Below are 57671 nucleotides of genomic sequence, written 5' to 3'. Positions count from 1 at the left end.
ATCGACGAAATTATACCCTGTCTGGCCGCGCCGCCAGGCGTCGACCTTGTCATCGTCACGCTCCGACCAGTTGAACTGTTCCCATTCCGGGCGCCAGTTGCGGGTCAGAATATGGGGGGTGTGGAACATCAGGTGATAGGCAAATTCGCGCCAGACGATTTCCTTGAGGAAATGCTCAGCGCCGGATTTGCCGGCCCGGCGCGCCTCCAGCCCGTGATGCCACATGCGGCGCGGGCTGATCTCCCCCCAAGCGAGGTTCTCAGACAGGCCCGAGGTGGCATCCATGGCGGGAAAATCGCGGTCCTGTTTGTAGTCGGCAACGCGGCTGTCGAGGAATTCTGCCAGCCGCTCCTGCGCTGCACCTTCGCCGACGCGGCAGTATTGCGCCACCACATCTGCGCCCCGGCGCATCGCGGCAGCCATCTGCCAGCTGTGCAGATCATCTGAGGCCGGCCAATGCGTCGGTGCCGGGATCCGTGAGGGGGCGGCGATCAGCCCGTCAACATCGCGGTCGCGCACCGCCTTCCAATAGGGCGAATAGACCCGGTACATGCCGCCGGTCTTGGTCTCGACCGTCCAGGGCTCAAACAGCAGATGGCCGCCAAAGGATTTCGCCGCAATTCCCTGCCCCTTCAGCTGATCCTTGATGTCGGTGTCGCGGGCGATGGCCTGCGGGTCGTAGGCGCGGGTCCAGTGAACTGCGCCCGCACCGGTGTCCGTGATCAGCTGCGTCAGCACCTCCTGTGCTGGCCCGCGGCGCAGGATCAGCCGCGCGCCGCGCCGCTCCAGTTCCTTGGCCAGATGCGCCAGCCCCAGCCCCAACCGGAACCTTGGCGCGGCGCCCAGATCCTCATCCAGCGTATCAAGGATAAAGACAGGGATAACCGGAACATCCGCAGCGACAGCCGCGGCCAGCGCCGGGTTATCGGCAAGACGCAGGTCGCGCCGCACCCACCAGATGATCGGGGCGTTGCTCGGTTTCTCGTCGGTCATGAAGGGCCTGTCCTTTGGATCTCGTCACTTGCTCAAGACGCGATCTAGGGCCTCCATCAGCTGTGTCATCTCCTTTTTCGAGGTGTAATGCGTAAAACTGAGCCGCAGCACCCCATCGCTGGTCGACACGCCCATAGCATTGAGCGCGCGCAGGGCGTAGAAATCGCCTCCCCCCGCCATGATGCCGTGCTCTGCCAGTTTGGCCGCCACGGCCTCTGCCGGGCGGTCGAGCGCCAGCGCCACGGTGGGCGCGCGGGTGGCGGCATCAGACGGACCAATCAGGCGCAGGTCATTGCGGTCCTTCACCATGTCCAGCAGCGGTTGCAGAAGCTCCACCTCATGGGCGCGCATCAGATCGTGGACAAAGGCGCCCTGCGCGGCGCCTTCGGTCAGCGGACCGCCGTGGTGATGGGCAAGGGTTGCAATATAATCGGCCATACCGGCGCAGGCCGCGACCTGCGCATGATCCGGCCCCGCCGGGGTGAAGCGTTTGTAAAGCGTATCACCATTGAAGAAATGACCCTGATTGGGCAGCAGCTCCCCAAGGGCGCGGCGGATCACCATCAGCCCCTGATGGGGCCCGTAGGTTTTATAGGCAGAAAACAGATAGATATCCGGCCCCAGCTCGCCAACATTTGGCAGACCATGGGGCGCATAAGAGACGCCATCGACACAGACAAAGGCGCCCGCCGCATGGGCCAGTGCGGTGATTTCGGTGACCGGGTTCAACTCCCCGACCACGTTGGAGCAATGGGGAAAACACACCAGACGGACCTTTTCATCCAGCAGGTTTTCAAGATCGCCCGGATCCAGATGGCCGGACTGCGGGTCGATCTGCCATTCGCGCACCTCAATCCCCGCATCAGCGAGACGGCGCCACGGACCACTGTTGGCCTCATGGTCCTGATTGGTGACGATGATCGCCTCCCCCGGGGACAGAAAGTCACGAAAGGCCTGCGCCAGCACATAGGTGTTCTGGGTGGTGGAGGGTCCAAAGCTCAGCTCATCACGATCCACCCCGAGAATACCCGCCAGACGATGCCGCGCCTCATCCATCTCAGCGCCTGCCAGCGTCGAGGCCTCATAGGGCGCATAGGGCTGCACCTTGCGTTCAGTGTAAAACCGGGTGAGCCGGTTGATCACCGGCTGGCAGGTATAGGAGCCGCCGGCATTTTCAAAAAACGCCTGACCTTGCAAATTCGCTGCTGCAAATGCCGGAAACTGGCTGCGGACGAAATCGATATCGAGGGCCATGGTCTCTCCTTATGTCTGTCTCCGAAAGGAGTGCCGATGATGGTGCATGAGGTCAAGCGCCGATGGTGATGCCTGCCCGCAGCCGCCGTTGCTGCGCTGATGACATTTTCTGGCAACAACGGCGGGTAGCAAAGGGCCACATCAGCAGGAAAGGACGCAGATGATGGCATATACTCCGAAGGATTTTCTGGTCTGGGGCGAGATCCCCGTGACCGATATGGACGCCGCGACCCGCTTTTATCAGCATGTGACAGGGGCTGAACTGGAGCTGGTCACCGATGGGCCAAACCCGATGCTGCTGTTTCGCCCGAAAGACCCGGCCACCGGTGTCGCGCTGAGCATCTACCCCGGCACCCCTGCCCCCGATGGGATCGGTCCCACCCTGCATCTGGCGGCCGAGGGCGCGCTGGCCGATGTGATGACACGGGTGACGGATGCCGGAGGACAAGTGGTGTCGGAGGCGATCCCGCTGCCACGCGGGCATTTCTTCTACGCCAAAGATCCGGATGGTAATTCCGTCGGCTTTTTTGAGGCAACGGGCTAGGCGGGTAAAAACCGCCGTCCAGACAGTGCAAAACGCCCCGGAGGATCCCCGGGGCGTTTTCTGTCAGATGTGTGTGGCGAATGGGTCAGTTCGGAGAGTCAGACCGGACAGGTTGACCTGTCAGCGCGGCTCGCTTTGCAGTCCGCGCAGGATTGCCCAACACATCAGGAGCAGCACCACCGTGAACGGCAGGCCCGTCGAGATCACCATCGCCTGCAGGGCGACCAGACCGCCGCCAAGCAGCAGCACAATCGCAACGGCGCCTTCGAACACGCACCAGAACACCCGCTGCGGCATCGGCGCATCAACCTTGCCCCCCGCGGTGATCGTATCGATCACCAGCGAGCCGGAATCCGAGGAGGTGACAAAAAACACAATCACCAGCAGGATCCCGACAAAGGAGGTGATGGACGCCAGCGGCAGCTGATCCAACATCTTGAACAGCTTCAGTTCAAGCGCCGCATCCTGCGCACCGGTATAGCCATCCGCCACCACCTGATGGATCGCGGTGCCACCAAAAACGCTCATCCACAAGACACAGACCAGGCTGGGGATCAGCAGCACGCAGATGATGAATTCCCGCACGGTGCGGCCCCGGCTGACGCGGGCGATGAACATGCCGACAAAAGGCGACCAGCTGATCCACCACGCCCAATAAAAGGCGGTCCAGCCCTGGCTGTATTTGGTATCCTCGCGCCCGAAGGGCATCGAGAGAGCAGGCAGATACTGCACATAGGCCATCAGACTGTCGAAGAAGCCGGTGATGATCAGCAGGGTTGGCCCGACCAGAAGCACGAAGATCAGCAGCAGGAAGGCCAGCCCCATATTCAGCTCGCTCAGCACCTTCACGCCGCCATCAAGGCCACGCACCACCGACACCAGCGCCACCGCGGTGATGGCGGAGATCAGGATCACTTCGGTGGTGGAACCAACCGGCACGCCAAAGAGTTCGTTCAGCCCCGCGTTGGCCTGTGTCGCACCAAAACCAAGGGAGGTTGCAAGTCCAAAGAGCGTGGCAAAGACCGCAAGGATATCGATCACATGGCCCGTCCAGCCCCAGACCCGTTCGCCAAAAATCGGGTAGAAGGCCGAGCGGATGGTCAGCGGCAGCCCCTTGTTGAAGGAAAAGAGCGCCAGTGACAGCGCAACAATGGCGTAGATCGCCCAGGGGTGCAGGCCCCAGTGGTAAATCGTTGCCGCCATGCCAAGACGCACGGATTCCGCACTGTCCCCTGCGGCCCCGCCCAAGGGGGCCCAATCGGTGCGGGCGCCGTTCTCGCCCATGCTCACCCCGCCGAAGGAGGTGGAATAATGGCTCATCGGCTCACTGACGCCATAGAACATCAGGCCAATGCCCATGCCGGCGGCGAACAACATCGCGAACCAGCCGGTATAGGTGTAATCGGGTGCCGCATCCGCGCCACCCAGGCGTACCTTGCCCCAGGGCGAGACGATGAGGAAAAAACAAAACAGCACGAAAATATTGCCCGCGCTGAGGAAAAACCAATCAAAGGAGCTGGTCACCGCCGGGCGCAGCCAGCCGAAGAAAGCGGCGGCCTGTTCGGGGAGCACCAGCGCGTAGAAGACAAACAGCATGATGCTGATGCCGGAGACCATGAACACGGGGTTGTGGATGTCAAATCCGATCGGCCCCACCGATCCCTCTAAATTGTCCTGTCCAATTTCATATTCGGTGTCGATGACGGCGGCCTCACCGTCGGGGGCGGGTATGCCCTGATTGGCCGTTTCATCTGTCATGGGTGTCCCTGCTTTGTCTTATGTGAACGTCCAGTGTCTCAACTGCTCATCGGCTGCGCGGGTTCCCGCCGATCGTGAAAAAATCGCAGGAACGCTCAGACGATGTGCGCGGTTCGCTCTGCCTGACCGGTCAGAGCCTATGCCAGAAGAGAGGGTCGCGCGCTGGCACGCAGCGGCGGCGCGGTCGGGTGCAGAGGCCGAGCATAGCAGAAAACCGCGTGATTGTCGCGCCTTATGCGCCCTACGCGCGCACCATCAGGATGGGCTGGCAACCCGATGTGAAAAAACGCGCAGCCGTACTGCGCGTTTCTCTGCCCTATCGCCAGAGTGTTGGGCAAAATGTGGGCCGGGTGTGGGCCGGAGTGTGGGCCGGGGTTTGGGCGGGTAACGCCTGCCCGCGTCAGCCGTTCAGATCCACGACCACGCGCCCTTTCACCTGCCCTTGCAGAATATCGGCGCCAAGCTTTGGCAGGTCCGACAGGGTGGCGGGCTGAACCATCGCCTCCAGCTTCTCCATCGGCAGGTCGGTGGCGACCCGCTGCCAGGCCCGCAGCCGATTGTCATAGGGTTGCATCACGCTGTCGATGCCCAGCAGGTTCACACCGCGCAACAGGAACGGGATCACGGTGGCCGGCAGCCCTGCCCCGCCAGCCAGCCCGACCGCCGCAACCGAACCGCCATATTTCATCTGGCCCAGCACACGCGCCAGCATTGCGCCGCCGACGGCATCAATACAGCCGGCCCAGTTTTCGCTCTCCAACGGGCGTTTGACGGTTTCGTTCAGCTCTTCGCGCGGCACAATCTGCGTGGCACCAAGGGCGGTCAGGTACTCCGCCGTCTCGGGGCGGCCGGTCACTGCGGCGACATCATAGCCGAGGTTGGCAAGGATCGCGGTGGCCACAGAGCCGACGCCGCCCGCGGCCCCGGTGACCAGCACCGGGCCACGGTCCGGTGTCAGCCCGTGATCCTCCAGCGCCATCACCGACAGCATCGCGGTAAAGCCTGCGGTGCCCACCGCCATCGCCTGCCGCGTGTCGATCCCCTCTGGCAGCGGCACCAGCCAATCGGCGCGCACGCGGGCCTTTTGCGAATACCCGCCCCAATGGGCCTCTCCCACGCGCCAGCCGGTCAGCACCACCTTGTCGCCGGGCTTGTAGCGGTCATCGTTTGAGGCCTCGACCGTGCCTGCAAAATCAATGCCCGGCACATGGGGGTATTTGCGCACCAGCCCGCCGCCCGGACCGATGCACAACCCGTCCTTGTAGTTTACTGTGGAATAGTCCACCGCCACCGTCACCTCTGCGTCGGGCAGCTGATCCAGGCTGAGCGTTTCAACGGCGGCTGATGTTTTGCCGCTGTCTTCGTCCTTGTTCACGACCACAGCTTTGAACATGATCTGTCCTCCTCTGACATTCATTGGCGCACCGGCACGCCTGGGTGCGTTGGCTGAGCGATCATGCCGACGGGCCTCTTTCTCCTCCACGACGGCGACTCAGCTCTTGCCAATCAAATGTCAGACTTTTAAATGTCTGACAAATGATTTCTCCCGACAGGCGGCGCCAGAGCATGAAATTGACCCCTCGCAGCACAGCGGATTTGTCCGCCCAGATCGCCGAAGCCATTCGTGATGCGATCATCACAGGGGCGTTGATCGTCGACCAGCGGCTGCCCTCGGAGGCGGAGATGGCAGAGCAGTTTCAGGTCTCGCGCCCCACCGTGCGCGAAGCGCTGAAGCGGCTGGCCGCACAATCGCTGATCCGCACCCAGCGTGGGGCCACCGGCGGCGCCTTTGTCAATCGGCTGAGCTTTGAGGAGGCCTATGCGCAGCAGATCACCACGTCGACGCTGCTGCTCAGCATGAATGCCGTCAGTTTCGATACCGCCTGCGAGGCCCGCTACGCGCTGGAGCGCGCCTGTGCGCCGCTGGCGGCCACCCGGCGCACGGCAGATCACCTTGCCACCATGCGCGCGGAGATTTTCCGGCAGGGCCAACCTGGTCTCTCCGATGAGGCATTTTGTGCTTCTGATGTGACCTTTCACCGGGCGCTGGTGGATGCGGCGGGCAATCCGGTGTTGTCCTATCAGCTGGCTGGCGCTGTGGAGGCGATGCAGCCGCTGATGAATATGATTACCTTCAGCGCGCGGGACCGCGCCGTGATCACTGTATTGCACAGCCAGATTGTCGAAGCCATCGAGGCCGGGGATGGCGACGCGGCCACCACCCACCTGAGCGCGCTGGAAGCGGAGAGCTGCAAGCTGGCGGCACTGGTTTTTGCGGCGCGCGCACAGCGACCCACCTCAAGCTGACGCAGCCTCGTCAGGGTTCAGCCTTGCCGTCGCAGACCATCAGAAACCTTGCAGGATTTTGATACCGCCCCCTTTGCATCCGACAAAAACCTGCCTATATAAGATTTGTTCTTCGGAACTATGGACATAAACGCGCTCGTAATAAGCGGATCGGACCCGGGGGCGGTACCCGGCGACTCCACCAAACATCCTTCATTTGGGGATCATGGGGTCGAAACAGGATCGACGAACGTCTAAAGGGGTTAGCTTTGTCTCGGCTGTCTGCCACCGTTATCGGCGAAACTTGTACAATTGCAAATGACAATCGTGCTCCGGCAATGGCAGTAGCAGCGTAAGCTGTTAATGTCGCCGAAACTTAAGTCCTTATGCCTAGCCGTGTAAGGCGGGGTTCGCAGGTACCTGGCAACAGAAACCTGCACTTTCCCTCCCCCGTATCATGGTTGTGCACAGGTTTCGGCTTATTGTGTATCGCGGAACGTCTCTCTGTTTCGGACCGCGTCAGAGTCTTGCCGTCCATCCCTTAGCAAGTACTTCCCCTTAGCAAGTACTTCGCATCAGGTCGTGCCCCCTTGTGCCGCGGCGCAGCCGGTGTTTGGTTCGGCTGTGGGATCCTCAGCAGCCGGAGTATATTTCATGCGCCATGCCTGCGGGGTCATACCGGTTACCCGGCGAAATTCTCGATTGAAGTTGGACTTCGTCTGAAAGCCCACATCGAACATGATATCCGTGACTGACCGGCGTGTCGCCTGCAACAGATCGCAGGCCTCTGCGATGCGGTAGCCGTTGACATATTGCGATACATTCATGCCCACAGAGCGGTTGATTGCTTGTGAAATTTGCCGCGATGGGATCAGCGCTTTGCGTGCCAGTCTTTCGAGGTTCAGATTGGCATCTCGATAGACATGATCGTCATTCATGAGTTCCTCGATCCGCTGGATAGTAGCCGAGCCACTCAGTTCCTCCTCATCCAGTCGGCGTGGCTGCGGCGTGTCCTGCGGCGGGGTTTTGCTATTGCTGGCAAGTGTTGCAGCCAAGCCGAGCATCACCAAGGCTGCAAAATTTGCGAACAGGATCACCGACGGCACGTGGTCCACATGCTTCCAGATGAAGCTCAGAAACAGGATCGTGTCGATCAACGCAAAGGACAGCAGAGACAGCGCCGCAAAGAAGATTGCGCGGTAGGTAGAATCCGCGCCGTCCAGCGGAGTGATCCCCAGCGCATCGGTCCCCGGCAACAGCAGCCGAAGAATGACCACCGCATAGGCCAGGAAGGTTATCACCACGACTATATCAACTGCCTCGCGCCAGAAGAGCGTCAGCCCGACCACCAGAACGGTCGGCAGGTAATAGACCACCATCCGCTGCGCCAGTGGCCAGCGGTCGCGCTCAATAACATTCAACACACCAGCATAGACCAGAGCCGGCAGCAAAGTGGCCAGTATCGGCACAATGTAGGACGTGGCTTCAACATCATAGCCCCACCGCAGACCCAGCAAAAACGACTGAACCGCGCTCAGCAGAATAAGCAGCAAAAACGGTTTGTTTTTGTTGGCCGTGTCATCGTTTCTGACCACATGAATAAACAAGAACATCATCTGTGCTGAAAACATGAACTCAATCGGTATGAAAATCATTCTTTTGCTGCCCTAGTATTGACGGCCGTCTTGCATCACTGCGACGCAGGCGGAGACCATGCGGCACGCCTGTTTGCTGGGCGTAACAATGCCCGGGTTAGATGAAACAACTGTGTCGCCGCGGTGGGCGGTCTCAGCGTCGGCGGTTGGCCGACGCGTGTGAACGGCTGGACTGATCGCGCATCCCACCGGGCAGGACGCAGGGTCTGCCTGCGTGCAAGGGTGAAGGCGATCTGGTGGCTCAACCCTGCGGTATCGGGAACCGGATATCGGCGCGACAACATAGGGCAATCCCGCGACGGCCTGAGTGATTCTGCACCGCGATCGCACCCTTTGTATCACCCTACGTCAGTTCGTTTCCTCACGGGGGGGCAAAACCTCCCATAAGTATATTCAATATCTATCTGCTCTATAACAGGTTGTGGACCAACTGCACAATTGCTTTGCCTTACTTTGTGACATCCCCCTATGAAAAGTGGAGGATTGCTGCCGATGTGGTCTGTTTGGACAGCCTTCAATTTGTGCGCGCTGATACGCTCTAGTTGGTGTGAAAAGAGATGTGGGACAGGTTCAAAGGCACGTTCACATCCACGTTTTCCCGTTTTGTATCGGGGCCGAACTCCAGCCGTGAGATCGCCTTGGCGCCGGTCAGTTTGAAACGGGCGGCATCCCCTGTGAAATTCACCACTGAGTTTTCCGACGCGATTTCGACCACGCCAAATGCACCCTGGATGTCGGCCACCAGCCTACCGATTTCAACCTTTAGCCCGAGATCCGTTGGCATAGAGATGTGAAGCTTTGGTTCGCACCACCAGCTGCTACGCAGCCCAGAGCGTGTCAGGTGGATTTCAAGGGTTTTGCCGCTTTGCTTCACCTGTGCTTCCAGACCGCATCCCAAGCTGTTTGCAGTCGAAATTTCCAGTGGCTGGACCGCGCCTTGGCTGTTGGTCAGCTTCAAGGCGGTTTCGTCGCCGACCAGCCGCACGGTGGTGATCGGGGCGGATAATTCCGGGAGTGGTACATTCTTGGCAGTTGCGGCGCCACTGCCGATACCCAATGTCGCCATTGCAGCGGCGAGAAGACGGATCAGTGGTGAACGAACTTGCGGGCGAACGGTATAGGCGGTCATCGGATAGCTCCTGTAGCTGCTGTCGGGTGGCAAACTGTCACACCACGACCGGGTGATGTGACATATGTCTTGGCTTGAAGTCTCATCAGAGTCTCTGGTGCATGGCGCCATCTTGCCCGAGCACCGGCGCAGTTGCGTCCTGAATGGGGATTAAGGACGGACAGGATGCGGTTTTCGCAAAAGAGAACCCGAGACCGCCGGGTCATCCTCCTCTACGAAGCTGAAATGGTGAACCCGGGCGTCGGCTCTGTGCACGGCGACAGCCGCCCGGTAGCCTGCAGCCGGTGCCCAACAGCTTATTGTCCAATCCGAGACAGCACCCACCGCACTGCGGAGCACTTCAGGCGCGCTATCAGTATAACTGACTGCAAAGCTGTTCAGCGGCAATGCCAACCCCTGCCCGGTCGCCTTGATATAAGCCTCTTTCATGGTCCATATCTGCGTGAAATGCTCTGATCGCAGGTGCCGCGGACATCCCGCGACAGCACTGCATTCCTCCGCTGCAAAGAAACGACGCGCAACCTCCTCTGACCGGTCGCCATTGCGAAGTCGCTCAATATCAGCCCCAACGGCGTAATGTCGGGCTACTGCCAACACCCACATCTCACCTGAGTGCGACAGGTTGAATTCGAGACCACGCCCATCAACCAGTCTGGGCTTGCCGCCCTCAGCTCTCGTGAACCTGAGAGCCCGCGGCGGGCGACCGTCATAGATGGCTAGGATCCGGCGTAAAGCCAGGTGAGAGGCAAGGTAGAGGGCGCGCGCCCCGGGTAGAGGCAGGCCATCAAGGTGGTAGCGTTCAGCATCTGACAGAACGGAAAGATCAAGCGATCTCCCGCGGTCACGACAGGTCGTCCCCTGCCACAGGTGAACATCTCCGCGCTGCAAAGGTTGCAGACGGGCACCGCTCTCAGGTCCAGTCACATCGCTGCCTCACAGAATATTGACAAGGCTGCTGCCGATCACGTTGCGCATGACCTCACTGCTGCCGCCCCAGACGGTCTGCACTGCGCTATCCACCACATCCCGCGTCGCCTCCTCAGCGCTGTCTGCACAGAACCCGCGCGCACCCGAGAGCTGCAGCTTGGCGGCGGCAACCCTTCCCAACAGTTCGGTGCTGCGCAGCTTGGCAATACAGGCATTCCGGTTGTCCAGACGCCCTGCCACGTGGTCAGCGATGCAGCTATCAACAAAGGATCTGTTGGCGATCGCGTCGCTATAGAGATCGGCAAGCCGGAATTGCGTGGCCTGATAGTCCAGCGTTGAGCCATGGGCGCTCTTGCGCATATTGCACAGTTTTACAGTTTCCTTAAGCAGCGCCTCCATCATCGCCTGCGCATAAATGGCCAGGACCAGGCGCTCAATGCTGAGGAAACTCACGAGGTAGAAAAAGCCCATACCGCTGGCACCCAGCAGGTTCCCCTTGGGTATCCGGCAACCATCAAAGCGAAGATGGCTGGTGTCCAAAGCGGGCATGCCGGTCTTGTCAATCCGGCTGCGGAGGAGCCCTTCGGTACCGGCCTCGACAAGAACCATGTCGAAGCTTTCGGCCTGCCCTGATGTGCCCCTTGCACCGGCACTGCGTGCTGCAACGATTATGATATCCGCCTCGGATCCGTTTGAAATATGCGTCTTCTGCCCCGTTAGAATAATCTCGTCGCCGTCAGACTCCGCCTGGCAGCTGATTTGATGGAGGTCAGAGCCTCCTTGCGGCTCTGTCAGGGCAACGGCCCCGATGCGCTGCCCGGAGCACAAACCGGGCAAATACTCCTGCCGCTGATGGTCACTGCCAAGGCGATGCAGATAGGGAGCAACGATATCGCTTTGGAGAAACGTGAGAATCCCACAGAGCCGCCGTTTGGCAATTTCTTCGATAATGACAACGGATTGCCGAAAATCCCCACCGTGCCCACCATACTCCTGAGGTATCGTGCGACACAGAAGACCGGCCGCTCCGGCCTGCTGCCAGATCGCGCGTGGCGCCTTCCTGCTGGCTGCCCAACCGGCATGATCCGGCACCACCTGTGCGTCCAGGAAATCGGCGACCTGGTGGCGCAGGATCTCGTGGTCTTGTTCGAATAATGTACGCTTGAACATACCTGCCCCTTCAGACCACAGGCTGCTGGCAAAGATCAAAGGCACGCATAGTATGGGCCAGATCTTCCGGACCTCGGGGAACGTCAAGTATCAGGGCTTCAAACCCTAGCGAGATGTAACTCTGAATATAATCCGCAACCTCTTCATAGCTGCCGACGAGATAGGGGCAGAACGTTTTGTAGTTCTTGATCGGGAACAACCAATAGGCCCCCGCGCGTGCGTCCTCCAGCTCCTCCGCCGCCGCTGAGATCTGCTGGTGCCAGATGGAGTCAGAGGTTGCCTGCGCCATGCGGTGGGCCAGTTGACCGCGCCGGTCAGCGGGGAAACGTGCGCGGGCCTCGTCCCAGGCGTCTGCGCTGTTGGGCCGGGTGATGACACCGAAACGGACGCCAAGGTTCTTGTCTGAAACCGCTGCCTGATCCAGCTGTTCGCGGGGCTTGGTATAGCTGAGCCGTGTCGCACCCAGTGTTGCGGCGGTGGCCCGGCAGGCCGGGGACATGCCGGAAACGAAGAGATCTGGCATCAGCGCAGGATCCAGCGACGGTTCAAGACGCAAGCCCTCTACCTGGTAGTAATCGCCGTTCAGCGTAACGGTTTCTCCGTGCAAAAGCGCCATCAGGATCTGGGTATATTCGGTGAGGCGGTCATAGCGCGGATCGTGTTCGGCCTGATCACCAAGCTGCTTCAGATCCCTGACGAATCCACCAGCAACCATGTTCAACGCCAGTCGGCGGCCATAGAGAAACCCAAGGGAGGAAATCTTACGTGCGGCCGCAAGCGGATGCATATAGAGCGGTTGGGTCGCCACCAGCGGCACAAAACGCGAGGTGCGCTCTATCGCGGCCTGTGCAACCGTCCAGGGATCCATCAGCGAGTTATCGGTGTAGATCAGCATACCCTCGACACCGGCGTCTTCATGCCAGCGAGCGATATCAGCAACCTGGGTCAAATAGTCTCCGGCGCTGGAACGAACCGAGGGCGGAGCCGTGGTATAAAGTTTCATCGGACAATTCCTTTTATCAATTCAACGCAGGCGTAATCTCGCGCCCGGGGGGCGCGACAGGGCTTGGCTGGGGGTCATTACTGTCAGCAGAACAATGGTCTGTTGCAGTCAAATGCGAGAGTGGCTCGAGTAGGTGCAGCACCCGGTCAATGCGACGCATCCGCTCCGGGCGTCCGATCGAAGCCGCAAATGCGCGGCGCAGGTCGCGGTTGAGGGAAATTGCTGCTGCCGAGGGATGACCCCGGTAAGCCGGATACTCCATATCGCTGGCCTGGCCGATGAGCCAGGCCGCCTCTGCCGGGACAAGTGCGCGCGACAAATAGGACGTTGCAAGTGCGCGGCGCCAGTCGCAATCCGCGCCCGCGGTTGTCACCTGCGATAGCGCATCCCAGAGCGCCTGACACTGGAGCGCGGCCACTGACATCCCCTGACCATACAACGGATTGAAGGTCGCGATCCGGTCACCGATGGGAAGATATCCACGCGGCAGCGATTGTGCGGCCTGATCGAACCGGTTGAACCGTACGGAGGCGATGCGATAGCTCTTTAAATCGCTGATCAGGTTTTCAGTCGTCAGCAAGCTGCCGATCTTGTCATCCGGCAAGGCCTCAAGGAAGGCGCGAAACTCAGCCGGCGTTGCAGGGGCTGGCGTATCAAAACGGCAGGTTGCCGTGGCCATCCAGCGCCCTCCCTCAACCGGAGCCAGAACCCCGCCGCGCGTCATCGGCGCTGCGGCAAAGTTGAGCCACCCCGCCAGATCATCTCCGCGATCGATCTGGCGGGTGAACAGCCCCGAGACATACCGCACCTCCGGATAGCCGGTTTCAACTGGCGGTGCGGCATACCCCAGAGCGGACAACCAGGCCGCTCCCTGATCTGCCCTCCCGGCCGCGTCGATCACCAGATCTGCTGCCAGATCACGCTCCGTCCCGTCCTGCAACAGGCGCAGGCCACTAATAGTACCCAGATCGTCAACCAGCAATCCCACGGCACGCCCGAGAACCGGGCGGATGGCCGGGAGAGCCGTGACCTGTTGGCGGATCAGGTGGTCTAGGGCCGGACGCGTCTGCGACAGAACCTGCACTCCGGTGTCTACAGGTGGCAACCAGCGTCCCGCGCTGAAGCTGCGCCAGCCGGATCGGACTTTTAGCGGCAGGCTGCCATTGGTGATGGCCAGGCGCTCGAAGCCGGGAAACATCTCCGCCAGCACGTCCTGACCCGATTGCAGAAGCGCGTGAACATGGGCCGCCTGTGGCACGGTTTTGCGCATGGCAGGGCTGTCAGCGTGGCCCTCACGATCAATCAGCCAGACGGTGCCGAAAACCCGTGCTAAGGCTGCCGCTGCCACCATGCCTGCAAAGCCAGATCCGACCACAGCAGCGCTCCGGTGCGGCCACCGGGGAGCGGGGGTTTTGGAAGACAGGCTCACGGTGTTGCCCCCATCAACGGGTTGCGGGCCAACGGCTCAGACGCGGATGACACGGGTAGATCCGCCGCCCCGGCCAGCAAGGCTTGGGTATCAAGCTTGCCATTGCGGGTTATAGGGAACTGCGACACGAGACGCAGCTCGCGCGGCAAAACCTGCGCCGAGAGCTGTCGTCCCATATGTGCCAGCAACCCGTCACGGCGGCAGGTCTGACCAGCCGATGGCTCCACAAAGAGCTGCAATCCAGTTATGCGGCCCGCTGCATCCTTTTGCGGCAGGCATACGGCCCTGCACACCGACGGGTAATCTTCGGCGATGCGTTCGATCTCGTTAAGTTCAACTCGGTTACCCAAGAGTTTGACCTGCCGGTCGATCCGCCCCAGTAGAACAAGGTTTCCGTCGGCATCCAGGCGGGCACGGTCGCCGGTGTGATAGCAATTGACCCCGCCCTGTTGGCTCAATGCCATATTGGCCGGGTGATCTTGTGGCAGGTAGTGGCTGATCACCTGCGGCCCCAAAAGTACCAGCTCCCCCTCTTCTCCGCTCCGGACCTCACACCCGGCATGGTCGACGATCTGCATCTGCGTCTCGCCCACCGCCGGGCCGATTTTCATCGGACCATCAGCACGCGCATCAGCTTGGCTGATCGGGTAAAGATGGGTCGCGCATGTTGCCTCGGAGGGGCCGTATCCATTCAGAATCTGCGCCAGCGGGAACCGCTTTTGCAGTTCCTGGACCAAGGCTCCGGGTAACATCTCACCTCCAATGACAAAGAAACGCAGATCCGGCAGGTATCCGGCACAGAACTGCGGATCTGTACACATCAGCTGGAGCAGAGAGGGTGTCGAGGCCCAAGAAGCAACAGACGCGCCCTCGTCGCGTGTCAGGTGGCGGATATTGTTGCGTGGCATAATGTTGTTGGCATGGTTCAGCAACTGCACCGGGCGCCCCAGTGACAGTGTAGGCCAGAGGTCGAACATCCCCATATCAAAGGCCATACTGGCATGATTGACATGGGCGCCCTCTGGCCTGACAGCAGCTAACAGGGGCGTGTACCAGCGATGCAAGGCCATGTAGTTGGACCGTGAAATCGGTACCCCTTTGGGTGTTCCTGTACTGCCAGAGGTAAAGATCACATAAAAGGTACCCTCGGGCCTATGAGACGTCCCTATGTCGAACCGCGGACGCCGTGTCGGCAAGTCCTTCAGGGTGAGAACCGGCAGGGTTTCCGGCAGGGTTTCCTGACCATAGGCAAGGATATGGCTGGCGCCTGCTGTGATGGCGATCTGCTGCATACGGTCGCGCGGCGTCGCGCGATCCGCAAAGGTGAAAGGACGCCCCGCCATCGCACAGGCTACCATTGCAGCGATACAATCGGGCTCCTTATGGCCAACAATCATGCTGAGACCCTCTGGCATCTTGCCAAGCGCCTCTAATATCCCCTCGACCCGGCCTGCCAATTCACCAAAGCTGACCGTGCGATCAGAGGTGATCAAGGCTTGACGCGCGCCTCCGGCCAAGAGGGTTTCACGGAGCTCTGCAATAAATGTCTCAAACATCTGCGGTCTTCCTTTTTCAGTGAATCCTGATTGGCCGCGCGTCATTGGGGCGCGTCGGCAAGCGCGTGGTCGTCCACTGGTTCTGCTGAACTGGTACACGGGTTGAAGACAACCGGCACAGCACCTCGGGGTATAAGGGCAGAGCGCAGCAGGGGACGAATATTGCCGCGCGGACATTCCGGTGACAGGGCGAAGGTTTGGGAGCTGCAAATGGTCCGAGCCGCAAGGGTCAGCTGATGCAGCATGAAATTGGCACGTGAGCGGATGCGAGCGCCAACGCCAAACGGAAAATAGTGGGCATCGTGTTTGGTCTGCTCCAGGAAACGATCTCCCTGAAACCGTTTGGGCGCCTCCCAGAACCGGGGGTCGCGCTGTATCAGCCAAGGCGCAAAAACCACGGTTGCCCCTGACGGAATTACATAGTCTCCCATTGTAACCGCTTCGCTGGTGATGCGATAAATGAAGGGCAATTCGGGAAATAGCCTCAGCCCTTCCTTGACCGTGGAACTGGCCAGCGGGCTGTCTAAATCTGACATCTTCAACGGGTCCTTCCCAAGACACTCGGTGCGGATATCAGCGACCAGCTTCGGATCCTGCGCAAGCTGAACCAAGGTCCACAACAGACTGAGACCGCCTATGTTCAGCTTCTCCGTGATCACATGCCCTACGGTGGGTCGCAGGAGATTGAGGCGATCAGCTGCGGACACATCGGGGGGAATGGCTGTAGCGATCTGTGCAATCAGGTTGCTGTCAGACCCTGTGCTGCCGTTCAATGCTGCCGAGATGGCTTTGTCCAAGAAACCGCGCGCAGCTTGGAATTCCGGCATTTTCTCGTGATCGGCGGTTTCGGCCGCGTCCTGTGTACTCATAGCGAAGTAGAAGCCTTCGACATCGGCCACCCCCTGCGCGATCTCGGCAACGTCGATATCCGCGCCGAAGATCGCCGGGCAGACCGCACGAATGGACCAGTCACGACACAGGTCGCGCAGATCAACAGCGGTGCCGTCCTGCGGTAGATCCCGGATCAGCGTTTTTGTGGCCTCTGCCAATGCGGTTTCAAGCCAGCCGTCGAAATCGCGCGCTATCGCTGACATCCGATTGGCAGTCAGTACCCAGATATCACTCCAACGCGGGTCCTGCAGCTCGTCGCCCAGCAACATCCGCGTGATCGCCTGATTGCTGGCAATATCGCCGAGATCCGTCTGAAAATGCCCCTGATGGCTGCGCCAGTAGTGGAAGCACTCGGGGTTGCCCGCGATATAGAGATCTCGGGTGTCGCTGACACGGATGGCGACGATATCGCCATGCTGACGTGTCGCCGTTTCTGCCACTTTCAACAGGCCAATATTCTGGAACATGGTTGAGTTGGCATCGAAGATCGGGATCTCCTGCTGGGTCATGCGGGCTCCTCCTGTGCAACCTGGGCAACGTTTGACGGCATGTGAATGTGGCGCAAGCGGGCATGTGCGGCAGCATCTGCCAGCCGTGAACGATCAAATTTGGAATTCTGATTCAGGCCCGCGGGGAAATCCGCATACCAATATCGCGGCACCAGATAGGGCGGCAGCTCAGCGGCCAGCCGTGCTGGCAACTGGGTAAGATCAGCAAGTTTGCACGGCCCCAGAACATACGCCGCCAGGGCGTGGGGGACGCCGCGCAGCATCTGAGGTTCGACCACCACATCTTCGACCTCTGGCAAATTGCGCAGATGGGTCTCGATGTCATTGAGGTTAATACGAACCCCCTGGATCTTGACCTCGCGGTCGATACGGCCGACGAAATACCAGAGCCCGTCCATGCCCAGAAAGCCACGATCTCCTGTTCGGTAAAGGTTCGGCTCGGGAAAGGCGGCTTTGGTCTTGCCCGGCAGACCGACGTAGCCTGCTCCGACGCTGCCACCACGGACGAGCAACTCGCCACCGTCGCCCCCATCCGCCAGAGCCATACTTTCAAGCCGTGTTCCGGGGCGTGCTACGCCGATCGGCAGATCCCACTGTGACTTCATATGCCGGTCAGTGATATCCACTGAGGTTACCGCGACGGTGCATTCAGTGGGACCATAAGTATTGGTTATGCGACAGCCCGGGAAACGATCGATGAGAGCCGCTGCGATTTTTTTCGTCAGAACCTCGCCGCAGAACACGAAGCTGCGCAGGTGGGGCAAGTGGGCCCCGTTGAAACGACGGTTCTTTAGGAACAACCGCGTGATCGAGGGGGTCGAAACCCAAAGACCGGTGCCATGCTCTGCCAGACGGTCCAGATAGGCAGTTGAATTTGCGAAGTCAGCGTGATCAAGCGCCACCAATGGGATGCGGCGGCTCCAGGACATCCACAATTCGAACAAGGACACATCGAAACAATGGCGGATCACGCCAGAGACAGCGGTCATTTCAACCGTGTCCGGATAGAGCGCATCAAGCCAACCGATGAAATCAACTAGATTGGCATAGGTAACGGCGATGCCTTTCGGCTGCCCCAGGGTGCCTGAGGAAAACATCACATAGGCATGATCCTGGTCTGCAATGGTTTCAACGCGAGGCAGTTGGGCTGCCCTAGGCCGGCATCGAGATAGGGGATCTGGTACCGGAACGACCGTTAGAGGCGTCCCGGCTAATTCCGAAGCGAATTGCAGAGTGTCAGCCGCTGCATATAACAGCACCGACGCTCCACAGGCTTCGGCAATCTGGCTGATCCGCGCGATTGGTGTTTCCGGCTCGACTGGGATCAGCGGGTGTCCCGCCAGCAAACAGGCCCAATAAGCTACGGGATAACGGATATCCTTGTGACCAAAGATTAGGATCGGCTTTCGCTGGCCACCTCCGGTACGTGTTTGCAACTGATCAGCCAGTGAGCGGGCGTGGTTGTACAGCCCGGCATAGCTCAGATCGGCCTCAGATGTGCAATAGGCTGGTTTGTGCTCGCCTTCAAAGGTCGCGAAAATCTGCCGAAGCCGCCGATATGCTCCCAGGTTCCCGGATGGGGCGGCCGATGGCCGGGTCATGCCGACGCCTCTTCGACCATGCTGGCGCGCACCATGCCGACAAAGCTGCCAACCGTAGTGATGTCATCCGGTTTCATAACGGCCGGATCCAAAACAGCCTGTGGCAGGCTCTCCTCCACGGCCATAAACAATTCCAGCAGCAGACCGCTGTCCACGCCGAGATCCTCTTGCAGGCGACTTTCGATTGAAATCTGGCTGTGGTCGGGCATGTCCAGCAGTTCAATGAGTGCCTCGGTGATGATCTGTTCGATAGTTTGCATATTGATACCTCGGAAATGGGTCAGGACCGCACTCGGGTCAGGACGGGACGGGTTCAGCGCGCGGCTGGATGGTGACATCGGGTTGCCTTGAGGACGAAGTGCCTGCCTCCAACCACTCACGCAGTATCTGGCGGTCGATCTTGCCGTTGCCATTTCGGGCCAGCGCGTCGACCACCAGAATGCGGGCGGGCACCACATGGGCCTCCAGCCGGTCCGAGCACCACCGTTTCAGGGCAGCTACGCTGTCTGGCGAAGATCCATCTGGACCACTCACCACCGCGCAACACTGCTGACCATAAACTGGATGCTCCATGCCCAGCGCGCAGACTTCGTTCACATCGGGGTGTGCGATGAGGGCGGTTTCCACCTCGCTAGGGGCCACCTTTTCACCGGCCACCTTCAGGATGTCATCAGAGCGGCTGATGAAATAAACAAACCCCTCGGCGTCCAGGCGGCAGGTGTCGCCGGTATAAAGCACCTGCTCACCGGGCATTGGTCCGGGACGCAGCTTCTCTGCGGACTGTTCAGGGTTGTTCAGATACCCCTTCATCACCGTCGAACCGCGAATAACCAGTTCCCCAGTGGCATTGCGCCGGTGGGTATTCCCTTCCGCATCGACCACCCAAAGTTCGGTATTCGGGATCGCTTTGCCGACGCTGGTTCTGCGCCGTGTCAGCTCGGTCGGATCCAGATAGGTGCAGCGGTGACATTCGGTGAGCCCGTACATGGAGAACACCGTCGCATTGGGAAAGATGGTTTCCAGTTGGTCAATGAACGGCGCATGCAGCGCTGCTGCGGTGCTGGAAATGCAGCGTACAGCGGAGAAATCGTAGCGTGCGGCCAAAGGTGCAATAAGGGGGACCATGGTTGGCACCATCGGAAACACCGTCGCATGGCTCGTGGCCAATCGCTGGAGCGCAAAGAGAGGCCGCGCGAACGAGGGTTCAACAAGCAGGCATGCGCCGACGAGCGTGGCCATGGTCAGCTGGTGAAGGCCGTAGTCGAAGCTCATCGGTATGGCGCAGAATATGCGATCCGAAGCGTGATACCCCAAGTATTGAGCAACTGAGCGGGCTGCGCTGACCATATTGAGATGCGACAGCATCACGCCCTTGGGGCGCCCGGTCGAGCCAGAGGTATAGATGATCGTCGCCAGATCCTGATCCAACACTATGGCCGGGGCCGTAGCACCCAGATCGCCGTTTCCCTCCAGTGCGGCAGAGAAGGATGTTCCCGTCCCGAAGGAGATCATGGCAGCACCCGAGGCGGTCACCTGCAACGCCTGAGTGATCTTTGCGGATTGATCCGCGTCAAGGATCACCGCTGTCGCGGCACAATCACCAAGTACGAAGGCGAGTTTTGCGGTCTTGGTATCGGTATTCAGCGGGACCGCGACGGCTCCTGCATAAAGCGTCCCCCAGAACGCTGCGCAGAAACCCGCAGAATTGCTCATGCAGAGAACGACATGATCCCCGCGCGCAACACCCTGCTCTTTCAGCAGATATGCCACCCGAAGAGCGCGATCACGCATATCGGCAAAGGTCAGCCGTATTGTGCTGTCCTCGATTGCCACCGATTGCGGATGGTCTGACGCGGCCTGTTCAAGAAAATCCGTAAGCAGATTACGCTGAGAGAGCATGGCTGCCACTCCTTTGCAGATTGGGAAAATAGGGGGGGACGGCGGCAGCACGCACCTGGCAGCCGGCCGCGTAGCCACCCATGCCAACCGACATCAACGTGGCCGAGGTGGTCGGGTCGTTATTGAGGCTGGAGGTGGGATTGATAAGTTCTTGCTTAAGCAGCAGAAAGGGATCCACGGTGTAACAATGGCCGATATCCGGCAGCAGGCCGAGGCGAACACGATCCGCAGAAATTCCCGTTTCGGCGCAGAAGCTATGCCAGGCAAGCCGGTTGACGTTATGGGGAAGCAGAGCCGACCGGCAATCCCAGTCAAACCCTAACTCCTGAAGCGTTTTACAAACGATCTGCCCATGTGCCGCAAAGAAAGTCCCCATTTGGGCCGAAGTACCCCTGTAACCAAAGGAGAACCTCGGGTGACAAGCCAGCGATATAGGCCCGATGTGTAAACCGGCATCCGCAGGTGCAGACCTGTCGGCCATCAACAAAAGACCGCAGAAGGCATCCCCCATGAGAGTGCTGCCCGGCACATAGCGATCCGCGAGGCGCAACCGCTCGTGACCGTCGCCCGCAACCACGGCCACTACCCGCGCACGTCCGGCCCGGAGCAACGTGCGCGCCAGTTCAAGCGCCCATATCAATCCGGCGCAATTGGTCTGGTCCAGATCGAATTTCTGCTGAACCTGCGACAAAAAGCTGAATTCTCTCCGCAAACGCGGCATCACCGCACCGGAGACACCATCGCGCATTGGTAGACCACGCACATGGATCAATGTATCCGGGGGCGGCGCATCAGCGTTCTGCGCTTCCAGATCTTCCATGATACGCATGAACTGATCAAAACGGGTCTCCAAACGGGAACAACCCGCGACCTGACCCAACCCGAACAGTCTTTCAAAGACCCGCGCCTCCGAGGGCGTGCCGCCTGCATCACGGATAATCTGCTCCGCATCGATGCGCCCGTCCGGGACATGGGTTGCCAGCGCCGTCAGTCTCATGCCACCAGTCTCATCTCATCCGAACGGATCATGACTGCAGAGACCGCATGGCGTTCCAGTGTCAGCAGCAAATACGCGTTGCACGAGGTGGAGGCCTGAGCATCCTTTAGGGCAGCAAAGGGCGCGGTGCTCAGTAGCTGCGCGGATTGGGCTCTGCTTGGACCTTGGTGTTCTGCGCAGGCCAACAACTCAGGAGGTGCGATCAGGCAGACGTCTTCTGGCACCTGCCCCTGCGCGGCACAGAATTCCGCTACGGCCTCCCAAGGGGTGTCCTGATCGGCAAGCGCCATGCGACGATATCCGGTATAGCTCATGCCTTGTGATGCATCGTGCTCAAGGACCATAGCTGCAGCGCTATTGACCGGATCCAATGCCTCAACAACCGGCGATCGGTACAGCAGGTGCTTCTGATCCATCGTCAGCACCAGCGCCTTGCGACGGTCGGCGGAGAGATAGCGTGCGGCACAATGCATGGCAAAGAGTGGGGCCGTCAGGCCGCGGTCAGAGATGGCGAAACCAAACCCACCCTGCACCCCAAGATGATGCAGCGCAAAATTGGTCACCGACGTACCCAGGTGGATATCTGGAAGCCAATGCGCCAGCAGCACCAGATCAATGTCGGAAAGATCCATTCGCCCTGACAGTTCATCCAGCAGCTCTCGTGTCATCGCTGCGTAGGGCGCGCGATCATCCGCGGTCAGCCATGTTTCCACATTGCTATCGCCGGGCTGATAGGTTTTTCCATTGGCGCGAAAAAACCGCGCATTATAATCCTCCCAATAGTCCAGCTCTCTGAGCCAGTTTGGGTCAGCAGGCTCGAGGCCACCAAATTCGCGGCAGATCAGGCTGTCCGGGACAATGCGTAGGCTCATTGGATCACTCCTGCCGCATAAGACCGGTAGGCGTTCAACAAATGGATATTGCTGGTGCCCTCCATATATTCAAAGGCCTTTACATCGCGGCAGCGGCGGCGCAGCTCCGCATCCTTCAGGAACCGCATGGGATCTTGATCCGTGATCCGGCGCACCACCTGGTCGGCAAAACTGACCGCCTGCATCTTTATCTTACTGATGTCTTGAACCTTGGGCCGACCGCTTTCTTGAGCGCGGATCACCTTGACCAACTGCACGAGCAACGCCGTGTGGCGCGCCAACAGATCCTGGTAGAATGGTAGCCGCGCCGGGTCTTCCAACATCAGCTCAATCAGACCGCGGCCTGATCCCAGCGCCATCGCCGCGACCATCGGGCGGTTGCGCTCAAAGACGCCGTTGATCGCCATGAAACCATCACGCAGTGAGCGCCCGCTGCTGCCGAGGACCATATCCTGGGTTACTGGGAAATCAGTCAGGGTCAACTGGCAAAGATCGGCGCCCCGCAGACCATTGGTACCAAGCCGTTCGATCTTCACACACTCTGGCGCATCGGAGGGTCTGATCATGACCAGCCCCATACGTCCCGTCGCTTCGATATGGGCGAAAAAAAGGCCGATCTCAGCGCGCGCGACCCCACCGACCAGTGTTTTCACGCCATTGAGAACGAGCCCCCCTTTCTTGCTGCTCAGCGTGCTACGCCCATTCGAAGCATCCGAACCGGCATCGGGTTCGGTCACGGCAAAGAATGTGCCCTGCGGACCAAAGCGGTAACCATCAAAGAAGCGCGCGATCTGAGCCTTGGTCCCTGTGGCCAATACTGCGCCACCGGAGAGCGACGGTCCTGGTAGAGACAGGATACAGTTGGCGTCGAACCGGGCGAGACGTTCGACCATGGCGACGTGCAGCCCATAGGGGCAGTCTGAAATCCCAAGGCCGCTGTCGCGCAGCGGAAACCCGTTGAACGCCTCCGGCACGCCAACGGTTGTGAGCGCTCGTACAGTCGGATTTTCCCAAAGCGCGGTCCAGCTTTCAGGATCGCGATCGAGTCTGGCGCCGACGTCCCGAAACAGGGGCTGCAACCCGCTTAGTCGCTCTAGGCAGGGATCCGCGAAGGGGGTTCCTTCAAGACCATTCCCGGGAACCGCAGCGTAAAGATCAGCAAGCGCAGCAGGGCCTGAGCTGCCAGAGCGGCGTAGATCGGAGGGCTGCTGAAGGGCGAGACGTGCATCCACGGTATCGCGCGACCGCACGAGCGTCAGGGCGTCGCCATCAATCATGATTTCAGCGGGAGCACCAAAACCTAGGAAGTTCACCGGTGAGGCGCTTGGCCCATAGGCACCCGACTGTCCAATTGAAATCAGATCGCCGACCTGCGGTGAGGCCATGGCAACCGATTTTCCGATCACATCCTGCGGCGTGCATAGGGGGCCGGTCAGCGTCCAATTTGACGATGAGTCATGGGCACCAACGATCTGTCCGGCGCGCAGCAATCTGATGGGGAAGTTTTTTCTCAAAAACCCCTGCCCGGCTGCAGCTGCATGTACGTTGGAGCCACCATCGCACACAGCGAAGTTCTCTCCCTTACTGTTTTTGATGTGCTGCACCCGGGTCACGAACTGCCCGGATGGACCAGAGAGATAACGGCCCAGTTCAATCACAACACGTGTCTGTTCATGAGCCGCACAGAAGGCCTGAACCAGTGGCGTGACCTCTCGACCCAGCGCCTCCAGATCCAGCTCTTTTTCACCTTCGTAGTAGGGAATGCCAAAGCCGCCGCCAACGTCGACGAAATCCAAGGCATAGCGAAGCGTTGGCGCAATGTCTGTGGCAAGTTTGAGTATATTGCGCACGTTGGCGACGACAGTTTCATAAGACAGAATGCGCGTGCCCATATATGCGTGCAGCCCACACACCCGCAGATGTGCACAATCTTCCGCCTTGACCAACACTTCGGAAAGATCAGATTGATCAATGCCGAATTGCGTGGGTCGACCACTCATGTTCAACTTTGCACCACCCGCGTGAAAATCCGGATTGATCCGAAGCGCGACATTCTGAACACGGCCTCGCAGGCGCGCCAGCGCATCGATCTGGGTCAACTCATGGGCAGATTCAACCACGATGGCCTTGATCCCGAGATCGACAGCCCTTGCCAGTTCTGCCTCCGACTTTCCTGGCCCGACCATCAGGATGCGCTCCGGAGCCGCACCGGCCTTGAGGCTGGTCTCCAGTTCTAGCAGCGAGGAGACCTCGCAGCCCGCCCCATGGTCATGCAAAACCCGCGCCACAGAGAGGTTTGGATTGGATTTCAGAGAATAGAAGAACTCTACCTGCGGCAACGCCGCGCGCAGGGCATCGAGCCGCCCGCGCAGGGTCGCAGCGTCATAGAGATAAAACGGCGTCCCGGCCACCGCTGCGATCTCGGCAATTTCGCTCGGATCTGTGTCAGGAAAAAGTGTAGTCATGCGCTACACTCCTTCCGCCAAGCACATACGGCTCTCCAGAAAACCGCAGAGCGCACTGATGCCCGAGACAACCGTATTGATTTCGCTTTCGCCAGCGGAAAGGAACTCGGTCGGATCAATCCGCGTGACCTCACCCAACGCGGTGACGAACTGAACCAACTCGAGCGAATTCAAGAGCCCCGAAACCCCGTAGATCGGGCTGCCGTTCAAGGCCGCCTCTACGCGTTCCGGCCCAAGCCCTATACCTTGCAGAGCGTCGCGGACAATCGATTGGTGATCTGTCATCTGTCTTCTCCAATACTTTGAAATAAAAAAAGATCAGCCGACCTGGACCAAAGTGCAGGTCGCAGTGGCCCCAAGACCGATGCTGAACAGAAGGAGCCTGTCGCCAGACTTCAGGCAGTCTTCCTCAATGAGTTGCATTAGGTTGATGAACGGGTCCGCCCCGAAGCAGTGCCCAAAGCGCCCGATGGTCGACAGGCAAACCTTGTGACGATCAAACCCGAGGATCTGAGCCATCATGATCCAGGAGGCCATGTTGACGTTGTGCGGCAGGATGAAGCGAACGTCGCCCATGTCGAGGTTGAACTGCTGCAATGCCTTTGTCAGGGTCCGGCAGGCAAAATCGAGATACATGTCTTCGAACCCTTCCAGATAGGGTTCGTCCAGATGTCCGGTATTCTGCCAAAAGCGCGGCTCGTGCAGGGTGTAACTATCCACAATCCGCAGGCGGCTCGGTTCCCGCCGAACAAGAACCGCTGCCGCACACTCCCCCATGATCGTCGTGTTTTCGATCAGCCGCACGTCAGGATGGAAGGCCTTCTCGGCAATCAGCACTAGCCCGGTGTCCGCCTTACCAAGTAGCTGCTCCATGGCCCAAAGCATCGACAGACCTGTGGCGCAATGGTTCATTGTGGCACTGAACACCTCCAGCCCACGCTCGGCGAAGGGGGCAAGGATCGGCGAAGTTTCCCCTTCAAAACAGGTAACCGCGGGCAAGGTGTGGCAATGCGCAACATGACTCAACGCGGCAGCGCCGCTTTCATTACGCGCCAACAATCGATCCACGGCGCCAGATGTCATCTGTTCCAGCGGCGCGGCCTCATCATAGTGGAATGCCTCAAAGCCGAAGAAACGGGAGAACATTCGACGCTGGTTCCGGCTGAGGGACAATTGCTCAGCAACCTCCTCCAAAGCTTCGGTTCGTTCTGGGTGATCCAACTCGAAATCAACGATATGAAGCATGGGTCGCCTCCCTGTCTGAGGTCTCTTGCAGGAAATGAACGACCAGGCCTGTTAGTTCGGGATGGTGCAGCACGGTTCTGTGATTGCAATTCCCGAGATAGATGGGGGTGAGACCCTCTCTCGCGGCGCAGATGCCCTGGGCTTCAGAGGCGGGCACTTGCCAGTCGTGCTTGGCGTGGACCACCTTCAACGGGATCGACATCTCTCGGCATTCAGACGGCCCGATTGCGGCCAATGGCCTGCCACATACGTTCTCATAGCGACCCAACAGCGCACGTGCTGTCCTCGCGGGCTGCCCCGTGAACCGCAGGTAAAGATCCATCATGCGAGCCAGCGATGATGGCGCCGAGATGGTCATCAGTCGCTGTGCCTTCAAACCCTGACCAAGCGCGATCATTGCAATCAGACCACCGGCGGAGTGACCGATGACCAGGTCATATGTTTTTTCGTTTAGAAATAACTTATTAAGGATCAATGCTAAGGCTACGAAACTGCGTGGCCGACCCTCTGATTTGCCGGTACCGGGGAGATCCGGCACAGCAACTCTGAGACCCTGATCCGCCAGCGCCCGCGCCAACGGCATCATCATGCGCCCATCTGCATTCCAGCCGTGGATCAGCAGGACGCGCGGGCCGTCAACCGGACCGAGTTGCCGCAGATACACGCCATGGCGGCGGAAGCAATTGCCAGAGCAAACGGTCTGGTCTGCCCGTTGCGGTATCACTGCCATCGGGGCTTCAGACTGGTTTCTGTGAAAGCGGCGCAGAAGCAAGGATGCAGCAAGCACCGGAGCAGTCCGATCCAGCAGCCCGATTTCGGCGCGTCGCAGACGGGCGCGCGCAGAGCGTAGCCGCAGCGCGGGTTCTCTTGGAGTTGTACGCCAGGCCGTACGCAACCAGCGATAGCCCCCCTGTAGCAACAATCCTGGTAGTGCGAGTTCATACAGCATCGCACCGCCCCAGTTGGCGCAGAAGAAATCCGAACTGGATCAGAAACAGCGCAAAGGTCAGTCCGCTGACCCCACACAACAGCAAGATCGCTATATCCAGATTGTGACCGGCATATTGTGCATAAAACACCACTGACCCGGTGATCAGCTCAGTGACAATCGCGATTATAAGAACTTGCGTCGCCCGCCCCAATTGCTCCATCACCACCTGTAGCATCGCAGCCCCCGAGACAAAGAAGAAGGTCAGCTGCAAGCCCTGCATCACCAGATCGGTCGCCGCCCGCAATTCAGTGGTTGTATGTTCGGGCGACACGAGAAGGGCAATCATTGGCCCTCCCCAAAAGGGCAGCAGAGCTGTTAGCAGTGCATAAAAGCCAAGCACGACCGGTACGCCAATGCCGAGATACTGTAGCCGCGCAGCCGGAGTGCTGCTGTCCGACAACTGATTGACAAGGATCGCAATTACCGATCCAAGCGCGATGGCCGGGATCATGAAGGATACCCGAAGGCGCATCACGACCAGAAACGCAGAGGCATATTCGCTGCCAAAGTCTGCGAGCACGGGGAAGATCACTGCTGCGCTGAGAGAGCCCACCAGAATTGTCAGCGAAATAGGTGTACCGACAAACATCAACAGCTGTGTCGTACGGATCTTCACCTGTTCCTTGACATGGGTGACAACTGGACCGGCCTCGCGTTTCAGCAGCAGGACAATAACCGGTAACATTACGAGCGGTCCCGCCAGATTACCGAACAACACCGCCTCAAAGCCCATGTTGTATTCCGTCAACAGGACGTAGGTGGTGGACAGATCAATCGCCGCCAGGCCGAGAAAGGGTATCAAGCTGCGTGCCAGCTTCCCCTGCCCGCGCATCGCGGCGTAGAAGATATCGAACACCACGAAAGCGCTCAAAGACAGAATGTAGAGCGGCAGATAGTCGAGCGTGCGGCGAAGAAGCGCATCTTCAACGGGCAGGAATGAGCTCGCAAAGTAGGCCAGCACCGCCACAACAATCAGCCCTAAAACTGCATAAGCCGACATCCGCCAGGACGCGGGGAAGATCGCCGAGCGCGGCCAATTGTTCTTTGATCTGGCGCTGAACACCTGATTGGAGATCGCCAGACCTTCCATCAAAGCCAGCACCAGCAGAAAGGCAGGTTGCAGCATGGATTGCAGCTCAAGTGGGCCCGCCTGAGGCGCGCGTGCGAGGACAGCAACCTTCCCCAGATGTAGCCCCGACACGATGATCGCGCCCGCGGCAAATGGGATTGCCATGACAATAATTTCAGAGAGCACCGATCCGAGCGACCGGCGTGAAGGAGGTAGCCCGTCATCCGCGACGGCTGGGAAGGTGGCTGGTTGCATCATGCTAACTCCGCGCAGAGGGGGAATGAGTGCCAAGAGGCGATCGCGGGGCGGACAGTGCCGCGGATCCAACACAAGGATCCGCAGAGATGTGGTCCGCACTGTTGTTCGATGAAAGGACATAAAACCGCCCGTTCCAGGCCTGGGCGGGCTGTGATCCATCCTCTAAGACAACGATGGTCGGAAACTGCCCCAATAGTGCCTGCACAAAAGAACGTGCCGAGGTCACGGTAACAGCGCTGCTGATCCGCAAAGCATGAACCGGCCCGCCATGTTGCAGGTCGCTGAGTATGTCGAGCAGCTTGGGCGAGCGTTCATCGGCGTGATAGTCGCGGTGAAGGTAGACCAGAGGGACACGGCTATCTGGTCCAAGCTCAGGCAAGGGCTCGCGTTTGGGAGTTGGCGACTTTGTGAAGGATTGCCCAGGAGACAATCCGCATAGCGCAGGATTGCAAGCCCCTTGAGAAACAACTGTCATCCCTTTGACATCAAAGTTAAAACCGCTCGTACGGGTCATGGTCAGCCCCGTTCCAGATCGTCAGAGCCCACGCCAAGCGCAGGCCGTATCAGCGCAAAAAGCACTGTATCCAGAAACTCCAACCCGTGGCATTGCCCTTCAAGAAGACCGCGGCCACCCATGAGCTTGGCTGCTTTGCTGAACAGACGCCCGACCTCACGATGCGCTGACAGTCTCATGGTCGCCATGCTTTCACCAGGCAGCTGGTTCTCGCAACTCAGACGCTCCGCAGCGGCGTTGATTTCGGAGAACTGTGCCTTGATGAGCGGTTGATGAAGAAGCTTGATCCCAAAGCTCTCACGACCCTCCAGTTGCCTAAACGCCAGATCAAGACAGCGCAGCAGCCAGCCCAACCGCACCGCTAAGAATGCTGCGCTCATATCTGTCATCTCTGGCAGCAAAGCCGCATCACTCTGCGACAACTGCAGGTCAAATGCCTCGAGCCCAACCTCCTCCAGCGATCCGGTCAGCATAGGCGATCGGCCCGGCTGGCTGAGATCACGAATTGCCACAGTATCTGTCACGTCGCGATCTGAAGCATGGAGGGCCATCCCATTGTAGGCGGGATAGGCAGGCGCACCTGTCAGCAGCCGCCCCAGTTCAGCCAGTGCTTCTTTAGGCGCATGGTTGCGCGCCATGGCCGTCAGTGACGACAGGCTGTCTGCGCTTTCCAGATCAAACATGTTCAGCCTGCCGCACGCCGATGCGGTCTTGGATGTGGCTGACCAGAGATGCCGCGCGATTGAACTCTTGTTGTCCGATAGCGTCCGGGTCGAACTGTAGCCCGTCGATCTGATCCTCCAGCGCCAGCAGGAACTGTACGAACATGTAAGAATCCAGATCAAAAGCTTTGTCTAGCTCAGTCTCAGGTGTGATCCCGCTCACCTGCCGTTCCGTAACCTCGGAAAGCGCGGTCTCGATTGCCTTGAAAATCATCGCTGTCAATGTTCCATACCTCTTTTTAAGTGATGTCCGTTCGTTCCAGCAGACAGGTCGCAAAGGTCACACCCGTCCCCGCCGCCAGCACCAACAACTGAGTGCCAGGTGAAATCTGATCAGTCTGCGACACCTCGTACTCACTCAGATTTACAAAGATGTCGGAGCAATAGCCGTGACCGAGGCCGTGGATGTCACCCTGGACGCATCGCTGATCCCAATTGAAATGACGCAGAAGCGCCCGTGTCACGGGAAGGTTCAGGTTATGGGGTAAGACCCGAAAGTCCGGGTGAAGCACATCTGCGCAATTGCTCAGACAATCCTCAACGAAGCGGATCAGTCCTGTCAGATAGTCTTTCTGAAGCGCGCGCCGGTCCTCAACTGCCATAGCATCTGGATTTTGGAAGTAGCGCGGCAGATGACGCACCTGGCTGTCGAGCAGACTCCATTTTCCGGGACCTGCATTGAACAGCGCCGCAGTGGGCAACTCGCCCAGCAACCCCACCGGCAAGCGCGCAACATTGTAGTGAAAGGCCTTCTCGCCAGTAAGGATGATCACCGGCCGATCTTCTTCACACGCCTGGATAAACCGCATTGCCGCAAGGGCCGTGGCACAGCTGGTCATCGTCAGAGAGGTGACATCCCAGCCCTCGAGACCATAGGTGTCAACGAGACCGCGCAGCCAGTTTTCGTCCGCAAACCCATGGTGAGTTTGCGTGCGGCAGTAATAGATGACACCGCTCTCATTCCCGAGGTTGGGGTAGCCCGCCAGCAGCGGGCTGAGCGCGGAGCCAAGCATTTCGCTCAAATCTCCGCAATGCAGCCCGACACTCTCAAGCTCGAAGAAGCGCTGGTACATTTTCACAGACCCAGAGGTCAAACCATGGCTAGGGCCAAGATCTTGCAGGGGGATGCGTTTGATTTCGTCATCGGGAAAGCAAATGTGATTGAGCGCCAGCATAACGTGTCCTTTTTGCTGACGAACCTGGTCGAAAACAGGCCTTGGTCAGCGATTTCACGTTGTAGTCTGTGAATTTCGCGCAACCAGAGAACGACCTTTTTCACGATAATGTACCCTTTAGAACGTATAATCGAACCTTTAGCTTCCCTAAGGGACAGTCGCGGGCCGCCAGAGGTCAGCACCAGCCAAGCCGGTCGAGAACCGTTGGCTTTCCTTGGGAACAGGATTGTTCATTTGCCGAAACATCCTTTGCATAATACAACCTGAGGGAGATTATCATAAAGACGAATACCGGGAGCATGGCGGTGCGGCCGCAGCATCAGGTGACAGGCGCGACAGTGGACCCCAAAAGGAATCATCTTCTGTCAACGCGGGGGGCGGTCACTCATTAATTTGGTATCAACCAGCCCACCTCGCTACTCGGTTTCCCAGAGGAGCGCCCAGTTTTGGATCATTGATGAGGGTTGTTCGGAGGCCTGGGTCGCGAGTTAAACTCAGATCCATTCCACTATGCAGGTATTGAAAGACCTGGTCCATTGCCACATGGGCACCCTGCAGGCGCAGATGGAAGGCTTCCCATCCACGGATTTTTGGCCAGAACCGTCTGCTGGCCTCACCCTTCGAATAGGGAATGCCGACCCCAATAATGGAGCCGGCACTGTCTGCCCGCTTGCAGCTTCCAGAATGGCTACCCGGCTGAACGCAGGGCTGTCGCGAGTTTCACCCGTGTTGCCGCCAATGCTGGCAGAGCACCGCCCACCATTCCAATGGCGATCCCCAAAAGCGCACCATCCTTTAGAACATCAAGGCTCACCTCTAGTTGAAAGCCAGTGGTCGTATTATTCGGGCCGACTGTGCTTGCCTGCCACCCATTGAATAATAGCCACGAAGCAGCAGCGCCCAAAACCGCGCCAGCGACCGAAAGCGCCACGGCCTCGACCCACGTGCCGGCAAAAGCTGACAAGCGGGAAAAGCCGAGCGTGCGCACGGTGGCGATCTCCATGGCACGATTGGACACCGAAGTCATCATCGTGTTGATTGCTCCAACCGTGGCCCCAATCGACATCAAGATCGCCAGCGGCCAACCGAACAGTCGGATCAGCGTGGAGGTCCGCGCCGATTGCGCTGACAAAAGCTGTAACTCTGTCACCGCAGTCAGTGGCGTTTGCGACAGTGCAGGCAGGGCGGCCTGCACCGTGCCCAATGCCTGCGGGGTGATCAACGATGCACGCAGAACCTGCACCTGCCCCATCTGATCAAAAGCGGATTGCACCGCCTCAAGCGGCCCCCAGATTTCAGATTCCATTGCGCCACCATCGGCATCGAAATGCCCGACAACCAGCCAATCGACGGCCCCCAATCGCACGGTCTGACCAATACCAAAGATGCGCGCGCGCGCAGCAAGGTTGCGACCCACCACGATTTCCCGGGTGCCTTGTGAAAAACTGCGCCCGACCGCCACTTCCGCATTCGGTCTTAGCGCGACGCCCGTGGGATCCATACCGCGCAGTGCCAAGGTTTGCAGTGATCCATCCGTCGCTGTCTGAATTTCGACCGGTACGACAATCTCACGGGAGAAGACAACCGCCCCTGTCTCGCCACGTTTCAACCCCAGATCAGCCGATGTGGCCTGAAGGCTGCGGATCACGCCTGATGGCATGTCAGAGCTGGTTTCCTGGTTGGTGCCACCACCCAAAATCACGACAATTCCGGGTGAACCATTTCCAGCCAAAGCCGTCTCGAACCCCTTCGCCATCGCCAGGAACCCGGTCAGAACCGCTACCACCAGTGCAACTGAGAGCACCATGGAGAGCGAAATCCAGAGCCGCTGTGGCAGGCTGCGTAAATTGGCAGAGATCATCACCAAGGTTTGTTTCACTTGCAAAAACATCTGACTACCTCGCCCTGAACGCGTTGGAAACTGTGGTCCGCATTGCTAGACCCGCGGGCAGCAAACCGGTGAAAATCCCCAGGGACACCGTGATGATCGTCGCCTTGCCCACAACAGCCGGGGTCAAGACAAGACCAAGCGCCGGACTGGCAACCTGTGTTGCAAGTTTGGTCAGTGCCACGCCGATAAACCCGCCGAGAACGAAAATAAGCAGCGTTTCACAAAGAATTAGAACAGCGATGAACTGATTGGTGAATCCAAGCGTCTTAAGAACGCCGATTTCAAAGGTCCGTTCGCGCACCGCAAACAGCATCGTATTGATGACAATCATCAGGATGGTCACAAAGGCTGCGCCGACAACGAGCGATACGATCAGTTCAACATCCGCGAACTGGCGCAGAAAGGCCTCCAGAAATTGCTTTTCAGACTGCGTTTTTGTCGGCGCTCCAGTATTAGCAAAGAGCGCGTCAATACGTGCGGCGAGTGCACTGGCCGCGATATCCGGTGCTGGCTGCACCACGAAGCTGTCAACGGTATCCACATTCCGTGCCCGCAACGCGTTCACGTATTCGTAGTTTGCCAGCATGAAATAAGTGTCGGTACTTGCGGTCGCCCCTTCAAACACGCCGCCGACTTCAAACCCCCAATTGCGACCACCTGCTTTCTGCAAGATATTGAACGAGGTGATGTCAATTCGCTGCCCGGCACGCCAACCTTGCGCATCGGCAAGCGCGCGCCCGACCAGAACACGATCACGGCCCTGTTTCAGCGCGGCCAGGAGATCCGGTGTCAGACCGAGGCTCTCGCTGTTGATCCGCGCAATGTCATCCGCAACTACCGCGTTGGCGACGACGACATTGCGCTCAACCTCGCTGTAGCCGCGCAGGCGGGACATATAGGCCACATCGGCCACGCCCTCCACTGAGGAAATGCGGCGCTGATAGGCGATCGGCAATGTATGACCCCGGCCCGATTTGTTCATGACGCCAAGCACATCATCATTTGCCCCAGCTGTGCCTTGGGTTCCCGACAGAAAACTGGCTGTCAGCCCGTAGATCAGGAACGCGACTGCAATACAGAAGACCAAAAGCAGGGTTCGCATGGGTTTGCGCCAAGCATTGCGTCTGGCCAATGTCAGAAAGGTCATGCGGCGACCTCTTGTGTCTCGATGAATTGCCCCTTGTTTAGGTGCAGTACACGGCTTGCATGGGTTGCAGCCTCAGGATCATGGGTGACCATCACAATAGTCTTCTTCAGTTCGCGATTGAGAAACCCCAGCACCTCCAACACCTCGTCAGCCGAGGCGCGGTCCAGATCACCCGTGGGTTCGTCGCACAGAAGCAGAGGCGGATCGCTGACGATGGCGCGGGCTATGCCCACCCGCTGCTGCTGTCCGCCGGACATGCTGGAGGGGAGTTGTTTGCCACGTCCTGAAAGGCCAACCAAATCAATGATCTTCTCGACCCGTGCACGGCGCTCGGCCCGCCCAATGGGTTTCAGTAGCAGTGGCAATTCGATATTTTCGGCCACATTCAGAGTTGGCAGCAGATTATAGAACTGAAAGACGATGCCCACGTTATGGGCACGCCAATTGGATTTCTTGGCTTCGCCCATCTGTTCAAGTTTTGAATTGCCGATCCTAATGCTGCCCTGGTCAGGTGCATCAATCCCGCTCAGCAGGTTGAGCATCGTCGATTTCCCGGATCCAGATGGCCCCATCACCGCGACAAATTCGCCGGCGCCGATCGAGAGACTGAGGCTCGAGAATATCTGGAGTTTGTCCTTGCCGAAGGTGAAACCCTTTGAGACACTATCAAACTGGATGAAGGGCATGGTCTGAGATGGGGGCATAAAAGCTACTCCTCTAAAGATTGGGCGATCAAGTATCACCCAAGGCGATACGGATGCGGGCCGCCATATTGGGGCGAATGCCATCTGGGGGGCTGTCGAGAGTGAGACGCAGTGTGATCGTGCCCCTTTCGGCTGACACGACTGGCGAAATACCCGCGACGCGAAATCCAAAGGGCTGGTCCGGGTAGCCATCCAAAACAGCCTCCCCAGTCAATCCCACCCGAAGACGCGACACATTGGTTTCAGCAACCTCGGCATCCAGGTAGACTGACGCTGTGTCAGTGATGACCATGAGGTTGTCCGTGCTCCGGATGGTATCAACGCGCGCAAGGACGCTATTGCCGATACGGGCAGAGAGATCTGTCACCGTTCCAGACACCGGTGCCCTGATGATCAGCTCATCGACATGTTCCTGAGCGATCTGAACCTTCAGATCCGCCATAAGCACTTCTTGCTCCGCCTGCCTCAAAGCGGTTCGTGCCAACTCCAACGCCGTGGCAGCATCCTGTGTCGCGCGTGCCGTGACGGTTTCCTTAGCCAGCAGTGATGACAACCGGACATGGTCACGTATGGATTGCTCAACCTCAATACGTCGGGTATCTCGCTGAAGCACTGCAAGCGCCTGATCGATCTGTGCAGTCTGCAATGCAAATTGGGCGCCGGGATCGCTGACCTCAGCCAGTTTCTGTCCCGCGTGGACCTGATCCCCCAATTCGACAAACAGTTGCGTAATGGTTCCCTCGTACTTTGCAAAGACCGAAGCATAGTTTTGAACGGTAACGTACCCCGACCCCGTGATCTCGCCCGCCGGAGCAAGGATAGGTGCCGATTGGTGGTCGCTGATTGGACCGGAATCTGATGTGTCGACAGCAGCTGGTTCGCGCTGAATCGCCGGATCTCTTGGCTCCAGTTGGATTCCAGCCCACTCGCGCACACCCGCAACGACAGGCAACTCAGCCGACCAAAGGAAAAGCCCACCTACACCAAGAAAAGCTGCGAACAGCAGCATTCGCAGCGCCGCCAACGCACGACGCGGCTGGCCCTTAGAGGTGTGACCATCCGAAGCGGATCCAGCTGGAAGCGGGGTCAAGGCCTCGGCAAGATTTCGGTGGGTATCGGTGTGAATGTTCATGGCCCATGGATCGGCCATTTTCACTTCGGAGCGCGACCTATAAGCCGCGCATGACGTACCAAATCGTCATTTGACACTGTATTTCCCTAATGTTGAACGTCTAGATCCGAGCACGGATCGCTGCTTGCAGGTCACGGAGCACTGCCAGATTGATCTAGCCGCATCCTCCATGGCTACCCTCTCTGCTGCCAAGACGGTCTTTCCCTTGGTCAATCCAAGTTAGGCTTGTGCACCAATCGCACAGCATGTGATGGCTTTTACGCTCTGTGGCTGATATCGTCGCGGGACGAGGCTGAATTCGATCATTGAGGTCTTGTTAACACCTGTGGTCCAGTCTGATGTGTGATCGCAATAATGGCGCTAGGTCGCGTCAGCAGTGGCACCGACCGCCAATGTCCCACACCAAGAAATTGGTGTGCATCAGTTCGGCCTCTTCCTGTAAACCTTCGAGGAAAAATGAAAAACAGCGAACGGCTCTTTCAGTGGTTTCATGATGTCTGGGTGGATCAGAACCTAGATCTGGTTGAGCCGATGTTTCATCCCGAACTAGAGGTCAATGGCCCACTCCATGGCACTGTTGCTATCGCCGAAGACTATAGAGAGGTGGTTGCGACCCTTAGCAATATCATTCACGATCTCAATCTGACGCTGACCCACGCGCTGGACGACGGCGACCTTGCAGCTATCCGGATTTGGGTGCGCGGTTATGGGCGAAACGCGGAGGAGCCGCTGGATTACTTCGGCCAATTGATTGTCCGGATGCAGGATGACCAGATCAGGGAGTTCCTGTCGAACTTCGACTATATGACCATGTTCGAGCAACTCGGCCAGTTGCCACAGGATTGTCTACCTGTCTGTATGACGGGCGAACGGTTGGCATGGACCGATGAGACCTGACTGATCATCCCAGTCGGCCGCCACACCTATTTACGAGTCTGCATAAGTTACGGTTTTTCGCCTCATCAGGGCCGCAGGCTACTGGAACAGTGCACTGTTGATGGTAGAAGGTCGTCGACCAGTCGACGGGGCGCCTATGACCGAGATATTAGCAGATTCCAAAACCTCCCCAAAAGGCGACGCGATCGCTATGGCCGATCTGGTCCGGGTTTTTGGCCGTATCGGGTTGATGTCCTTTGGAGGACCGGCAGCTCAGATTGCGCTGATGCATAAGGAACTGGTCGAGGATCGCACCTGGCTGAGTGAGGCCGGGTTTCTGCGCGCGCTGTCGTTTTGCATGATGCTGCCGGGACCTGAGGCGATGCAATTGGCCACCTATGCCGGCTGGCGGTTGCGCGGCGGCCTTGGTGGTGTTCTGGCTGGGCTGCTGTTTGTGCTGCCGGGGGCATTGGTGATTGCCGCACTGGTTTATCTATACGTGAACTTTGGCACGCAACCGATTGTGCAGGCCGGATTTCTCGGCATCAAAGCCGCAGTTGTTGCTATCGTTTTGCAGGCCCTCCAGCGGCTGGGAAAGAAGGCGTTGCATGGGGGGACGGATCTGGCACTGGCCGCGTTTGGATTCTTCGCGTTGTTTCTCTTTGATCTGCCGTTTCCGCTGGTCTTGCTGACCGCCGCACTCCTCGGCAGTCTGCGTGGGGTTTCGGCGAAGGTTGAGCCTGCGGCGCGGACACCCGCGACCGCGGGGCCGCTCTGGGTAACGCTGTTGCTCTGGGGTGGTTTGTGGCTACTGCCCCTCGGCGCGCTGAGCCTGTTTGGCCCGCAGCTGCTGGCGGATATTGGCTGGTTTTTTGCCAAGCTGGCCGTGGTCACCTTCGGCGGCGCCTATGCGGTGCTGGCCTATATGTCGCAGACCGTGGTCGCGCAGTACCAGTGGATCGAAACCGGTCAGATGATTGATGCACTGGGGCTGGCGGAGACAACACCGGGACCGCTGATCCTGGTGACGCAATTTGTGGCGATGCTGGCCGGCGCGCTGGCCTCTGGCATGTGGATGGCGCTGGCGGCTGGGTTGGTGGCGCTTTGGGCGACGTTTATGCCTTGTTTCCTCTGGATCTTTCTCGCCGCCCCTCATGTGGAGCGGATTGCCAGCCATCCCCGGCTGGGCGCCGCATTGCGGGCGATTACAGCCGTTGTGGTGGGCGTGATCCTCAACCTTTCGGTCTGGTTTTTGCTGCATGTGCTGTTTCGCGAGACTGTCACGCTGGAGCTGCCTGCGATCTCGCTTATGCTGCCGGTCATGGCCAGCCTTGATGTCTCTGCCGCCCTGTTGGTGCTGGCAGCGCCGGTTGTGGCGCTGGTCTGCGGCGGCCGACTGGCCTTGATTTTGCCCGTCATGGCAGGGCTTGGGATCGCGATATGGCAAGTCACCTAGGCTGGGCAACCGCTGTACAAACAAAGTTCATTGTCCTGCTAGTGTCAGAAATTATTTACGAATCTCTAACGAGCGACCCTTTAGTTTCCGTCAGAAATCCGTATTCTGAACGCAAAGAGATTTAAGGGTATCGGAATGTCCCGCGAAATTGACTATGGAAATCTGATGCATTCGGCCATGCGTGGCCTGATCCGCTCGGTTCTGGATGGGGTGGCGGAGCACGGGCTGCCCGGCAACCACCATTTCTTTATCACCTTTGATACCTCACACCCGGATGCGGAACTGGCGGATTGGCTGTCGGACCGCTACCCCGGCGAGATGACCGTGGTCATGCAGCACTGGTTCGACAATCTGGATGTCGGCGAGGACGGGTTTGCCATCACGCTGAATTTCGGCGATGCACCAGAGCCGCTGTATATTCCTTACGACGCGATCAAGACCTTTGTGGATCCGTCTGTGGAGTTTGGCCTGCGCTTTGAATCCCCGGAGGATGACGACGAGGTTGAGGAAATGGTCGCCGAACTCGACGATGATATCGAGATTGAGGTGGAGGAAGATCCGGCGGACAAGAAACCCGCTGACGTCGTCTCGCTCGACAGTTTCCGCAAGTAACAGAATTTCCAGCTTAGCTGGGCCTGTGCCCACTTAGACAGATGCGCTGCATAACCCATGCGGCGCATTTTTCACATCTGGGGTGATGGTGAGATGAGGTTCACCCCTTAATGTGCTGTTAATAAATATATTTACAGGCTTCAGACCAAGGCATTAACGGCGCTCAAGAAAGGTCTTCAATTCTTTGCGCGGGAAACCGTTGCGATGCGAGGAATAAACAAGATCCAGTCCGCCCTCCGCCAATGTGCGATCATACTGCTGCATTTCGTAGTCGCCATTGGGGCCAATAAACATCGAAAACACCGTCAGCGTGTCCCCGATAATCCGGCCCCAGACGTAAGGCTCCCCCTTCATCGGGTCAAGCTGCACAGTATGCCCGAAAACATTGCGCTTCATCGCGGCGGCGAAGATATCAGCCCGTTCGGTTGGCTGGAATTCTACATTGTAGGATTTGGTTTTGCGGCGCCCGTCCTTCTTCAGCGAGGTTGTGGTCCATTGAACATAAAACCCGTCGTCACTGTTGGCGAGGGGACCAATCCGGACGGTCGCATCGCGCTGTTCCTTGCTGCCATCGGGGTTGGGCACCTCTAGCGAGCCCTGATAACGCCCGAAGAACGGGCGCACATCGGCCGCAATCACCTGCCCCGCCAGCGCCATGATCATCAACAGCGTCAGAAAACCCGTCTGGACCTGCCACTGTAGCCGCGCCAGAGACAGCGTTATGCCCCGCGCAGGGCGCCGATGCCTGCCCTTGGTCGCGGCCTGCTGTGGCGGTTTGGCTTGATATGTCAGCACGGGCAGATCCTTTGGATTGTTGTCTGTCGCGGGTGTAACTGCGCTTAATCTAGCGGTCTTCTGATCTGGTGCAATAACTCATCCTGCAATGGCCCCTATACCTTGGGTTCGGAATGGCTATGCTGCGCGAAACTGCGCAATTGCCTCGTGGCCCGGACCGGGGTAGACGGCATACCGACGCATACATTTAGTCATCATCAGACGGAGAGAGACTTATGTCCGATACCCGCACCGAAACCGACAGCTTCGGTCCGCTTGAGGTCCCCGCCAACAAATACTGGGGCGCCCAGACCCAGCGGTCGATCATGAACTTCCCCATCGGCTGGGAAAAACAGCCCGTCGCCATCGTGCGTGCGTTGGGGGTGATCAAACAGGCCTGCGCCATGGCCAACAAGGCCTCGGGCAAGCTGGACGCCAAGATCGCCGATGCGGTCATTGAGGCGGCGGGCGAGGTGATCGAGGGCAAGTTTGACGACAACTTCCCACTGGTGGTCTGGCAGACCGGGTCCGGCACCCAGTCCAACATGAACTCCAACGAGGTGATCGCCAACCGCGCGATTGAGATCCTCGGCGGTGTGATCGGCTCCAAGGATCCGGTGCACCCGAATGATCACTGCAACATGGGCCAGTCTTCCAACGACACCTTCCCCACCGCCATGCATATCGCCACCGCGATGTCCGTGCGTGACGTGCTGGTGCCCGGGCTGACCAAACTGGCCGAAGGGCTGGAAACCAAAGCCGAGGCGTTCAAGGACATCATCAAGATCGGCCGTACCCATACCCAGGACGCCACCCCGCTGACGCTGGGGCAGGAATTTGGCGGCTATGCGCATCAGATCCGTCAGGGTCTGGCGCGGGTCGAGGCGGCGATGCCCGGCATCTATGAGCTGGCGCAGGGCGGCACCGCCGTGGGCACTGGCCTCAACACCCAAAAGGGCTGGGGCGAAGAAGTCGCTGCCAATATGGCCGAAATCACCGGCCTGCCCTTTGTCACCGCGCCGAACAAATTCGAGGCGCTGGCCGCCCATGACGCCATGGTGTTCCTGTCGGGCGCTTTGGCCACGATCGCAGGCAGCTGCTACAAGATCGCCAACGACATCCGCTTCCTCGGCTCTGGCCCGCGCTCCGGTCTGGGTGAGCTGATCCTGCCGGAAAACGAGCCGGGGTCCTCGATCATGCCGGGCAAGGTGAACCCGACACAGGCCGAGGCGCTGACGCAGGTCGCAGCCCACGTCATGGGCAATGACGCGGCGATCAAATTTGCAGGCTCGCAAGGGCATTTCGAGTTGAACGTCTACAACCCGATGATGTCCTACAATCTGCTGCAGTCGATCCAGCTCTTGGGTGATGCGGCGGACAGCTTCACCGAGCGGATGCTGAACGGCATTGAGGCCAATGAACCGCGCATCGACAAGCTGATGAAAGAGTCGCTGATGCTGGTCACCGCACTGGCGCCCACAATCGGTTATGACAATGCCACCAAGGTCGCCAAGACCGCGCATAAGAACGGCACCACGCTGAAGGAAGAGGCAATCGCGCTTGGCTTCGTGGATGAGGCGACGTTTGACGCCGTTGTCCGTCCCGAGCAGATGATCGGCCCGAAAGACTGATGGCTGGTTCCGGTTCAGGCCCGGTTAATCTGAACCGGTATCGCAAGGAAAAGGCGCGGGCTGAGAAAAAGGCCCGCGCTGACCAGAATGCCGTGACCTATGGCCGGACCAAGGCTGAGAAGGATCTGGACAAGGCCCGCAACGCGCAAGACGTCCGGCGACTGGATGGCACGAAGCGCGACGCGCCCGAGACCGACGATGACTAATCGCCCGCGGAAACACTCCCTGACCCTGCGCGGTCATCGGACCTCGGTCTCGCTGGAGGATGAGTTCTGGCAGGCCTTCCGCGAGATTGCGGCTGAAGACGGGCGTGCCATCAACGATCTGGCCGCCGAAATTGACGAGACCAGAGGCGTGGACTGCGGTTTGGCCTCAGCCATTCGCCTGCATGTGCTGCGACGCTTAAGGTCACGTTAACCAAGTTTGGCATCTTAGAGAGATGCCGGTCCTTGCCCACCTTCACCGCTGATGCCTGATTGCTGCAACTATTCCCGTCGCAAGCCGCTGCAAAAGGCGGCGTGGTGCGTCGTGAAAAGCGGGGCACTGAACGGCTGCTGGGCTAGCGCGGAATGAGTCGCAACCAGATCCCGTTTTTCGACCGAACTGTCAGATGCGCGACTGGCACGGGTTCTTGCTCCGCAACAGGTTTCACCCGAAACCGCTGTAGGATCAGCGACAGGATCAACGGTCCTTCAATCATTGCAAAACCGGCACCTGTACAGACACGCGGTCCAGCCGAGAACGGAATATAGGCCTCGCGCTGGCAGGTCTTGCCGTTCTCCGTCTGCCAGCGACCGGGATCAAATCCGTCCGGGTTTTCCCAGAGCCGCTCGTGACGGTGCAGGTGCCAGGGGCTCAGCACCACCTGCGCGCCCTTTGGAACAGTCCGGCCGCGAAACTGCTGCGGGCAACTGGCCTCTCGCACCATCATCGGCACCGGCGGATAAAGGCGCAGCGCCTCGCGGAAGACATCGCGACTGATCCGCAGCTTAGCCGCCGCGGCAAACTGGTCCAGAGACAGCGCCGCCGCCTCCGTTGCGATTTCCTCCTGCCAGTCGGGGGCCAAAGCCACCAGATAAAGTGCCCAGGCCAATGCAGACGCGCTGGTCTCATGCCCGGCCAGAAAAAAGATCGCCACCTGATCAACCATCTCATCCGTCGTGAACAGCTCACCGGTTTCGGGGTCTTGTGTGGTCATGATCTTGGTGGCCAGATCATCCGGTGCCTGGCCCGATGCGATGGCCGTCATGCGCTGGTTTGTGAGATCCCTGATCAGACCCCGGATCCGGGCCGCATTCCGCCGCGTGGCGGGTCGGTGAAATCTGGGCAGCCAGCATGGCAGCGGCACAAAGGCCGCGAGATTGAGGATGGGCTGCCCCTGCTGATAGGCCCGAAACCGGTGAAACACCTCCTGTGCCAGATGATGCTCAATCGGGATCGAAAACAGCGTGCGGAAGATCACATCCGCTGCCGCGTGGGAGGTTTCCGCCTCGATTTCAATGGGGCGGTCCGGTTGCTGCTCCAATTGAGTCGATAACCGCGCCACAGCTGCCTCCGCAGCGGCATACATTGCCGGATAGATCTCTCGCAGCCGGCCTCCTTCAAACGCGGGGTCAATGATCCGGCGCTGCCGTTTCCAGACCTCACCATTGGTGAGAAAGACCGAATTCCCAAGCAACGGGCGCAGCCCCTCACCAATGCGGTTGGATTTCGGGAATACCTCCGGGCGGTCCTTTAGCACCGTGCGCACCAGATCCGGTTGATTGACCAGAAAGGACCGAAAGAAGGGCGTGCGAAACTCTGCCATCCAGGCACGATAAAGCTTGGCCGGCTGCGCCGAGAGAAGATCCGCGCGAAACAGCCGCAGATAGCGCCAGAGCGAAACCTTGGCGGCGCGGGCCGCAGGTTTTGGCGGGATGATCACAGGTCCACCAGCTGACGCAGCAGCCTCGCTGTCATGGCGATCATCCAAGTGCGGCAGATCCCCCATCACCCACCAACCGAAGTGTATTTGGACGCGGTCACATCAATGCGTGAGCGCGACGGATTGCGGTTGCGATAGCGGCTTTCCAATGTGCGCGGACCTGCCGTGATCAGAAAATAGTCGTAATCTCCCGGCTGATCAAAGGCGCAGAGATATTGGAAATGCAGCCGGAAGAAGCGCCAGCGCAGCGCCGCCCATCGTGCCGGGCTGAGGGTCTGGGTAAAGGCCGCCGAGATAACCAGCGGCCAGCGTTTCTGCGGTGGGGACACCCCCGTGACCGCGACCGGATCACAGAGCGCAAAGGCGCAGCCATCCCCCGGTGCGGTGACGTCGACCCAGCAAAGATCTCCCCGCCCGGAGAGGTCACGCAGATCACGCCGCAGGCGATGCGCCTCAGGCAGGAAGGAGACCATCGGCACCACCTGCCCCAGGCTCAAAAACCCCAGCACCGCATGACGCCCCGCCAGCCCGCTGCGCTGCACATCAGCCAGCACGCTGACACCGACATGCGCCCCGGACGAATGGCCCACCACCAGCACCTCATCATAGCTGGGATCGCTGAGCGCCACGGCAATCTCACCCGCGAATTGGGCGATACGCTGCTCCAGCTCGGGTGCGTAGGCGCCGCGCAGGGCTGCGGAATGGGCGTAATCATGCATCAGATAATAGGCAAAGAGGCGACCATCCTGCCGCCGGAACCAACGCAACAGCATGGCTGCCGCAACCAGACCGGCGACCCAAAACACCAGTGCGGCCAGCGCCGCACCCCAGGTGGAGGTCAGCCCAAGCCGGGCAACGCCCCCCTGCCCCAGACGCGCGATGACCAGCGCCACGATGAAGGCCAACGCCGCCTGCAGCACCAGCATCCCCACGGGGTACAGGGCAGCAATGACCGGCCCTTTGCGCAGCCACATCAGCCGTCGCAGCGTTCCGGTGGAGATATAGATCCATGCGGTGCGAAGCATCTGCCAATAGGTCTCGGCAATGGATGGATCCATGCTGTCCTGCACGATGTCGGACCAGACCAGCACGTCAACATCGGTGTCGACCTCATGCCCCTCAATCTCTGCGTGGACCTGCCAGCCAAAGCCGCCTGCGCCGTCGGTCGCGGTCGCGCTCTTGGGACGCGGCACCAGAGACAGCTGATAGCCGGAAATCTCGGCCTGCGCTGCGCCCTCACTGCGATAAAGCTCACGGTAGCGGCGCGGCGGCATCGGGTCGTAGCCGGGGATATAGAAGACCTTGCGACGACGTACCGGCGGATCCTGCGGTGCGCCGTCCGGATCCCGGTGCGGCGCACTGGCTGTGGGGGTTTTGGGGTTCTGCTCTTGCACGGATTGCGCGGCCCGATTTGCCTGTTGTTGTCCGCTCAGCTTAGCCGCGCTGCATCAAAAGCGTAAGCCCCGCCGGTGATTTGCCGAGCGGGGCTTTTGATCCGTGCAAAAGCTGCAGTGGGTCGTTCGGATCAGCCGAGTGTTGCCAGCGCCGGGAAGGTCTCCAACAGCCAGAAGGAGAATTCAGAAAACAGACCGGTGACAAGCATCACACCGACAAAGATCAGCAGCCCGCCCATGAACTTCTCAATCACGCCCATGTAGGGCTTGATCCGGTTCATCAGCACCATGGAGCGGGTGAGGAAGATCGCGGCCAAGAGAAACGGCACACCCAGTCCCAATGCGTAGATCCCCAGCAGCAAGGTGCCGCGTGTGACCGAAGCCTCGGTTGCCGCCAGCGACAAGATCGCGCCGAGTTGAGGGCCGATGCAGGGAGTCCAGCCGAAGGCAAAGGCCAGCCCAAGAATATAAGCCCCAACCGCCGAGCCGCCGGATTGATCGGTTTCCATCCGCGCCTCACGATCAAGCAGCGGAATGCGGAACACGGAAAGGAAATGCAGCCCGAAGACAATCACCACAACGCCGGAGACCTGCGCAAAAAGCTCCTGATTCTGCAGCACAAACGCGCCAAAGGCCGAAGCGGTGAAGCCCAGCAGCAGAAACACCGTAGACAGCCCCATGATGAAGAACAGCGCGGCCACAATGGCCTTGCGTCTTGCCCGCGCCGTGCCTTGGATCTCTCCAATGGAGACGCCGCTCATATAGGCCAGATAGGGTGGCACGATAGGCAGGACACAGGGCGACAGAAAACTGACCAATCCAGCCGTCAGCGCCACCAGCATGGCAGGGATCAGCCCTGCGTCGATGATTTCAATTCCAAACATGCCCAACCCTTAGACCAGCCTCCGACAAAGGTCACGGGGGGAGCTGGTCACAACCTTGTGGACAGGATGAAACAACCGGATTATCTGCAAGGGATGACCCACGAAAACGAGATCCTCGACGCCCTCGGGCTGCTCTGCCCTCTGCCCGTGCTAAAGGCACGTAAGCGTCTGAAACCATTGGCCTCTGGCAGGGTATTGGAGGTACATGCCGATGACCCGGCTGCGGTGGTGGACATCCCGCATTTCTGCCATGAGGCAGGCCATGAGCTGCTGGAAATCCGCGACAATCCGCAGCATCAAATCTACCTGATCCGCAAGGGTGGCTAAGATCAGGGGAGCGGGTTTTCCGCCCCCTCTGGCAGGGCTTCGGTGTCCTGACTGAAGATATTGATCCAGCCGCCATCCTGACGCTGCCAAATCGAACTGACATACATCGCAGCGCCTTCAGCCTCCCCCTCTGCCTGCCCCGGACGGGTGTAGCTGGCGCGGTACGCCAGCAGCGCTGTCTCGGGGCCAAGCGGCAGAACGCGCGCATCCTCGATGCTGAACTCTGCCACCGTCGGCCCCTGTGACAGCTGATCGGTATGATCGTCCCGCCCGGCAAAGCCGCTTGGATAGACGCCGAGAAACTTCGGATGCAATGCGGCCCTGTCAGCCGCGATATCGCCCTGTTGCAATGCGGTCCAGACAGCGGTTTCAGCTGCCAGCAACTCTTGCACCAGCATCTCCGGCTGAGAGGTGTTTTCAGTTTGCATCGTTCCTCGCATAGCGGCCAGATGGTCCTGACATGAAAAAGGCGGGCCTGATGCCCGCCTTTTCAGTCTTTTGCGATCAGCTGCCAACCGACCACCAGCCGCGCCGTTTCGGCTTCGGCGGGCTTGCCGGTTCGGCATCAGCGGTGGCCAGCTCCGGCTCCGGGGCTGTCTCTACCTCTTCCGTCGAGGCCTCTGCGGTCTGTGGCTCGTCAGCCTCTGGTGCTGTTTCCTCAGCGGCAGGGGTGTCCTGATCTGCGACAACATCTTCAGCGGTGGCCTCATCCGCCACGATCTGGCTCGGTGCGGCCTCCTCAGCTACGGCGGCGGTCTCTGCTTCGGCGGCGGCGGCGGGCACCTCTGCGGCGGCGTCACCGTTCAGCGCTGCGGGTTCCGCAGCAGCCTCAGCGGGCGTCTCAGCGCTCTCAACAACCGGAGCCTCGGCAGGTTTGCTGTCCTCTGCCTTTGCGTCCTCAACCACCTCTTTGACCTCAGCCACAGGCTCTGCCTTGGCGTCCGTCTCCGCCGGGGCGTCGGACTCAGCTGTGACTGTCTCGTCAGTCTTCTTCTTGCGGCTGCGCGAGCGGGTCCGGGTGCGGGTGCGCTTCTTCACCTCACCGTCACCCTCGCCCTCTTTGGCATCGGCGCTCTCTGCTGGCTCAGCCTTGGCGTCGGCCTCGTCCGCAGCGGCGCCATCCGACGCCGTCTGGTCGTCCGCGTTTGCATCAGCCTGAGCGGCGTTGTTGCTGTCATCACCGTCCCCACCGGAGGATTTCCGGCGACGCCGACGGCGACGCTTGCGCTTGGGTTTATTGTCGCCCTCGCCCTCATCACCTGCGGTCTGTACCTCTGCGACGTCGGCGTCATTGGTTTCAGCCTCGGCCTCATCCGCCTCGTCATGCGCCTCATCCGCATCAACCTGATCCATGATCGAGGTATCGACGGACACCACAGGCGCTGCGGCAACAGGCACCACGCGGGACGCGGTTTTGAACTTCTCAAGCGAGAAATCCGGGCTGACCAGATGCGGGTCCCCTTCGATCCGCACGGACAGACCGTAGCGGGTTTCGATCTGGGCGATATGCTCGCGCTTCTGGTTCATCAGATAGTTGGCAATGCTGACCGGGCAGCGCACCAGCACCTCGCGGGAGCGACGGCGGGTGCCTTCCTCCTCGATCTGGCGCAGGATCGACAATGCCAGCGAGTCATCCGAGCGGATCAGGCCGGTACCATGGCAATGCGGGCAAGGCGCGGTTGTCGCCTCGATCATGCCGGGACGCAGACGCTGACGCGACATTTCCATCAGGCCAAAGCCGGAGATCCGGCCCACCTGGATGCGGGCGCGGTCGGTCTTCAGCTTGTCCTTCATCCGCTTTTCGACGGCGGCGTTGTTCTTGCGCTCGTCCATGTCGATGAAGTCGATGACAATAAGACCGGCAAGGTCGCGCAGGCGCAGCTGGCGGGCCACCTCTTCGGCGGCCTCCAGGTTGGTCTTCAGCGCGGTTTCTTCGATCGAGCCTTCCTTGGTGGCGCGGCCGGAGTTCACGTCGATGGCCACCAGTGCCTCGGTGACGCCAATCACGATATAGCCACCGGATTTCAGCTGCACCGTCGGATTGAACATCGCGCCGAGGTAGCTTTCGACCTGGAAGCGCGCGAACAGCGGCAGCTGGTCCTGATAGTTTTTCACGTTCTTGGCGTGGGACGGCATGATCATCTTCATGAAGTCCTTGGCGATGCGGTAGCCGCGTTCGCCCTCAACCAGAACCTCGTCAATCTCGCGGCTGTAAAGATCGCGGATCGAGCGTTTGATCAGATCGCCTTCTTCGTAGATCTTCGCGGGCGCGATGGATTTCAGCGTCAGCTCGCGGATCTGTTCCCACAGGCGCTGCAGATATTCATAGTCGCGCTTGATCTCGGATTTGGTGCGTTTGGCGCCCGCGGTGCGGACAATAAGCCCGGCGCCGGTCGGCACGTCGAGTTCAACGGCGATGTCCTTCAGCTTTTTGCGGTCGGCGGCATTGGTGATCTTGCGGGAGATGCCACCACCGCGCGCGGTGTTGGGCATCAGAACGCAGTAACGGCCAGCCAGCGACAGATAGGTGGTCAGGGCAGCGCCCTTGTTGCCGCGTTCCTCTTTCACGACCTGAACGAGCAGGACCTGACGAACCTTGATCACTTCCTGAATTTTGTAGCGACGTGGGCGCGGTTTGCGTACCGGGCGAATATCTTCGCTGTCATCCTCATCGGCGACGGATTCGATATTCTCATCCTTCGCCGTCGCATCTGCACCAGCGTCCTTATCGACACTGTCATCAGACTCCGCGTCCTCTGCGGCGTCATCCGCCTCAGGTGTCGCCGTATCTGCCGCGCCCTCGGCCTCACCGGATGCGTCCTGCGCCTCAGGTGTGTCCGAGGCCTCTTTGACGGCCTCTTCCACAACCGGTTCAGCAACGGTCGCGTCATCGGCGGCAGCGGCCTCCGTTTGAGCGGCCTCAGGAACCTCCGCCAGCTTGGTCTCGGCGGCTGCGACCTCATCGGTCAGGTCAATGGTTTCCATACCCGCGATATCAGCGCCGTTTTCAGCGGTTTCGGGGCTGACGTCCTTGGTCTCGACCACGTCCGCGGATTTCACCTCCGCAGCTTTGGTCCGGCCACGACGCGACCGCGACTGCCGCTTGGCAGGTTTGGCATCCTCTTCGTCATCACGCGCGCGCTGTGCCTCGGCATAGGCGCGCTCTTCTTCCATCAGCGCCTCACGGTCGGCGACCGGGATCTGATAGTAGTCGGGGTGAATTTCCGAAAACGCGAGGAAGCCATGGCGGTTGCCGCCATAGTCCACAAAAGCCGCCTGCAGCGACGGTTCGACGCGGGTTACTTTTGCGAGGTAGATATTGCCAGCAAGCTGGCGTTTGTTTTCGGATTCAAAGTCAAATTCCTCAACCTTGTTTCCGTCGACCACCACGACGCGGGTCTCTTCCGCGTGGGTGGCATCAATAAGCATCTTCTTTGCCATGTGTCCTTGGTGCACCTGCCGCGCACGCGCGCATCTGGCCCGTTGCCGGGCGGACGTGAACGATCGGGGTGGTGTCTTGTCTGGGCGATGTCTTGTGGCGCGCGATTGGCCCATGCAGTACAGCGGTTAGCCCCGGAACATCTGTCCGGCCCTCCTGCCTGTCTGCTGTTCTCTCTCGCGCGCGTCATCGCGTTTCTTCTCCGACAGGTGGGAATACCCGCGCCCTGCCCTGATTATATCCCTGCTGAGAAACCTCAGTCAGGTGCTAAACTGCCCCGGAATACTGCGGGGCCAATCGGTCTGACTTTGCTTTCTCGGATCTTGCCGGACAAAAACAAAGGCAGCGAATCTCATCAAGAGGGGCAGGATCACGAGGGTCCCATCCTCATTTGGACAGCATAAGACCTGTGGATAGGTAATGACAATGGTCATTCGTCACAGCCGCAATCTAAATACTATCTACTTGGTTCTTAGGCGAAAATTGGTGAATAATTCGTTAGCAAACAGCAAGGGCCGCACTCCGGAGGATGCGGCCCTGCCTGTGAATGCGCGTGGATCAGCACTCAGGACAGATAGTCGGAGCGTTGCAGGCCGTATTTGGCCATTTTTTCATTCAGCGTCCGGCGCGGCAGGCACAATTCGTCCATGACACTGGCGATGGAGCCTTTGTGGCGGCGCATGGTGTTGTCGATCAGCATCCGCTCGAAGGCTTCGACATATTCCTTCAGTGGTTTGCCCTCGGTGGTCATCACCGGTTGCATATCCTCATGATCGGACATCAGGAGCGAGGCAATGGTGCCAGAGCCGCGACGCGACTGCAGCACGGCCCGTTCGGCGATATTGATCAACTGGCGTACATTGCCCGGCCAGGGCGCCTGCAACAGCTGGGCCGCCTCCTGCGCGCTGACTTGGGGCGCGTCACAGCCATATTCTTCGGAGAACTGCTCGCTAAGACGGGTGAACAGGGTCAGGATATCCTCGCCGCGCTGGCGCAGCGGTGGCACCGTGATACGCAGCGCCGCCAACCGGTAAAACAGATCCGGGCGCAGCGCGTCCTCGCAAGTCTTGCCTGCCTCCTGCAGGTTCGAAATCGCCACGATGCGGGTCTCGCCAGGGATGCCCTGCTCATTGATCACACTCAAAAGCTTGGCCTGCAGCGTCTCGCTCAGCGCGTCGATATCTTCCAGCACCAGCGTGCCGCCGCGGGCCTCCTCGATGGCGGGCAGCATGCTGTCTTCGGGCAGCATCGGGCCAAACAGACGCTTGGACAGCGCCTCCTCCTCCAGTGCGGCACAGGAGACCAGCACGAATTTCTTGCCCGCCCGGCTGCCCACCGCATGCAGCGCGTGCGCCACCAGCGTCTTGCCGGTGCCGGTCTCGCCGTCGATCAGAACATGGCCGTCGGCCTGCCCCAGATCGAGGATATCTTCGCGCAGGCGCTCCATCACCGGGCTGGAGCCGATGAGTTTCTTCATGATGGTGCTGCCATCAGACAGCTCGCGGCGCAGCACCCGGTTGTCCAACGTCAGGCGGCGCGCGCCCGTGGCCCGTTTGGCCAGCTCTGACATGCGATCCGGGTTGAAGGGTTTTTCGAGAAAATCGAAGGCCCCGACCCGCATCGCCTCAACCGCCATCGGCACATCGCCGTGACCGGTGATCATGATCACCGGCAGCGCAGAGTCGCTGCCCATCAGTTTCTTCAGGAACTGCATCCCGTCCATGCCGGGCATTTTGATATCCGAGATGACAATGCCGGGATAATCCGGCCCCAGCACTTTCAGCGCATCTTCGGCGCTGGCAAAGGTCTCGGTGTCATAGCCAGACAGCGCCAGCCATTGGCTGATCGACTGTCGCATATCCTGTTCATCATCGACGATCGCGATTTTCATGGCCTGTGCCATTCGCGTGCCCTCCATCCAGTGATACCGCGCTATTCTGCGGCCTCGATGCCGTCCACAAGGATCGGCAATTGCATTTCAAATACGGCGCCACCGTTCTGTCCGTTGCGGGCAGTCAGCCGACCGCCTAGGTCGTTCACGATACCGGAGGAGATGGCAAGCCCCAACCCAACCCCGTCCCCCGGCTGCTTGGTGGTGTAGAAGGGCTCAAACAGGCTGCCGAAATCCTTGATCCCCATCCCGTTGTCGCGCACCGACAGGGTCGCGGTCTCGCCTGCGGCAAGCAGGATTTCGACCTCAGGATCTGCAACTGACTTTGTAGCATCTAGCGCGTTTCGCAGCAGGTTCACCATAACCTGTTCAATGCGCATCCGATCCCCCATCACATAGACCGGTTGTTCGGGCAGGATGCGGGCGATTTTGACATGCCGCTGACGCAGCTGCGGCTCCATCATCGACAGGGATGAGGCGAGCGCATCGCCCATATTTACCGGGCTAAACGCGTCACCGCCCTTGCGCGCGTAGGATTTCAGCTGGCGGGTGATGGCGCCCATCCGTTCAATCAGGTCATCGATCCGGCCAAAGGAGGCAAGCGCCTCCTCCGGGCGGTTGCGATTGAGCAGCAGACGCGCGCCGGCAAGATAGGTTTTCATCGCCGCCAGCGGCTGGTTCAGCTCGTGGCTGACGGCGGCTGACATCTCGCCAAGGGCGGCCAGTTTAGAGCTCTGCGCAAGGCTCTGTTCGGCGACCGCAAGCGTCTCCTGCATGCGTTCCCGTTCGGCAATTTCCCGCTGCAAGCGCGCGTTCAATACGCGAAGCTCTGCCGACTCCCGCTGAAACAAAGCCATGCGCAGCGCGGTGCGGCGGCTCAGCGCATAGAAGGCCAGCGCCAGCAGAATGGCGAATCCCATGATTTCCAACGCCAATACCGTGTTCACCCGCTCTCGGATCGACGCATAGGTGGTGAAGGACGTAAGTCGCCAGCCCTGAAACGGGATCCGCGACTCCAGCCGCATCACCGCCTCACCCTGCAGGTAGGCATCCGCTGGCAGGGCGGTCCAGTCGGTGGTGGCGCGGATCGCCCGCTGGATTGCGCCCTCCGGCGTCTGCAGCTGCAGCGCGTCTTCTTCCGACAGGCCGCGCCAGCGCGACTCCGTCGCCAGCAGGATGGTGCCAGTACTGTCGCTGACCATCACCGCATCGGAAATGCCCGCCCAAGCGCGTTCGAATTTCTGCAGATCGACCTCCACCACAATCACCCCAAGGATGCCGGAGGTGTCCACAATGCGGCGCGAATAGGTGAAGCGATAGCTGCCGACTTCGGTGCGGATGGCGGAGAATACCGTGGTTTTGGACCGCAGGGCGTCGACGAAATAGGCCGCATTGCGGTGGGTTTCCCCAAGCCGGTTGCGATCCGTTGCCGCAACAGTGCGCCCGTCCTGCGCCATCAGCATGATGGAGGCGGCGCCGATTTCCTCAACAAAGGAGATCAACCGCTGGGTGGAGAGCGAGAAGTCGTTGGACTGCAGCGCAGAAATCAGCGCCTGATCCCGCGCCAGCAGCTGTGGCACGATGGCATGACGCCCCAGCTCACTCACCAGGTTGCCAGAATAGAGCGCCAGACGCAGCTCAGCGCGGTTGCGGGTACTTTCGGTAAAGCGGTCGGTCAGGGCACGGTTGGTGACCCAAACGGTCACTGCGGCCACCGCCATCAACACCAGCAACGCAAGACGCACCCGCCACGATGTCGTGCGGGAGCGCGGTTTTTCAGAAGATGTTGTTGCGTCACGCGCGGCAGTCATAGGCAAAACCTAACGCAAGCCACCGCGGCTTCACAAGTCACGCCGCAGTGACAAGCCCGGCCAATGCGCGGAACACTGCCGCCCCATCGGTGCCGCCATGACCCGCATCTGCCGCCCGTTCGGGGTGTGGCATCATGCCCAAAACCCGACGATTTTCCGACAGAATGCCTGCGATATCCGCAACCGACCCGTTGGGGTTGTCGACATAGCGGAACGCGACGCGATCCTGATCCTGCAGCGCTGCCACGGTCTCGGCATCAGCGTAGTAGTTGCCGTCGTGATGCGCGATCGGAACACCGATCACATCGCCCGCCGTATAAGCTTCGGTAAAGACGCTATCGGCGGTGGCCACTTGCAGATCCACGGTGCGGCAGATGTATTTCAGACCGGCGTTGCGCAGCAGCGCCCCCGGCAGAACACCGGTTTCGGTCAAGATCTGAAAGCCGTTGCACACACCGATGGCATAGCCGCCACGGTTGGCATGATCGACAACCGCCTGACAGATCGGTGACTGTGCTGCAATGGCCCCGCAGCGCAGGTAATCGCCATAGGAAAACCCACCCGGCACGCCAACGATATCGATGCCCTCAGGCAACGTGCTGTCCTTGTGCCAGACCATGGAAACCTCACAGCCCGCTTGCTCAAACGCCACCGCCAGATCGCGGTCGCAGTTGGAGCCGGGGAAGACTACAACAGCCGCCTTCATCCCTGCATCTCGATGCTGTAGGATTCGATGACAGTGTTGGCCAGCAGCTTCTCGCACATCGCGGTGACATCGGCCTCGGTGGCGTCATCGGCCAGATCGAGGTCGATCACCTTGCCCTGACGCACGCCGTCCACCTTGTCAAAGCCCATGGCGCCAAGCGCGTGGCGCACAGCCTCGCCCTGCGGATCCAGAACCCCGTTTTTCAGCATTACATGCACGCGTGCCTTCATCGCATTTTCCCTCAGGTTTCGATGGCAAAGCCCGGATTAGGGGCCTCTTCGTTAGATAGTCAAAATCCCGCCCCTTTTGTCAGGACGGGATCTGTGGATCGGATCAGTTCACCAGCGTCGGCTTGCCGCCTGCAGGCGGGTTGTTCGGCATCACGCCCAGACGCCGCGCCACCTCGGTGTAGGCGTCGGTCAGGTTGCCAAGGTCGCGGCGGAACACATCCTTGTCGAGTTTTTGACCGGTTTTCAGATCCCAAAGGCGGCAGCTGTCTGGGCTGATCTCATCTGCAACCACCAGACGCTGGAAATCGCCGTCATAGATGCGGCCGATTTCGATCTTGAAGTCCACCAGCTTGATCCCAACCGCCAGCATCACGCCGGACAGGAAATCATTGACCCGCAGTGCGAGACTCAGGATATCGTCCATGTCCTGCTGGCTGGCCCAGCCAAAGGCCGCGATATGCTCTTCGGTGACCAGCGGATCACCGAGGCCATCATCCTTGTAGCAGTATTCCACGATCGGGCGCGGCAGTTGGGTGCCCTCATCAATGCCAAGGCGTTTAGAGATCGACCCGGCAGCATAATTGCGCACAATCACTTCCAGCGGAATGATTTCACAGCTGCGGACCAGCTGCTCGCGCATGTTGAGCCGTTTCAGGAAATGGGTCGGCACGCCGATCTGGCCCAGACCTTGCATGAAAAACTCGCTCAGCAGGTTGTTGAGTACACCCTTGCCTTCGATCACGTCGCGCTTTTCAGCATTGAAAGCGGTGGCGTCGTCCTTGAAGTACTGAACGATGGTGCCCGGTTCGGGCCCTTCATAAAGTGTCTTCGCCTTGCCTTCGTAGATCTTCTTGCGACGTGCCATGCGGAGCCTTTCGGGAAAAAAGCGGGAATCTCATGCCCGGGAACTGCCGCCCTCATAAGGCAAGGGGGGCGCTGCCGCAAGCTTGGTCCCTGCCCGCCGCCCCTTGGCTGGGTCGGCGCCTGTGCTAAGCTGGAAATGCCAAGGTAAAACCAAGGTCAGTGCCCAAGCCGTGTCCAAGGTCGGGCCGATACGCAGCGAATGTCTGTTTCGCGCGGATCCCGACCGCAGCCAAAGCGATCACAGCGACCAGCCAGCGAACCCGCGCTTGGCACTTGTGGGGGCGGCTTTGCACCCACATATCATATTGAGAAATAACCATTGTCACACCAAAGGAGGCCCCATGACCACATTCGACGACCGCGAACAGGCGTTTGAGGCAAAATATGCCCATGATGAGGAAATGCAATTTAAGGCGCAGGCGCGCTGTAACAAGCTGCTGGGGCTTTGGGCGGCAGGCCTGATGGGAAAAACCGGTGCCGATGCCGAGGCTTATGCGCTGGAGGTCATCAAGTCCGATTTCGAGGAAGCCGGGTTCGAAGATGTGCTGCGCAAGGTCAGCAGCGATCTGCAAGGGCGTGCCAGCGCGGAGGACGTGCGGGAGCAGCGAGCCGCCTTGCTGCCAGAAGCCAAGGCGCAGGTCCTGAACGACAACAGCTGAGTTACGACTGATTTTGCGGCCTCTTCACGGGACGGCTGCTGAGACGTTGCGGCCATTAACCCTGTGACAATGCCTCCAGCGTAGGATCCGCAGACGGCGACACGCTGTTTGCAACAAGGATCCGAATGCTCAGACGCCTGACCAATGCCGCCCGCGCTCTGACGCGGACCGCCGTGCGCGGCGCACGTCTGTTGCTGCCAGTTGCGGCGATGATCGGCTGTCTGATGCTGTTGCAGGCCCATGTTGCATTGCCTGATCTGCCACAGCTGCGCAGTATTCTGGGCGACCTAGCTGGCTGGCAATGGGCTGGTGCCCTGCTTGCCACGGGGATCAGTTTTTGGGCGCTGGGGCGCTATGACAGTGTCGCGCATCGCCATCTTGGAACCGGGCTGGACGGGCCTCAGGCGCGCCGCGCTGGCATGATCGCCATCGCAATTTCCCAGACCCTGGGATTTGGACTGGTCACCGGTGCCTTTGCACGCTGGCGCATGCTGAAGGGACTGCGCCCGCTGCGTGCGGCGCAGCTCACCGGTATGGTTGCGATTACGTTTCTCATTGCCCTGGCCGGAATCTGTGGCGCAGCCTTGCTGCTGAGCCCGCCGCCTGTCTCCAGCCTTTGGCTGGGCTTTACCATCCTTCTGGCGACATGTGCGATGATCGCCGCCATGGTGGCTGTGCCGGTGGTGCGTATCGGTCGGATGACCCTGCGCTGGCCCTCGCTGACGGCTATTGCCGCGCTGGGATTCTGGGCGATGATTGATGTGATCGCCGCCGGCAGCGCCCTGTGGCTATTGCTGCCCGCGGGTGTTGACCTGCCGCTTGCGGCGCTGCTGCCTGCCTATTTCCTGGCACTCGGCGTGGCGATACTCTCCTCTGCTCCCGGCGGTGCTGGTGCGTTTGAGCTGGCGCTCTGTGCAATGCTGCCGACACATGCCACGGCGGAAATCATTGCCGCGATCCTTGCCTTTCGGCTGGTTTATTACCTTCTTCCGGCGGTGCTGGCCGGTCTCTGCCTGTGTTGGCCCGCACTGACACTTCTGGCGTCGAACATCGCAGAAACCACCCTGCCCGCGGACGATCCGCAGGCACTGAGTGGCAGTGCCATGCGACCAGCCTCACATCTGCCACAGAACCGGCCCATCGCGGAGGCCGCCGTGATCCGGCAAAACGGTGGGCATATCCATGCATTTGGCCTCAATCAAGTGGCGCTGGTGGACAGTCCGCAGGCCTCAATCGCGCTTTTTGGCGCGGTGAGCGGTCATTTGGCGGAGGTGCTGCCAGGGCTGCGTCAGCATGCCAAGCTCCGCAACGCTGTGGCTTGCCTATATAAATGCACCGCCCGGGATGCAGCCATGTGCCGGCGTGCCCAGTGGCGGGTGCTGCGGATCGCACAGGAGGCGGTGCTACTGCCTGAAAAATTCAGCGAGAGCGGCTCCAGCCGCCGACAGCTGCGCCGCAAACTGCGGCAGGCCGAAAAAGCTGAGGTCCGTGTCCTGCCCGCAGCGCCGGAACTGCCAATTGAACAGATGGCTCAGATTGATGCGGCCTGGCAGGCCGCGCATGGCGGTGCCAACGGCACCACGATGGGCCGGTTTCAGGCGGAATATCTGGCGCAGCAGCAGGTGTTCATCGCCTGGCATCGGGAGCGCATGGTCGGATTTGTCAGCTTCCATGCCATCGCCCGTGAATGGTGCCTGGATCTGGTGCGCTTGCTGCCGGACGCCCCGGATGGCACTGGCCATGCTCTGATCCGCGCCGCGATCGTCGAAGCCGCCGAACTTCAGATCCCGCGCCTGTCGCTGGCGGCGGTGCCCGATCATCGCCTCGCCCAACGCCTGGACCCTGGCCTGCGCCGCTTCAAGACATGCTTTGCACCACGGTGGGAGGACCGGTATGTCGCCGCGCCCTCCGTGCTGCATTTGGCCATCGCCTTGGGCGAGCTGTTGCGGCTGGTGCATCACCCGGTACCGTTGCCTCGTTGGTCAGAACCAGCCGACGAAGGCACCACCAGCTCCAGCAGCCTATCCGAAACGCTCGCGGATCCAGCCAGCGCCACCGAAGAGAGCCTGTGGTGGACATTTGAACGGCGCGCCGCAGCGGCACGTAACCGGCGCAGCTCCGCCGCAGATCAGGGCCTGGACGACTGCGATGACAACCGATCCCAGCGCCGCGGTGATCTGCCTCATAATGAAGATGAAGAAAATGAAATTGCCCTCACCCGCCGCGCATGACAGACCGGGCCACTACTGAACGCTGATCCGCCCCGCCATAACAGGCAGGTCTCAGCGCAAACACCGACATCACCCCCACAGGAACATCCCATGACCAATACATTCACCACCCTGCTGGAGACCAAGGACGCCCTGCTTGCAGATGGGGCCACCGGCACCAACCTGTTCAACATGGG

52 protein-coding genes and 1 other RNA gene (2 of these 53 cut by a window edge) are annotated in these 57671 nt (G+C 59.7%); 13 read left to right on the top strand and 40 right to left on the bottom strand.

The genetic code is table 11. The annotated features are described in order from the left end of the window. Positions 1–993, bottom strand: the 5' portion of a protein-coding gene (locus tag OO25_RS02645; RefSeq protein WP_040178337.1) for a deoxyribodipyrimidine photo-lyase. It extends 447 nt beyond the left edge of the window; only the first 993 of its 1440 coding nucleotides appear in the window; its start codon is at positions 991–993; its stop codon lies off the left edge, out of view. Positions 994–1017: 24 nt separating this feature from the next. After that, the gene (locus tag OO25_RS02640; RefSeq protein ID WP_040178336.1) at positions 1018–2247 is read right to left on the bottom strand and encodes an aminotransferase class V-fold PLP-dependent enzyme; all 1230 of its coding nucleotides are present in this window, start codon (positions 2245–2247) and stop codon (positions 1018–1020) included. Between the two features lie 160 nt (positions 2248–2407). Between OO25_RS02640 and OO25_RS02635 the strand changes: the two genes are divergently transcribed. Then, positions 2408–2791, top strand: coding sequence for a VOC family protein (locus OO25_RS02635; protein WP_338090138.1), 384 nt, complete (start codon positions 2408–2410; stop codon positions 2789–2791). A 120-nt stretch (positions 2792–2911) separates the two neighbouring features. On the opposite strand, the gene OO25_RS02630 is transcribed toward OO25_RS02635, so the two are convergent. Together OO25_RS02630 and acuI are read right to left on the bottom strand one after the other, a co-directional pair. Then, positions 2912–4549, bottom strand: a complete 1638-nt coding sequence (locus OO25_RS02630; protein WP_040178335.1) for a BCCT family transporter — start codon at positions 4547–4549, stop codon at positions 2912–2914. A gap of 400 nt (positions 4550–4949) precedes the next feature. After that, entirely contained in the window at positions 4950–5942 is a 993-nt protein-coding gene (acuI, locus tag OO25_RS02625) for an acryloyl-CoA reductase (protein ID WP_040178334.1), read from the bottom strand. A gap of 173 nt (positions 5943–6115) precedes the next feature. On the opposite strand from acuI, the gene OO25_RS02620 reads away from it, so the two are divergent. After that, a complete protein-coding gene (locus OO25_RS02620; RefSeq protein WP_040178332.1) occupies positions 6116–6856 on the top strand; it encodes a FadR/GntR family transcriptional regulator in 741 nt (246 codons plus the stop codon). A 68-nt stretch (positions 6857–6924) separates the two neighbouring features. Next, positions 6925–7276: a transfer-messenger RNA gene (gene ssrA, locus OO25_RS22360) on the top strand. A gap of 134 nt (positions 7277–7410) precedes the next feature. Here ssrA and OO25_RS02615 read toward each other — a convergent pair. The 25 genes from OO25_RS02615 to OO25_RS02490 form a co-directional block, all read right to left on the bottom strand. After that, entirely contained in the window at positions 7411–8490 is a 1080-nt protein-coding gene (locus OO25_RS02615; RefSeq protein ID WP_082035277.1) for an AraC family transcriptional regulator, read from the bottom strand. A 538-nt stretch (positions 8491–9028) separates the two neighbouring features. Beyond that, a complete protein-coding gene (locus OO25_RS02610; RefSeq protein WP_040178330.1) occupies positions 9029–9619 on the bottom strand; it encodes a hypothetical protein in 591 nt (196 codons plus the stop codon). Positions 9620–9769: 150 nt separating this feature from the next. After that, a complete protein-coding gene (locus OO25_RS23170) occupies positions 9770–10222 on the bottom strand; it encodes a 4'-phosphopantetheinyl transferase superfamily protein (protein ID WP_242406980.1) in 453 nt (150 codons plus the stop codon). Between the two features lie 330 nt (positions 10223–10552). Beyond that, entirely contained in the window at positions 10553–11716 is a 1164-nt protein-coding gene (locus tag OO25_RS02600; protein ID WP_040178329.1) for an acyl-CoA dehydrogenase family protein, read from the bottom strand. A 10-nt stretch (positions 11717–11726) separates the two neighbouring features. After that, a complete protein-coding gene (locus tag OO25_RS02595) occupies positions 11727–12719 on the bottom strand; it encodes an LLM class flavin-dependent oxidoreductase (RefSeq protein ID WP_040168866.1) in 993 nt (330 codons plus the stop codon). Positions 12720–12735: 16 nt separating this feature from the next. Continuing rightward, entirely contained in the window at positions 12736–14094 is a 1359-nt protein-coding gene (locus OO25_RS02590) for a hypothetical protein (protein ID WP_242406967.1), read from the bottom strand. 50 nt (positions 14095–14144) lie between these two features. After that, positions 14145–15704, bottom strand: coding sequence for an AMP-binding protein (locus tag OO25_RS02585; protein ID WP_052465582.1), 1560 nt, complete (start codon positions 15702–15704; stop codon positions 14145–14147). A gap of 41 nt (positions 15705–15745) precedes the next feature. Beyond that, positions 15746–17104, bottom strand: a complete 1359-nt coding sequence (locus OO25_RS02580) for a cytochrome P450 (protein ID WP_040178326.1) — start codon at positions 17102–17104, stop codon at positions 15746–15748. Beyond that, a complete protein-coding gene (locus tag OO25_RS02575) occupies positions 17101–18705 on the bottom strand; it encodes an AMP-binding protein (protein ID WP_040178325.1) in 1605 nt (534 codons plus the stop codon). The genes OO25_RS02580 and OO25_RS02575 overlap by 4 nt, the downstream gene beginning before the upstream one ends. Beyond that, complete coding sequence (locus OO25_RS02570; RefSeq protein WP_040168857.1) at positions 18702–18965, bottom strand: acyl carrier protein; 264 nt, start codon at positions 18963–18965, stop codon at positions 18702–18704. The genes OO25_RS02575 and OO25_RS02570 overlap by 4 nt, the downstream gene beginning before the upstream one ends. Positions 18966–19002: 37 nt before the next feature. Then, complete coding sequence (locus OO25_RS02565; RefSeq protein ID WP_040178323.1) at positions 19003–20604, bottom strand: class I adenylate-forming enzyme family protein; 1602 nt, start codon at positions 20602–20604, stop codon at positions 19003–19005. After that, positions 20588–21601 (bottom strand): hypothetical protein, encoded by a 1014-nt coding sequence (locus tag OO25_RS02560; RefSeq protein WP_040178322.1) that lies wholly within the window; start codon positions 21599–21601, stop codon positions 20588–20590. Before OO25_RS02560 ends, OO25_RS02565 begins: the two co-directional genes overlap by 17 nt. Then, entirely contained in the window at positions 21598–22473 is an 876-nt protein-coding gene (locus tag OO25_RS02555) for a hypothetical protein (RefSeq protein ID WP_040168853.1), read from the bottom strand. The genes OO25_RS02560 and OO25_RS02555 overlap by 4 nt, the downstream gene beginning before the upstream one ends. Next, on the bottom strand, positions 22470–24938 hold the full coding sequence (locus OO25_RS02550) for an acyl-CoA dehydrogenase family protein (protein WP_040178321.1): 2469 nt from the start codon (positions 24936–24938) through the stop codon (positions 22470–22472). The genes OO25_RS02555 and OO25_RS02550 overlap by 4 nt, the downstream gene beginning before the upstream one ends. A 3-nt stretch (positions 24939–24941) precedes the next feature. Then, the gene (locus OO25_RS02545) at positions 24942–25223 is read right to left on the bottom strand and encodes a hypothetical protein (RefSeq protein WP_040178319.1); all 282 of its coding nucleotides are present in this window, start codon (positions 25221–25223) and stop codon (positions 24942–24944) included. 33 nt (positions 25224–25256) lie between these two features. Continuing rightward, complete coding sequence (locus OO25_RS02540; protein WP_040178318.1) at positions 25257–26183, bottom strand: 3-oxoacyl-[acyl-carrier-protein] synthase III C-terminal domain-containing protein; 927 nt, start codon at positions 26181–26183, stop codon at positions 25257–25259. Beyond that, the gene (locus OO25_RS02535; RefSeq protein WP_242406966.1) at positions 26167–26913 is read right to left on the bottom strand and encodes an alpha/beta fold hydrolase; all 747 of its coding nucleotides are present in this window, start codon (positions 26911–26913) and stop codon (positions 26167–26169) included. Before OO25_RS02535 ends, OO25_RS02540 begins: the two co-directional genes overlap by 17 nt. Before the next feature lie 208 nt (positions 26914–27121). After that, positions 27122–28501, bottom strand: coding sequence for a hypothetical protein (locus OO25_RS02530; RefSeq protein WP_242406965.1), 1380 nt, complete (start codon positions 28499–28501; stop codon positions 27122–27124). A gap of 516 nt (positions 28502–29017) precedes the next feature. Further along, on the bottom strand, positions 29018–29698 hold the full coding sequence (locus tag OO25_RS02520; RefSeq protein WP_040178315.1) for a hypothetical protein: 681 nt from the start codon (positions 29696–29698) through the stop codon (positions 29018–29020). Beyond that, positions 29691–29951: an acyl carrier protein gene (locus tag OO25_RS02515; RefSeq protein WP_040168843.1), complete on the bottom strand. Its 261-nt coding sequence runs from the start codon at positions 29949–29951 to the stop codon at positions 29691–29693. The genes OO25_RS02520 and OO25_RS02515 overlap by 8 nt, the downstream gene beginning before the upstream one ends. 25 nt (positions 29952–29976) lie before the next feature. Then, entirely contained in the window at positions 29977–30912 is a 936-nt protein-coding gene (locus tag OO25_RS02510) for a 3-oxoacyl-[acyl-carrier-protein] synthase III C-terminal domain-containing protein (RefSeq protein WP_040178314.1), read from the bottom strand. Positions 30913–31600: 688 nt separating this feature from the next. Further along, the gene (locus OO25_RS02505; RefSeq protein ID WP_242406964.1) at positions 31601–32791 is read right to left on the bottom strand and encodes an ABC transporter permease; all 1191 of its coding nucleotides are present in this window, start codon (positions 32789–32791) and stop codon (positions 31601–31603) included. A 16-nt stretch (positions 32792–32807) separates the two neighbouring features. Then, positions 32808–33950, bottom strand: a complete 1143-nt coding sequence (locus OO25_RS02500) for an ABC transporter permease (RefSeq protein WP_040178312.1) — start codon at positions 33948–33950, stop codon at positions 32808–32810. Further along, a complete protein-coding gene (locus tag OO25_RS02495; RefSeq protein WP_040178310.1) occupies positions 33947–34654 on the bottom strand; it encodes an ABC transporter ATP-binding protein in 708 nt (235 codons plus the stop codon). The genes OO25_RS02500 and OO25_RS02495 overlap by 4 nt, the downstream gene beginning before the upstream one ends. A gap of 28 nt (positions 34655–34682) precedes the next feature. After that, the gene (locus OO25_RS02490) at positions 34683–35804 is read right to left on the bottom strand and encodes an efflux RND transporter periplasmic adaptor subunit (RefSeq protein ID WP_040178308.1); all 1122 of its coding nucleotides are present in this window, start codon (positions 35802–35804) and stop codon (positions 34683–34685) included. Between the two features lie 438 nt (positions 35805–36242). On the opposite strand from OO25_RS02490, the gene OO25_RS02485 reads away from it, so the two are divergent. The 3 genes from OO25_RS02485 (at position 36243) to OO25_RS02475 (ending at position 38730) form a co-directional block, all read left to right on the top strand. Continuing rightward, positions 36243–36683: a nuclear transport factor 2 family protein gene (locus OO25_RS02485; RefSeq protein WP_040168833.1), complete on the top strand. Its 441-nt coding sequence runs from the start codon at positions 36243–36245 to the stop codon at positions 36681–36683. 136 nt (positions 36684–36819) lie between these two features. Beyond that, complete coding sequence (gene chrA, locus OO25_RS02480; protein WP_040168831.1) at positions 36820–38118, top strand: chromate efflux transporter; 1299 nt, start codon at positions 36820–36822, stop codon at positions 38116–38118. A gap of 135 nt (positions 38119–38253) precedes the next feature. Next, positions 38254–38730: an SspB family protein gene (locus OO25_RS02475; protein WP_024097465.1), complete on the top strand. Its 477-nt coding sequence runs from the start codon at positions 38254–38256 to the stop codon at positions 38728–38730. Between the two features lie 153 nt (positions 38731–38883). Here OO25_RS02475 and OO25_RS02470 read toward each other — a convergent pair whose 3' ends face one another. Beyond that, complete coding sequence (locus tag OO25_RS02470) at positions 38884–39525, bottom strand: hypothetical protein (RefSeq protein WP_040178307.1); 642 nt, start codon at positions 39523–39525, stop codon at positions 38884–38886. Positions 39526–39740: 215 nt separating this feature from the next. On the opposite strand from OO25_RS02470, the gene fumC reads away from it, so the two are divergent. Genes fumC through OO25_RS02455 form a run of 3 tightly spaced genes read left to right on the top strand, consistent with a single transcriptional unit; the run spans position 39741 to position 41552 of the window. Next, entirely contained in the window at positions 39741–41135 is a 1395-nt protein-coding gene (fumC, locus tag OO25_RS02465) for a class II fumarate hydratase (protein WP_040168824.1), read from the top strand. Beyond that, a complete protein-coding gene (locus OO25_RS02460) occupies positions 41135–41341 on the top strand; it encodes a DUF4169 family protein (protein WP_040178306.1) in 207 nt (68 codons plus the stop codon). The genes fumC and OO25_RS02460 overlap by 1 nt, the downstream gene beginning before the upstream one ends. Beyond that, positions 41334–41552 (top strand): ribbon-helix-helix domain-containing protein, encoded by a 219-nt coding sequence (locus tag OO25_RS02455; RefSeq protein WP_029601902.1) that lies wholly within the window; start codon positions 41334–41336, stop codon positions 41550–41552. The genes OO25_RS02460 and OO25_RS02455 overlap by 8 nt, the downstream gene beginning before the upstream one ends. A 142-nt stretch (positions 41553–41694) precedes the next feature. Here OO25_RS02455 and OO25_RS02450 read toward each other — a convergent pair whose 3' ends face one another. From OO25_RS02450 to OO25_RS02440, 3 genes are all read right to left on the bottom strand, one after another. Further along, positions 41695–43125, bottom strand: coding sequence for a cytochrome P450 (locus tag OO25_RS02450; protein ID WP_082035276.1), 1431 nt, complete (start codon positions 43123–43125; stop codon positions 41695–41697). After that, complete coding sequence (locus tag OO25_RS02445) at positions 43125–44333, bottom strand: hypothetical protein (RefSeq protein WP_369808848.1); 1209 nt, start codon at positions 44331–44333, stop codon at positions 43125–43127. Before OO25_RS02445 ends, OO25_RS02450 begins: the two co-directional genes overlap by 1 nt. Positions 44334–44584: 251 nt before the next feature. After that, on the bottom strand, positions 44585–45337 hold the full coding sequence (locus tag OO25_RS02440; RefSeq protein WP_040168812.1) for a cytochrome c biogenesis CcdA family protein: 753 nt from the start codon (positions 45335–45337) through the stop codon (positions 44585–44587). Positions 45338–45430: 93 nt separating this feature from the next. Here OO25_RS02440 and OO25_RS02435 point away from each other — a divergent pair, with 93 nt between their 5' ends. Continuing rightward, positions 45431–45664 carry a sulfurtransferase TusA family protein gene (locus OO25_RS02435; protein ID WP_040169560.1) on the top strand — a complete coding sequence of 78 codons (234 nt, stop codon included), beginning with the start codon at positions 45431–45433 and terminating at the stop codon, positions 45662–45664. A gap of 2 nt (positions 45665–45666) precedes the next feature. On the opposite strand, the gene OO25_RS02430 is transcribed toward OO25_RS02435, so the two are convergent. The 7 genes from OO25_RS02430 to purC all read right to left on the bottom strand — a co-directional run bounded on the left by OO25_RS02430 (position 45667) and on the right by purC (position 54606). Next, positions 45667–46092 carry a nuclear transport factor 2 family protein gene (locus tag OO25_RS02430; protein WP_040178304.1) on the bottom strand — a complete coding sequence of 142 codons (426 nt, stop codon included), beginning with the start codon at positions 46090–46092 and terminating at the stop codon, positions 45667–45669. Between the two features lie 76 nt (positions 46093–46168). After that, complete coding sequence (locus OO25_RS02425) at positions 46169–49105, bottom strand: ribonuclease E/G (RefSeq protein ID WP_040178302.1); 2937 nt, start codon at positions 49103–49105, stop codon at positions 46169–46171. 563 nt (positions 49106–49668) lie between these two features. Next, positions 49669–51006: a sigma-54 dependent transcriptional regulator gene (locus OO25_RS02420; RefSeq protein ID WP_014879832.1), complete on the bottom strand. Its 1338-nt coding sequence runs from the start codon at positions 51004–51006 to the stop codon at positions 49669–49671. 29 nt (positions 51007–51035) lie between these two features. Continuing rightward, entirely contained in the window at positions 51036–52805 is a 1770-nt protein-coding gene (locus OO25_RS02415; RefSeq protein WP_014879831.1) for an ATP-binding protein, read from the bottom strand. A 37-nt stretch (positions 52806–52842) separates the two neighbouring features. Beyond that, positions 52843–53511: a phosphoribosylformylglycinamidine synthase subunit PurQ gene (purQ, locus tag OO25_RS02410; RefSeq protein WP_040178301.1), complete on the bottom strand. Its 669-nt coding sequence runs from the start codon at positions 53509–53511 to the stop codon at positions 52843–52845. Beyond that, positions 53508–53741: a phosphoribosylformylglycinamidine synthase subunit PurS gene (gene purS, locus OO25_RS02405; protein WP_014874461.1), complete on the bottom strand. Its 234-nt coding sequence runs from the start codon at positions 53739–53741 to the stop codon at positions 53508–53510. The genes purQ and purS overlap by 4 nt, the downstream gene beginning before the upstream one ends. A gap of 103 nt (positions 53742–53844) precedes the next feature. After that, positions 53845–54606, bottom strand: a complete 762-nt coding sequence (gene purC, locus OO25_RS02400) for a phosphoribosylaminoimidazolesuccinocarboxamide synthase (RefSeq protein WP_040168803.1) — start codon at positions 54604–54606, stop codon at positions 53845–53847. Positions 54607–54946: 340 nt separating this feature from the next. Between purC and OO25_RS02395 the strand changes: the two genes are divergently transcribed. The 3 genes from OO25_RS02395 to bmt form a co-directional block, all read left to right on the top strand. Continuing rightward, positions 54947–55264 carry a DUF1476 domain-containing protein gene (locus tag OO25_RS02395; RefSeq protein WP_040178300.1) on the top strand — a complete coding sequence of 106 codons (318 nt, stop codon included), beginning with the start codon at positions 54947–54949 and terminating at the stop codon, positions 55262–55264. Positions 55265–55389: 125 nt separating this feature from the next. Then, positions 55390–57495, top strand: coding sequence for a phosphatidylglycerol lysyltransferase domain-containing protein (locus OO25_RS02390; protein ID WP_040178298.1), 2106 nt, complete (start codon positions 55390–55392; stop codon positions 57493–57495). A 90-nt stretch (positions 57496–57585) separates the two neighbouring features. Continuing rightward, a protein-coding gene (bmt, locus tag OO25_RS02385; protein ID WP_040178296.1) for a betaine--homocysteine S-methyltransferase crosses the window boundary here: on the top strand, positions 57586–57671 show its start. It continues 931 nt past the right edge of the window; 86 of the gene's 1017 nt are visible here — the first part of the coding sequence; it begins with the start codon at positions 57586–57588; its stop codon lies beyond the right edge, outside the window.

The organism is Phaeobacter sp. S60 (assembly GCF_000826845.1).
Lineage (GTDB): Bacteria > Pseudomonadota > Alphaproteobacteria > Rhodobacterales > Rhodobacteraceae > Phaeobacter > Phaeobacter piscinae.
Note: the sequence above shows the minus strand (reverse complement) of the source record. Positions and strands in the feature narration are given on the sequence as shown.

Coding starts and splice junctions, on each gene's coding strand:
- OO25_RS02640 (WP_040178336.1), bottom strand. CDS start 2,247: ATGGCCCTCGATATCGATTTCGTCCGCAGCCAGTTTCCGGCATTTGCA.
- OO25_RS02635 (WP_338090138.1), top strand. CDS start 2,408: ATGATGGCATATACTCCGAAGGATTTTCTGGTCTGGGGCGAGATCCCC.
- OO25_RS02630 (WP_040178335.1), bottom strand. CDS start 4,549: ATGACAGATGAAACGGCCAATCAGGGCATACCCGCCCCCGACGGTGAG.
- acuI (WP_040178334.1), bottom strand. CDS start 5,942: ATGTTCAAAGCTGTGGTCGTGAACAAGGACGAAGACAGCGGCAAAACA.
- OO25_RS02620 (WP_040178332.1), top strand. CDS start 6,116: ATGAAATTGACCCCTCGCAGCACAGCGGATTTGTCCGCCCAGATCGCC.
- OO25_RS02615 (WP_082035277.1), bottom strand. CDS start 8,490: ATGATTTTCATACCGATTGAGTTCATGTTTTCAGCACAGATGATGTTC.
- OO25_RS02610 (WP_040178330.1), bottom strand. CDS start 9,619: ATGACCGCCTATACCGTTCGCCCGCAAGTTCGTTCACCACTGATCCGT.
- OO25_RS23170 (WP_242406980.1), bottom strand. CDS start 10,222: ATGTGGGTGTTGGCAGTAGCCCGACATTACGCCGTTGGGGCTGATATT.
- OO25_RS02600 (WP_040178329.1), bottom strand. CDS start 11,716: ATGTTCAAGCGTACATTATTCGAACAAGACCACGAGATCCTGCGCCAC.
- OO25_RS02595 (WP_040168866.1), bottom strand. CDS start 12,719: ATGAAACTTTATACCACGGCTCCGCCCTCGGTTCGTTCCAGCGCCGGA.
- OO25_RS02585 (WP_052465582.1), bottom strand. CDS start 15,704: ATGTTTGAGACATTTATTGCAGAGCTCCGTGAAACCCTCTTGGCCGGA.
- OO25_RS02580 (WP_040178326.1), bottom strand. CDS start 17,104: ATGACCCAGCAGGAGATCCCGATCTTCGATGCCAACTCAACCATGTTC.
- OO25_RS02575 (WP_040178325.1), bottom strand. CDS start 18,705: ATGACCCGGCCATCGGCCGCCCCATCCGGGAACCTGGGAGCATATCGG.
- OO25_RS02570 (WP_040168857.1), bottom strand. CDS start 18,965: ATGCAAACTATCGAACAGATCATCACCGAGGCACTCATTGAACTGCTG.
- OO25_RS02565 (WP_040178323.1), bottom strand. CDS start 20,604: ATGCTCTCTCAGCGTAATCTGCTTACGGATTTTCTTGAACAGGCCGCG.
- OO25_RS02560 (WP_040178322.1), bottom strand. CDS start 21,601: ATGAGACTGACGGCGCTGGCAACCCATGTCCCGGACGGGCGCATCGAT.
- OO25_RS02555 (WP_040168853.1), bottom strand. CDS start 22,473: ATGAGCCTACGCATTGTCCCGGACAGCCTGATCTGCCGCGAATTTGGT.
- OO25_RS02550 (WP_040178321.1), bottom strand. CDS start 24,938: ATGACTACACTTTTTCCTGACACAGATCCGAGCGAAATTGCCGAGATC.
- OO25_RS02545 (WP_040178319.1), bottom strand. CDS start 25,223: ATGACAGATCACCAATCGATTGTCCGCGACGCTCTGCAAGGTATAGGG.
- OO25_RS02540 (WP_040178318.1), bottom strand. CDS start 26,183: ATGCTTCATATCGTTGATTTCGAGTTGGATCACCCAGAACGAACCGAA.
- OO25_RS02535 (WP_242406966.1), bottom strand. CDS start 26,913: ATGGCAGTGATACCGCAACGGGCAGACCAGACCGTTTGCTCTGGCAAT.
- OO25_RS02530 (WP_242406965.1), bottom strand. CDS start 28,501: ATGATGCAACCAGCCACCTTCCCAGCCGTCGCGGATGACGGGCTACCT.
- OO25_RS02520 (WP_040178315.1), bottom strand. CDS start 29,698: ATGTTTGATCTGGAAAGCGCAGACAGCCTGTCGTCACTGACGGCCATG.
- OO25_RS02515 (WP_040168843.1), bottom strand. CDS start 29,951: ATGATTTTCAAGGCAATCGAGACCGCGCTTTCCGAGGTTACGGAACGG.
- OO25_RS02510 (WP_040178314.1), bottom strand. CDS start 30,912: ATGCTGGCGCTCAATCACATTTGCTTTCCCGATGACGAAATCAAACGC.
- OO25_RS02500 (WP_040178312.1), bottom strand. CDS start 33,950: ATGACCTTTCTGACATTGGCCAGACGCAATGCTTGGCGCAAACCCATG.
- OO25_RS02495 (WP_040178310.1), bottom strand. CDS start 34,654: ATGCCCCCATCTCAGACCATGCCCTTCATCCAGTTTGATAGTGTCTCA.
- OO25_RS02490 (WP_040178308.1), bottom strand. CDS start 35,804: ATGGCCGATCCATGGGCCATGAACATTCACACCGATACCCACCGAAAT.
- OO25_RS02485 (WP_040168833.1), top strand. CDS start 36,243: ATGAAAAACAGCGAACGGCTCTTTCAGTGGTTTCATGATGTCTGGGTG.
- chrA (WP_040168831.1), top strand. CDS start 36,820: ATGACCGAGATATTAGCAGATTCCAAAACCTCCCCAAAAGGCGACGCG.
- OO25_RS02475 (WP_024097465.1), top strand. CDS start 38,254: ATGTCCCGCGAAATTGACTATGGAAATCTGATGCATTCGGCCATGCGT.
- fumC (WP_040168824.1), top strand. CDS start 39,741: ATGTCCGATACCCGCACCGAAACCGACAGCTTCGGTCCGCTTGAGGTC.
- OO25_RS02460 (WP_040178306.1), top strand. CDS start 41,135: ATGGCTGGTTCCGGTTCAGGCCCGGTTAATCTGAACCGGTATCGCAAG.
- OO25_RS02455 (WP_029601902.1), top strand. CDS start 41,334: ATGACTAATCGCCCGCGGAAACACTCCCTGACCCTGCGCGGTCATCGG.
- OO25_RS02450 (WP_082035276.1), bottom strand. CDS start 43,125: ATGGGGGATCTGCCGCACTTGGATGATCGCCATGACAGCGAGGCTGCT.
- OO25_RS02445 (WP_369808848.1), bottom strand. CDS start 44,333: ATGCCGCCGCGCCGCTACCGTGAGCTTTATCGCAGTGAGGGCGCAGCG.
- OO25_RS02440 (WP_040168812.1), bottom strand. CDS start 45,337: ATGTTTGGAATTGAAATCATCGACGCAGGGCTGATCCCTGCCATGCTG.
- OO25_RS02435 (WP_040169560.1), top strand. CDS start 45,431: ATGACCCACGAAAACGAGATCCTCGACGCCCTCGGGCTGCTCTGCCCT.
- OO25_RS02430 (WP_040178304.1), bottom strand. CDS start 46,092: ATGCAAACTGAAAACACCTCTCAGCCGGAGATGCTGGTGCAAGAGTTG.
- OO25_RS02425 (WP_040178302.1), bottom strand. CDS start 49,105: ATGGCAAAGAAGATGCTTATTGATGCCACCCACGCGGAAGAGACCCGC.
- OO25_RS02420 (WP_014879832.1), bottom strand. CDS start 51,006: ATGGCACAGGCCATGAAAATCGCGATCGTCGATGATGAACAGGATATG.
- OO25_RS02415 (WP_014879831.1), bottom strand. CDS start 52,805: ATGACTGCCGCGCGTGACGCAACAACATCTTCTGAAAAACCGCGCTCC.
- purQ (WP_040178301.1), bottom strand. CDS start 53,511: ATGAAGGCGGCTGTTGTAGTCTTCCCCGGCTCCAACTGCGACCGCGAT.
- purS (WP_014874461.1), bottom strand. CDS start 53,741: ATGAAGGCACGCGTGCATGTAATGCTGAAAAACGGGGTTCTGGATCCG.
- purC (WP_040168803.1), bottom strand. CDS start 54,606: ATGGCACGTCGCAAGAAGATCTACGAAGGCAAGGCGAAGACACTTTAT.
- OO25_RS02395 (WP_040178300.1), top strand. CDS start 54,947: ATGACCACATTCGACGACCGCGAACAGGCGTTTGAGGCAAAATATGCC.
- OO25_RS02390 (WP_040178298.1), top strand. CDS start 55,390: ATGCTCAGACGCCTGACCAATGCCGCCCGCGCTCTGACGCGGACCGCC.